Source organism: Chryseobacterium sp. 1B4 (assembly GCF_036631475.1).
Taxonomy (GTDB): domain Bacteria; phylum Bacteroidota; class Bacteroidia; order Flavobacteriales; family Weeksellaceae; genus Chryseobacterium.
In genome coordinates this window covers 56923-114593 of the sequence record NZ_JAPNUF010000013.1, presented here as the reverse complement: position 1 = coordinate 114593, position 57671 = coordinate 56923, and the positions used below count along the sequence as shown (strand labels likewise).

The following is a 57671-nucleotide window of genomic DNA, read 5'->3' as shown; positions in this document are numbered from 1 at the left end:
TTAAAAACAATAAAAAACAAAAATGCTGCGAATGTCAGTGCCGCCGCACTTACTTTCTCTGTGAAATATCTGGATTTTTTGATTCTTTCTTTTGAGGCTTTTCATCATAATTTAAGCTTTTTCTGTCAGAAGAAGCTGAACCTGACGGATCAGAGGAGCTAAACAACCTCATCGCATCCACAATGATATCAAATATTTCAAAAAATTCCACGACATTTATTCTCAGAGTTTATTAATTATTACCCTCCAGCTTATGTACTTTCTTCGTTCCTTCATACATTTCGTACTGTAAAAATCTTGTTTCCAGTTTTCCGTTGAAAAGTTTGATTTTTCTGGAAGGACGCAATCCGATTTTCTTCACTGCTTCCAGATCAGAGGAGATCAGCCACGCCAGTGTATTCGGATAATTTGTTTTAAAGGTATCCCCGATCTTTTTGTAGAAGTCATCATCATTAATGGAAATTCTCTCATCATATGGCGGATTAAATACCATTAATAACGGGAACAGTTCTTTTTTAGAATCAAAGAAGTTTTGTTTTTTAATCTCAATAACATCTTCCATTTCTGCCGCTTCCACATTCATTCTTGCCGCATTCAGCATTCTTGCATCAATATCGTATCCTACAATTTTCCCGTCAAACTGTCTGATTCTGTTTACTCTGAATTCTTTGATCTTTGCAAACAGATCTGCATCGTAGTTATTCCAGTTCTGGAACCCGAATCTCTTTCTGAAAATCTGTGCCGGAAGATCCATCGCGATCATCGCAGCTTCAATCAGCAATGTTCCCGAACCACACATGGGATCAAGAAAATTTCCCTTTCCGTCCCAGCCTGCCAGCTGAAGCATTCCGCTTGCCAGAACTTCATTGATAGGTGCTTCCCCTTGCTCTCTTCTGTAGCCTCTTTTAAATAAAGGATCTCCGGAAGAATCCATGGAAATCATCACCAGCTCCCGGTCAATATGGAGATGGAATTTAATATCCGGGTTTCTCGTTTCCACATTCGGGCGTCTTTTGAATTTTTCCTGGAAATAATCTACAATGGCATCCTTCATTTTCAGAGTGACAAACTGAGAATGTTTGAATGTTTCAGAGTTTACCGTAGCATCAATAGAGAAAGACTGGTCAACATCCATGAAGTTTTCCCACTCAAATCTGAATAACCTGTCATAAAACTGATGCTGATTAAAAGCTTTAAATTCATGAATCGGCACCAATATTTTCAATGCTGTTCTTGCAGAATAATTGATCTTATAAAGAAAACCAAGATCTCCTTCACAATTTACCGCTCTGTTTTTAATTTCAACATTTCTACCCCTAATTTCTTGATTTCTTCTGCCAGAATCTGCTCCAATCCGAAGAATGTCTTTATCTGTATTTTAATATTTTCTGTATCCATAAGTATGTATTAAAAGATTTAAAGCTTTAATAATTAAAAGATTAACCATCCGATTTCTTCCCCAATTGAATTTTTCAATCTCTTAATGTTGTAAAATACTTTGCTTTTAACCGCACAAATTTAACTATTTTTGCGTTATGGAATGGTTTGAATCTTGGTTTGATACCCCTTATTATCATTTGCTTTACAGCAACAGAGACTATACTGAAGCTGAAAACTTCATTACAAAGCTCACTGCGGATCTCCAGCTTCCGCCTCAGTCGAAAATCATAGATCTTGCCTGCGGTAAGGGAAGACACTCGGTTTTCCTCAACAAATTAGGGTATGATGTTTTGGGATTGGACCTTTCAAGACAAAGTATTGAATCTGACAAACAGTATGAAAATCAAACCCTGCTTTTTGAAGTTCATGATATGAGAAACCCGATTGATGCAGATCCTATGGATGCGGTATTCAATTTATTTACGAGTTTTGGGTATTTTGACAATGAAAACGATGACAAAAAGGTATTTCAGTCGGTTTACAATGTTTTAAAACCGGGAGGATATTTTGTACTGGACTATCTGAATGAGGAATTTGTAAGAAATACTTTGGTTCCTGAAACCACGATTAACCGTGGGGATATTGAATTCAGAATCCTTAAGAAGATCGAAGGCAGGCATATCATCAAAGATATCCGTTTTGAAGCAGACGGTAAACCTTTTCATTTCTTTGAAAAAGTAAAGCTTCACACCTTGGAAGCCATCCACAGTTATGCTTCTGAATGTGGGTTTGAAAGAATTAAAATCTGGGGAGATTATCAGCTGAATGAATTTAAAAAAGAAAATTCCCCGCGATGCATCAATTTATTTAAGAAAAAATAATGACAACAGTATTTTTACTGATTTTAAGTGTCGTAACAGGAGTATTTCTGGGAAAATACTTTGGTAAGAAAGAGAAGCTGGCCAAAAACCTTCTGATATTAAGTGCCGGCTTTCTGATTACGATCTGTCTCAACGAAGTTTTTCCCCAGGTTTATACCTCATCCGGAAGCAGCAACCTTGGGATATTCGTTATCGCAGGAGTACTTCTCCAGATGATTCTGGAGGCTCTTACCAAAGGTTTTGAGCACGGACACTTCCATCATCATAATGAACATAATATTCTTCCCGTTGCTTTAATGGTGGGATTATTCATCCATGCTTTTATTGAAGGAATTCCTTTGGCTAATGAACAGCACGAGATGTCGCCTTACCTTTGGGGAATTGTATTTCACAATCTGCCCATATCATTTATTCTGGGAGCATTTTTATTTAACAGAAAAGGAGAATCAAAAGCTTCCTCATCTTATCCCTCTATTCTCATTGTAGCCTTATTTGCACTGGCTTCTCCCATGGGAATGTTATTGGGGAATTATTTCAATCCGGATCTTCAGCCTTATTTTCTGGCTGTTGTAGGCGGAATTTTCCTGCATATTTCATCCGTTATCATTTTTGAAAGCAATAAAAATCACAATATAGACTGGGTAAAAATCGGGCTGGTTGTTTTAGGAGTTTCACTTGCATTGATGATGCATCTTTTTCACCAGCATCCCACTGCTCATTCTCATTAAAAAAATAAAAAGCTCCGGAATATCCGGAGCTTTTATTATATAGCTTACGTAAAGCTTAGAATTTCCATCCTAATGTAAGGAAGAAATTATTTCTGTTGTTTTTCACATCGCTTACAGCATACGAATCACTTTCAAAGATTTTACTCGAAGAATAATAAGATGAGTCAAAATTATCCCCCATATATCCTCTCATAAAAGGGTTGGTATATTTAGAGGAGATGTTCTGATAAGATGCATCGATGTAGAATGATTTGAAATCATATCCGATACCGAATGAAAGCGTATTTCTGTCACTTAGCATCAGATTGCTGTAAGACTGGTCACCCACAGTACCGGCATCATTAAACCTGCTGATTGTAAGGGCATCAAACGGACTTGACTGGTAAGAATACCCACCTCTCAGTCTGAACTGCTGTACCCGGTACTCAGCTCCTACTCTTACTTCCGAAAGGTTCTTGTAATTATCTTTAAAGAAGTCATTCAATTCTCTTTCTGCACCTCCATATACTTTATAATCAGGTTTTGTAAGGCCAAGGGTATAATCTACGTTTAATGAGAAATTTTTACTTGCTACAAAAGCTGCACTCACAGTTGCTTTAAGCGGTGAAGTAAACTTTCTGTTTTCAGCACCCATATCATCTCCGTAAACAGGATCGTTGTAGAAATAATAATTTCTGTCTATTGTCCAGAATGTAGGCGTCTCAAGGGATGCTCCCACTCTGAAATTAGGGCTTAGCTTTCCGATCACCCCTAAGGAAGCTGAAAAACCTGAAGATCTTTCTGAATAAGGGGTATCCTGCTTACTGAATCCTTCCGTAGAATTATTTGCCAGATTTCGATAAAATAAGCTGTCATACTGGTCCAGTGAAGCATTAAAGAAATTAAAACCTGCTCCTAAATATAAATTATGATTATAATTGGCCCCAACCCCAAAGCTCATCTTTGACAAATTACCATACCTTTCATACATATGGCCTGCCAATGCAGCATCTTTGGTGATATCATCCTTATCAAAAGCATACACGATATTATTATTTCCCGGTGACTGGATTACATTGTCCAGCGTCTGGTTGGAGAAATTAATACCTATATTGATAAACTTCCATCCTGTTTCTGTCATCAGAGGAAAAGCAATGATTCCTCCGGCATTTCCAAGATCACCTTTCGTTTTGCTATAATCTATGGTAGCTCCCGCTAAAGAACTGCTGTTTTTATTTCCTAAAATAGATAAAGTTCCTGAAACCTCTCCTGAAATAGCTACTCCTAAACCTGCAGGGTTCGTAAGCAAAGAATTTGCATCACCACCCAGCGCACCATTAGCTCCAGCCATTGCATTAAACTTAGCTGATCCCACCATAGGAGTACTTGAGTAAACTTCTACAGTATTTCTTATCACAGAAACATCCTGAGCCTGCGCATAAAATGCAGCAGAAATACTCATTAATACTAAAGATTTTTTTAACATTATTTTTTTATAGTTTATTAGTTTGAACAATTATCTGAAGCCTCCTCTGCCGCCGCCACCGGATCTCATTCCGCCGCCGCCAGAAGAACCACCTCTGAAGCCTCCGCCTCCGCCATTGAAACCTCCGCTGGATCTGAAACCTCCGGAATCATTAGATCTGAAGCCTCCGTTATTGTATCTTGGCTGTGGCTGCTGATAATTATAGTTAGGTCTTGTTTGTGGTGCAGAATTACGGAATCCACCATTGGACTGAGTATTTCTGAAACCTCCTGAACTTCCGTTTCTGAAGCCTCCGGAGTTGCCCCTGAAGCCCCCATTTGAGTTAGAGTCTCTGAAACCGCCGTTATTGGTGTTCCTGAATCCGCCATTTCCGTTGCTATTTCTGAATCCTGAGTTAGCTGTATTCGTTCTGTAAACTGCGTTGGCTACCCCTGTATTCTGGAATCCTCCTCCACTGATACCGCTTCTTCTGTAAACAGGTCTGTTGTAATAGCCGCCACCCCAGTAGCCTCCTCCGTATCCCCAATATGGGTTTCCGTAGTACCCGCCCCAGAATGGATCATAATATCCTCCCCAATAAGGAGAGTAGCCCCAGTATGGACTTCCCCATCCGAAAGAGCCTCCCCAGCCCCAGCCGAATGATCCGCCCCATCCCCAGGAAAGGCTTGCACCCCAGCCCCAGCCGCGGTTCCAGCCCCATCCCCAATATGGGCTATAACCACCATACCATCCCCACGGAGATCCCCATCCCCAAGAGTTGTCATAGTAGTTTGTCTGAGAACCTGCATAAAGTCCCCAGTCGGAATCTGTAGCAGTGGTATTCCAATTTGGATTGGTCCCGCTCCAGTCATTATATCTGTTCTCCTGCTCACGGTTATTCGCCTGTGCATTCTGAATTACATTGGAATCCTGATAGTAGTCATAATATTCTCCTACTCTGTTTCCGCTATCATTGATGATAACTCCTTCAGGTAGCGTATCCTTATTGGGGTCGTAATACACCCCGTCTGTCTCGCTATACCCTCCCATCTGAGCACCACAAGACACAAGTAATAATCCGCCTGATATAGCCAGAATCCCTTTGGATCTTAGCAGACCAAGCAAATTTTTATGTATATTTCTTTTCATGATAACGTAAAAATTTTTAATTTAAATTATATTTGCAATCTGTACCAAAAATGTACCAAAATACTGGTAAAAAAATCTATCAAAAATAGATTTTTATTTTTAGATAACAATAATGTACAAAAGTTAAAAAAATTAAAAAAAATAATGGCAAAATTAACCTCAAGAAGCGAAGATTACAGCAAATGGTATAATGAGCTGGTTGTAAAAGCTGATTTAGCTGAAAACTCAGGCGTGCGTGGATGTATGGTGATCAAACCGTATGGCTATGCGATCTGGGAAAAAATGCGTGATGAAATGGATAAGAAATTCAAGGAAACAGGTCACGTTAACGCATACTTCCCGCTTTTTGTGCCCAAGAGCTTGTTTGAGGCAGAGGAAAAGAATGCAGAAGGTTTTGCAAAAGAATGTGCTGTTGTTACCCACTACAGATTAAAGACGGATCCGGATAACCCATCCAAGCTGATCGTGGACCCGGATGCAAAACTGGAAGAAGAACTTATCGTTCGTCCTACTTCAGAAGCTATTATCTGGAACACATACAAAAACTGGATTCAGTCTTACAGAGACCTACCGATATTGATCAACCAATGGGCTAATGTTGTCCGTTGGGAAATGAGAACACGTCTTTTCCTAAGAACTGCTGAATTCTTATGGCAGGAAGGGCACACTGCTCACGCTACAAAAGATGAAGCCGTTGAAGAAGCAGAAAAGATGAATAAGGTATATGCAGATTTTGCAGAAAACTTTATGGCTATTCCTGTTATCCAGGGGTTAAAAACACCTTCTGAGAGATTTGCAGGAGCTGATGAAACTTATTGTATTGAAGCATTAATGCAGGACGGAAAAGCCCTACAGGCCGGAACTTCACACTTCCTGGGTCAGAATTTTGCAAAAGCATTTGATGTAAAATTCACCAACAAAGAAGGAAAAATTGAACATGCATGGGCAACGTCCTGGGGAACTTCAACCCGTCTGATGGGAGCTTTGATTATGACACACTCTGATGATTTCGGATTGGTACTGCCTCCTACTCTTGCACCAATTCAGGTAGTAATAGTTCCTATTTTCAAAGGGGAAGAGCAATTGGAACAAATCAGCGAAGTGGCTTTGGGTATTCAGGCTAAACTGAGAGCAAAAGGAATTTCTGTGAAATTTGACAATGATACTCAGAACAAACCAGGATGGAAATTCGCAGAATACGAACTGAAAGGAGTTCCTGTAAGAATCGCCATGGGACCAAGAGACCTGGAGAACAGATCTGTTGAAATCGCAAGAAGAGATAATCTGACAAAAGAAGTTCGTTCTATCGAAGGACTTGATTCTTATATCGAAGATCTGTTGAAAACTATTCAGCAGGATATTTACAACAAAGCATTTGAATTCAGAAAAAATAATATCACCAGGGTGGATACTTATGAAGAATTCAAGAAAGTTCTGGAAGAGAAAGGAGGATTTATCTATGCTCACTGGGATGGTACTGCTGAGGAAGAGGAACAGATCAAGGAAGAAACAAAGGCAACCATCAGATGTATTCCTTTGGATGATGATATAGAAGAAGGTATTTCACTGATCTCAGGCAAACCGTCTAAAAGACGTGTGTTATTCGCAAAAGCTTATTAATAATTTTAATGATTTTAAAAAAATCATTAATTTTTAAAGAAATATTCAAAAAAGGTGACATTTGGACGGATTTTTTGTTTAAATTTATCTCAACATTAATCCAAAAAAATTTATTATTATGTCTTTAAATGTCATTGATTTAATTAAAGGACAATTAGGTCCCGCTTTGGTTTCACAGGCTGCATCGCAGTTTGGAGAAAGTGAATCCGGTATTTCTAAAGCAATTGGCGGATTATTACCTGCTGTAGTAGGAGGATTAGCCAATAATGCAGATAAGCCTGGCGTTGTGGATGCTATTACACAAGCCTCTTCAAGTGGAATTTTGGGAAATTTATTAGGCGGAGCGTCTAATAACCCTATTATTTCGAACTTGCTATCTTCAATATTTGGAGATAAAATAAGCGGACTGGTAAATTCCATAGCCAGTTTTTCAGGAGTGAGTAACACCACTGCAGGTTCTTTATTAAACCTGGTGACCGGAGCTACAGTAGGCACTGTTGGAAAATATGCGGCCGACAATAATCTGGGGGCTTCAGGTATTTCCAGCTTACTGAATGATCAGAAAGGCATTGTTTCTTCTCTCCTGCCTGCAGGTCTTTCTTTGGCATCCTTCGGATTAGGAGCTGAAAATTGGTTTGGACAGGCAAAAGAAACTGTTTCTTCAGTAACCTCTACAGCTAAAGATAACATCGCTGAAAGTGTTGCTACAGCAAGAGAAAATGTTTCAGAAGGAGCTAGAGAAGTAAGAGAAAGATTTGAAAATAACAACAATAATAATCAAGGCGGAGGCTCAATCTGGAAATGGTTGCTTCCGCTTTTATTATTAATAGCTGCTGCTTATTTCTTATGGAAACAGTGTGAGAAAAAGCAGACCACTACAACTACTACCACTACGTCTGATTCAACAGCAGCCGGTTCAGCTACTGATACAGCTGCTGCTACAGGAACAGCAACACCTGCACCGGCAACCGCTAAAACTGATGAAAACATTGACCTTAACGGGGTAATGTTAAAAGGTTACAAAGGCGGAATGGAAGACCAGATGATTTCATTCCTGAAATCCGGAGGCTACAAAAATGCAGCTGATGATTCTGCATTGAAAGATAAGTGGTACGACTTCGATCACGTTAATTTCAAAATGGGAAGTTCTACTGAACTTGAAGCAGGCTCACAAGGACAGCTGGATAACTTAGTGGCTATCCTTAAGGCTTTCCCGGATGCAAAAATCAAAATCGGAGGATACACTGATAAAACAGGAAATGAAGCTTCCAACGTTAAACTTTCCCAGGCAAGAGCTGATTATATCAAATCTGCTTTAGCTAAAGCAGGTGTTGGAGGTCAGGTACTTGGTGCTGAAGGCTACGGAAGTAAATTTGCTAAAGTTGACGCAAAAGCTTCTGATGCCGAAAGAGCTGCTGACAGAAAAATGTCTGTAAGATTTGCCAAATAATCTTTAGACTCAATAAAAATTAAATCCCGGAAAATAGTTTCCGGGATTTTTTTATCTCATGATTTTTCTGTTTACATTTATTTAATTAAATTTGTTAGTCATTTCTAACATTTATGAATTTCAATATAAAAAGCGCCTGGCGAAAAGATAAAACAAATCATTCCTTATCAGAGGTTTATTCATCCATCAAAGTACCTAAAAATGCAACTTTCTGGAGAAAATATCTTGCCTTTGCAGGACCGGGATTAATGATTGCCGTAGGTTATATGGATCCGGGAAACTGGGCAACGGATATTGCAGGAGGAGCTCAGTTTGGGTATACACTTCTTTCAGTGATTCTTATCTCCAATATTTTTGCAATGGTTTTACAGCACTTATCTGTGAAACTCGGAGTTGTTGCCGAAAGAGATCTTGCACAGGCCTGCAGGGACCACTTCAGCCCAACCACCAATTTTATACTCTGGGTATTCTGTGAAATAGCGATTGCAGCCTGCGATCTCGCCGAAGTCATCGGATCTGCGATTGCCTTAAATCTGTTATTTCATATTCCGCTGACCTGGGGTATTGTTATCACAACGGTAGATGTGTTAATTATCCTTTTGCTTCAGGCGAAAGGCTTCCGGTGGATCGAGAGTATTGTAGGCGGGCTTATATTCATTATTCTGGCTTGCTTCATGTACGAAATTGTTATTTCCAAACCTGCGTTTAATGAAATTCTGGGAGGGTTGGTCCCACAAAAAGAAATTATTCAGAATCCTGCTATGCTTTATATTGCGATCGGGATTTTAGGAGCTACGGTAATGCCCCACAACCTGTATCTGCACAGCAGTATTGTACAGACCAGAGATTATGCCCGTGATACAGAAGGGAAAAAAGAAGCTATAAAGTTTGCCACTATCGACAGTACAGTTTCATTGATGCTGGCTTTCTTCATCAATGCAGCAATCCTTATTCTGGCTGCAGCCACATTCCATACAACCGGAAATGAACATGTTGCAGATATTCATGATGCCTATAAAATGCTGACTCCCATTTTAGGAGCTTCAATGGCAAGTATTGCCTTTGCTATTGCTTTGTTGGCATCAGGGCAAAACTCTACGCTGACAGGAACTCTTGCCGGTCAGATCGTGATGGAAGGATTTCTGAATATCAGATTAAAACCATGGCTTCGAAGACTGATCACAAGGCTTATTGCTGTAATTCCTGCACTTATTGTTGCTATACTTTACGGCGAGCAGGGAACGACAGAGTTATTGGTTTTAAGCCAGGTAATTCTATCTATGCAGTTAAGTTTTGCAGTGGTTCCATTGGTAATGTTCACCAATGATAAAGCCAAAATGGGTGAATTTGTCAATAAACCCTTTCTTAAAATCTGTGTTTGGATTATTTCCATCATTATTATTGTTTTAAACCTATATCTGCTCTACCAGACATTTGCCGGAAAATAAAAAATAAAAAATACAGCTATAGTTTTAAATTGGCTATTGGACATTGTTAGGTCAATGGTCAATAGTCAATTTTTATTTCGCAAAGTCAATTCTTAATGCTGGACAATTACCAATTCACCATACATCGCTGCTCATTTTTCTGCCTTAATGTCCAGATTTCAGATTTGGCAGGTTCTTTGTGAAACAATCTGTAAATAAATATTGAATTATGGAAAACCAGGATATTAACGAAGAAAGCATCAATAATCAGGAAGAAAACAATGTTCAGAATGACGCAACACCTCAGGACAATGTGACAGCTACTCCTTCTGCGGAAGAACTTTTGGCAGAAGAAAAAGACCGTTACATCAGATTGTATGCTGAATTCGAGAATTATAAAAAGAGAACAAGCAAAGAGAAGATGGAATTCTTCCAGTATGCCAACCAGGAGATGATGGTTTCAATGTTAGGGGTTTTAGATGATTTTGAAAGAGCATTAAAAGAAATCGCTAAAAACGGAAATCCGTCTGATCTGCAGGGTGTAGAACTGATCTATCAGAAATTCAAGAATAAACTTACTGAAAAAGGCTTAAAAACAATGGAAGTAAAGGCTGGTGACAGCTTTGATGTTGATTTCCATGAAGCGATTACCCAAATCCCTGCTCCATCAGAAGATTTGAAAGGAAAGATCGTAGACGTTATTGAAACAGGATACACTTTAAATGATAAAGTAATCCGTTTTGCAAAAGTGGTAACAGGAAATTAAAATTCATAAATGATAAATGGTGAGTGATAATTGATGAATGTTTCACTTATTAGCTTTACAATATCTTTTATCATTTATCAACAATCAATTATAAAATTGTCATGTCAAAAAGAGATTATTACGAGGTTCTTGAGATCAGCAAATCTGCATCAGGCGACGAAATAAAAAAAGCATACCGTAAAATGGCCATTAAATATCACCCGGATAAAAATCCAGGGGATAAAGAGGCTGAAGAAAAATTTAAAGAAGCTGCTGAGGCTTACGAAGTTCTGAGCGACGATCAGAAACGTGCCAGATACGACCAGTTCGGGCATGCCGGAATGGGTGGAAATGGTGGTTTCGGAGGCGGAGGCTTCGGAGGCGGAATGAACATGGAAGATATTTTCAGTCAGTTTGGAGATATTTTCGGAGGCGGTTTCGGAGGTTTTGGTGGCGGCGGTGGCCGTCAGCAGGTAAAAGGTTCTAATTTAAGAATCAGAATCAAGCTGAACCTTGAGGAAATGGTAAACGGAACTCAAAAAACCATTAAAGTAAAAAAGATGAAGATGGCAGAAGGGGCCACTTCAAAAACATGTCCTACCTGTAACGGTTCCGGTGTTCAGATAAAAGTAATGAATACGATGTTTGGCCAGATGCAGACACAGACTACCTGTGGTACATGTCAGGGAATCGGAAAAGTTGCCGATAAAATTCCTGCCGGTGCCAATGCACAGGGTCTTGTTAAGGATGAAGAGGAAATTACAATCAATATTCCTGCAGGGGCAAGAGACGGTATCCAGCTGAATGTAAGAGGAAAAGGAAATGATGCTCCGTTCGGAGGAACTCCAGGGGATTTATTGGTGATCATTGAAGAGGAAATAGATCAAACCATCAAGAGAGAAGGTGATAATCTTCATCAGGAGCTTTACGTTTCATTTGCTGAAGCCGCTTTGGGAACCAAAAGGAAATCCCTACAGTAGGCGGAAAAGTAAAAATCACTGTTGATCCGGGAACACAGTCCGGAAAGATCTTAAGATTGGCAGGAAAAGGACTTCCAAGTATTGACAGCTATGGTAAAGGAGACATGTTCATCCACATCAATGTATGGACACCACAGAAGCTTACCAAAGAGCAGAAAGACTTCTTTGAAAAGCAGATGTCCAGCGGAGAAATGGTTGCAGAGCCATCCGGAAAGGAAAAAACTTTTTTTGATAAAGTAAAAGATTTATTCAATTAATATAGAAAAAGAGACTTTTTACAAGTCTCTTTTTCTTTGTTCAAAATTTAGCATCGAAAGGTTTTAAATTATATTTCAGCCACATCATAAAAAATCCTGCACCCTTTCCGGTACAGGATTTTTTGGTTATTTAATTCTAATTCTGTTTATTTTTTTGTTGCCAGGGAATAAATTGATTTTCCTAAAGTGAATACTGCTACTGCAGCAATCCCTCCTACAAGACCAAATGTAAACTCTTTCAGCATAGCCGGCCATGTTGGAAGCAATTCATGCAGGTAATGAATATTGTGAGCAAAAATACCGCCTGAAACCAGGATCAGAGCAACAGTTCCCACAATTCCCAGAAGTTTAATAATAACGGGCAATGCTTTTACCAATAAATGTCCGATCTTGGAAAAAAATCCTTTATCATGACTTTTTCTGATCAGGCTGAAACCGGCATCATCCATTCTCACGATCAATGCTACAATTCCATACACCCCAACCGTTGCCAAAAATGATACAAAAGTTACTGTTAAAATCTGTGTAAGGAGCGGGTGTTCCTGCTGAATAACAGTTCCCAATGCAATAATTACAATCTCAATGGAAAGGATAAAATCTGTTCTGATGGCTGAGTTTATTTTCGCTTTTTCAGAGGCTTCGGAATTTTCTTCTTCATCACTTTCTTTAATGACTTCATGTCCTTTTTTGGAACGGTGAAACAGGAATTCTATAATCTTTTCCACTCCTTCAAAGGCAAGATAGATTCCACCTAAAATAAGAATCATTTCAATAGCCGGCTTATAGAGCCAGTTGAGCAGAAAAGCGATGGGAAGAATAATCAGTTTGTTGATAAATGAACCTTTGGTAATAGCCCACAGCACAGGAAGTTCTCTTGAAGAAAGAAAGCCCGTAGCTTTTTCTGCATTTACGGCCAGGTCATCTCCTAAAATTCCCGCTGTCTTTTGTGTAGCAATCTTACTGGTAACCGCTACATCATCCATCAATGCTGCAATATCATCTAAAATTGCAAAAAAGCCTGATGCCATATTTTAATAATTTTTTAATCTTTGTTAAGTTCAGCAAAAATAAATATTTAATTCCGTTTTTGAATTCATAATCTGACAATAATTTTGAAAATTATAAGATCGATTAAACAATGCTTAGCTTTCAATATTTTATATCTTTGTTTAAAATCTATCCGATGGATGAAAACTGGGAAACCCAATTACAAAGTATATGGCTAAAACTTGGAACGATAAGCGATGAAGAGTTTATTCAGCAAATTGAAAATCATGTAGAATTGCTTACCATTAAGGATGATCAGGCTATTGCTGATTTTGAAAGAGCGTGTGCTTTTGACTCCACCGGACATGAAAAGGAAGCAGAGCCTTTGTACAGATCAGCATTGGATCAGGGATTAACCGGCTTACGAAGAAGGAGAGCAAGAATCCAGCTGGCAAGTACCTTAAGAAATAACGGAAAAACAGAGGAAAGCATCCGTATTTTAAGGGAAGAAAAAGCCCGTTATTCTGATGAGCTGAATGATGCGGTAGATTCTTTTTTAGCACTATCCCTTTCTTCAGCGGGAATGTATGAGGAAGCTTTATCACTAACCCTAAAGGCAATTTCACATCATTTACCACGATACAGCCAGTCTCTTTACCGTTATGCAAATGCTGTGTATAAAGAATTGCCATAATATTTCTTTATTTTTGATTCTATGAAAAAACTCATTCTCAGGTATCATTTTTTCGTGATGGGATGCATTGGCTTCGTGCTGCAGTCCTGCAATACGAAATTCAGAGTCTGGGTAGGCCCCGGAGGCCAGCAGAAAATCTATAATCTCAAATATGGTGAGCATAAAAGGCAGAAAATGGATGTCTTTCTTCCCAAAGATTATGCTGAAGATACTCCTGTCGTTCTTATCGTTCATGGCGGAGCCTGGAGTTTAGGTAAAAAAGAGCATATGATCCAGATTCAGAAAATGCTTTTTGAAAACAGGATTCCAAGCATCAATATGAATTATAGATTGGTTTCTGCAAAGAAAAAATCACTTACAAGCAACAGCTTGAGGATATTGGCCAGGTGATTGAAAAATTTAATTCACTCACGGATAAAGCTCAGCTTCAGCCCAATAATTATATCCTTCTGGGGGAGAGTGCCGGCGGGCATCTGGCTCTTCTTTACGGATACCAGCATCCCGAACAGATCAAAAAAATCATTTCACTAAGTGGACCAACAGATTTTTCAGTTCGCAATATCTTAAATCCTTTTATTCAAAATATACCTCTCCTACTATCCAGAAAGTGGTAGGTACCAAATTCGACCGCAAAAATGTTTCCGAAGCCTTTAAGGCAGCCAGCCCTATTGCAAATATTACCAATGTTCCTACACTGTTATTTCAGGGAAACAATGATGTCCTGGTCAATCAGCATCAGGGAATTGCCATGGATTCGGCGCTTACCCGGATGAATGTTCCGCACAAATTTGTCTTTATGAAAGGAGCAGGGCATGCACCAAGGTTCTTCAGTAAAAGAAAAAGAGACAGTATTATTTATCCTAATATCCTGGAATGGATCAAAGAATAAAACTCCTGAAGGGACTTTATTTTATTTAACGCAGAGGTTAAAATGATTCCACCGTTCCGTTTTAAGAGCAAAGAGAAGTGACTTTGTCACTGATGAAGCTAACGAATATATCTCCATACACTTAGAAAGAATCAATTTCATTGATTTCTGCCTTTGTGCTCTTAAAAGAATACTCAATACAAATTAATCTTTGCGTTTAAGCAATAAAAAAGCCATCTCATATTGAGACGGCTCTATATTTTTGATTGAATCTAATTCTTATTCAAAGTCCTGATCTTCGTATTTGGATAAATCTTCCTTTTTCCGAAAACAAACTTGATGATTACCGGAAGTGTAGTTACCAATACAATTACAATAATGATATACTCCAGTTTTTCTTTTAGGTTGATTCCAAACTGTTCCATAAAGAGCTTATCCAGATAATGTCCTGCAAAGATCAGAATGAACGACCATAATACGGCACCAATAATATTATCTCTTAAAAATTCTTTTTTGTCCATCTTCACGATACCGGCTACAATAGGGGTAAATGTTCTTACAACTGGTAAAAACCTTGCCATAATCACTGCCAGCGCTCCGTGTTTTTCAAAGAAATCATGTGCCTGATAAAGATATTTCTTTTGAAAAGCATTGAATCTGGTCTTTTATACAAAGCTGGTCCAGCCTTTCTTCCGAAATAATATCCCACTTCATTTCCAATAACGGCTGCAAGGGCTACTCCTGAAGCTAATAGTGTAGTATCTAAGAAATCGCTCCCTGTAGAGCCAAAAGTCTCTTTGATAATTTCAACGGCATAAATCCCTGAAACGAATAAAAGTGAATCTCCCGGCAGGAAAAATCCTACAAAAGCCCTGTTTCAGCAAATACGATAAACAAAATAAGCCAAAACCCTCCCATTTTAATATAAAACTCAGGGTTTAATAAATCCTTCCAGCTATTGAAATCTTCCATAAATATCGATGAACAACAAAAATAGGTCTAAAATGTCTGAAACAAAAATTAATTATAAGATTTTAACTAAAATTCAAACATGATTTTTATAAGTCGAGGTCATCATCGGAAACTGCCGTCCCATCGGCCATTAAGAATGCTTTCAGGAAAGGAGTGATATTACCGTTCATAACAGCATCCACATCTGACGTTTCATGTCCTGAGCGTACATCTTTTACCAGCTTGTAAGGGTGCATGACGTAATTTCTGATCTGGCTTCCCCACTCGATCTTCATTTTGTTGGCTTCTATCTCGTTTCTGGCTTTCATACGTTCTTCCAGTTCCATTTCGTAAAGCCTTGAACGTAAGAGCTGCATGGCTTTTTCTTTATTCTGAAGCTGGGAACGGGATTCGGAGTTTTCGATGATAATGCCGGTTGGAGCGTGACGAAGACGTACAGCGGTTTCCACCTTGTTTACGTTCTGCCCTCCGGCTCCGGAAGCTCTCATGGTTTCAAAACTGATATCGGCCGGGTTGATATTGATCTCGATGGTATCATCCACCAAAGGATAAACATACACGGAAACAAAGCTCGTATGACGCTTCGCATTACTGTCAAAAGGTGATATTCTTACCAGTCTGTGAACTCCGTTTTCTCCCTTCAGATATCCGAAAGCATATTCCCCTTCAATTTCAAGGGTTACAGTTTTCACTCCTGCTACATCACCTTCCTGGAAGTTCAGTTCACGGATTTTATACCCCTGCTTTTCTGCCCACATGGTATACATTCTCATCAGCATGGATGCCCAGTCACAACTTTCTGTTCCTCCTGCTCCTGCTGTAATCTGAAGAACGGCAGAAAGCTCATCCCCTTCATTGGAAAGCATATTCTTGAATTCAAGGTCTTCAATTTTTCCACCAATTGCGGAAATGTTTCATCCAGTTCTTTTTCAGAATCCGGATCTTCTTTGGCAAAGTCAGCCAATACCTGCAGATCTTCAAACTGTGTCTGAATCTCATCATAGCTTTCTACCCATTTTTTCTTGGAACGAAGCTGTTTTAAAAATGCTTCAGCCGTTTTTGGATTGTCCCAAAATTCCGGAGCCGCAGTTTTTTCATCATCATTGGCTATTTCAATCTTCTTTTTCTCAATCTGAAGATACCTGTGTAAATCTTCAATTCTGGATTGAACTTCTTTTATCTGGTCGTTGTTAATCACGAATGTTTCTTTTTTGCAAAAATAAGGAATTCTTTTAGAGTGGAGAGAGGCGGGTTAAAGTTTTGGATCCGAAGTTCGGGTTCCGAGATGGAGTTCAAGGTCTGAATTTGAAATTTAAAGAAGACAAAATATTTTTCCTTTATATTTATACTTTAAAACAGGTTAAATGGATATCAAATCAATGATTGGATTAATCAGCGTAAGGGAAATTTTGCTCAGTTAAAAAAGCTTATTATTTCAATGAATATAATGCCTGGTCTTTCTAAAAACAGTTTTGACCACTTAACAGAAAAGCTTCTTCAACAACTGGAAAAAGGAGCTGATCAGGAAAAGCTGGAAAATATTATAGAAACCGAGTTGGGAGTCACTTACGGTCTTTACAGGTCTGAGTTTATTGCTGAAGACATTGCAAAACCTATTTTAAAGTGGTGGGAAAACAGCTAAATCACTCATTGATAATTTCAGCTTCAAAACTTCTTCTAAGATATTCTTTTGCTTGTTTACTTTCCGATTTGAACCCTGCCATAGTTAAAGCGTAGACAAACAGGAGCATGCCTAAAGGAAGAAAAAGCTCTACCGCTATTTCTTTTTCTCTTATAGCTCTTAGAGAAACACCTATGAAGAAAATCAGGGCAAATGAGCACCAGACTATTAAAAAAAGAAGACAAATGCATGTAGCGACATGGTTACCTGTATCTGGGTTCCGTTATTTTCATTTTGAATTCTACCGTTTATCTGGGGAAGAAAAGAATTTCTATACTGAATAACTCTGCTTATTTCAAAGCTATTATTATTCACAGATCCTTCATAGTCTTTTATATAATTCTTTCCCAAACCAAATTTTTTAGGTTCTACAAAACCGGAAAGTCTTGTTAAAACTTCCTGTTCAGACAAGTTTGTTTTGTAAGTAATACGTTCAAATGGTAAGTATTTCATGAGTATCAACGTAGTATTTATATCATTTCTGCTATCATCTCACCAATTTTGGGGGCTAAAGCTACTCCCATTCCTGAAAGCCTAACGGCGCAAAACTGTCTTTCAGAAACCTGTTTTACAATAGGTGTTTTTTCCGGACCCATTGCCATTATTCCTGACCAGCGGAGTGCAATTTTAAAGTCTTTATGAGGAAGAATAACTTCTCTTAAAAAGTTTTCCAGGTGATTCTGCAGAAATTCTGTGGTTTCAAAAGCAGTGGTTTCTTCGGTTTTAAAATCCTGATTTCTTCCACCGCCCAGCAATATCCTGTTTCCTAGATTTCTGAAATAATAATACCCTTCATCATAATGGAACGTTCCTTTAAGCTTCAAACCGTCTATCGGTTCTGTCAAAATAACCTGTCCACGGGCAGGAGCGATATTTTCTTTTACCAAAAACTTTGATGTGAAAGCATTGGTACAATAAATTACTTTACCAGCTGTTACTGAAACATTGCCGGAAAGATAAACCTCAGCATTTTCTGCTCTTTCTTCAATCTTCAGGACTTCTGTTCCGAATAAAAACTCAACCTTCAATTCATAACATTTTTCCAGCAGCTTTTGTAACAGTTTCCCCGAATGAAGGCTTCCTTCACATGGGTTTTCTATCAGGAATTCAGATTTTTCAAGTCCGAATTCCTGTATTTTATCCTGTTTCGGAATATACGTTTTATCCAGTCCGGTTATTGATTTCAGTTTTTCATTAACACTATCGATATGAGTTAAAGGTCCTTCATTATTTACAATTTCATAACCTCCTTCAAGTTCAAAATCAATTTCATCATTTTTAAAATAATGCTGAATTTTCTGAAGCCCATCAAATCTCATTGTAACAAGCTCCAGTGTTTTTTCCCAGCCCATTTTCTCAGAATCAGCAATGATTTCGGTAAGGCTTCCAAAACAGGCAAACCCTGCATTTCTTGTTGAAGCGCCTAACGGAATAGCGCTTCTTTCAACAATTACAACAGATTTTTCAGGATATTTCTCTTTGACAGCTATCGCAGTCCAGAGTCCGGAAAATCCTGACCCTATGATGATAACATCTCTTTTCCTATAGAAAGTGTCCAGCTCCCAGATGCTGTTCATAAATAATGAGTGATTTTTATAAAACCTTAAACTTTAAACATCGAACGATTACCCTTTATCTCCCCCATCATTATGTTGAAAACCGATGGCTCTTTGTGGCTCTTCCACTACTCTGTAGGTTTCCAGTTCATTTTTCAATGCCTGAATTCTGAACTGAAAATCATCAAAATTATTGATAATTACATCAGCCAGGAATCTTGCTACCTGATCAAGATATTCTTCAGTGAGCTTGGATCCGGCATCCCTTAAGGCACCGTTTAAAAGATTCTGGTCGATCTTCAGTTTTTCGTTTCTGGTTTTCTGGTAAAGGTTTTTAATCCTTTTCTTTAAGCTTTGGGTAAAGTCGATCAGCATGGTATTGCTGAATGCCTTCATCTTTGAAGAGATGTCATGCCAGAAAGGAATTTTATCCGCTTTGTTGTTTTTAAGGATTTTATACAATAAAGAATCTTCCTCAAGACCTCTTGTCATGGCATAAAGAATAATTTCAGAACGTTCAGAAGCATTAGGAGGAAAAACAGGGATCAGCACATCAAATCTTCCGGGTGCCAGAATTTCCTCATCAATTTCTGCCACAAATTAGCTGAGCCTACCATCAGAACTCCTTCTTTTTCAAATTTGCTGATATAATGAAGAATAAGCTCCTGCGCTTCCAGATTACAGGAAGCAACATCCGTCTCTGCTTTTCGCTGCATCATAATTTCGTCAAAATCATCCATGAAAAGAAGCATTTTATTTTCCTTCATCATGCTCAGCAGAAAATCACTGAAATTGATTTCGTTGCCGTCAATCAATGAAGTTCCGAGATAGTGTTTTTTGACTTCTTTAAACTGATAACCGATGATTTCAGCAATCTTGTTGGCCCAGAATATCTTACCGCTTCCGGGAGGCCCATACAGGATAATTCCTGCCGGTTTGTTGATTCCCCAATCCTTGATCTGCTGCGGATTGAGGAAGGGTTCCAAAACAGTGGAGGTATAAAAAAACAGGTCCCTGTATCCTATGAAATCTCTTTGCTGCAGACTGGTTTTATGCCCGAAATAATCATACACAAACTGATAGTTTCCTCCCAGTTTATTATCAATTCCATAACTTGATACAGAAGATTTGAAAAAACCGTTATCGAAAATATTAAGGTTATTATCTTTGATGACCTTTTCAACCTTGTCTTTTGGCTGCTTGATCACTTCTGCAATCTGCTCCAGGGTCTTATTTTTATCAAGATCTTTTTCGTATAACCTTAGAAAATCTACATTTTCACGGGCAAACTTTTCAAAATCTTTCTTTACCTCAAAGTTGGTACTGATACAGTCTACCAGTTCAAGATCAAAATCCTGAATAAACTGTTTGATGGCTTCTGCAGATACATTTAATTCTTCTGCCAGTTCAATTAGCTTCATAACTGTTGATTAATTCTATCAAATTTAATGTATTTACCCTTAAATTAATATTGATTTATAATAATTCTGTAACATTCTCTAATTTATATAGACTACTACTATGTAAAACAAATTACATGGAAAAGATTTTATCAGTAAAAAATTTGACGAAGAAATTCAAAAGAGTTGTGGTCAACAATATTTCTTTTGACGTCGAAAAAGGCAATGTTTATGGGCTTCTGGGGCCAAACGGAAGTGGAAAATCCACAACTTTTGGAATGCTGCTTTCAACCATCAACCCTACCAACGGCGACTGGTTCTGGTTTGGAAAAAAGGGAACCGATCCGGACACCTTAAAAAAGATCGGGGCTATTATTGAACAGCCTAACTTTTATCCTTACTTAAGTGCGGAAACCAACCTTAAGATTGTTGCAGAAATTAAAAATACTCCCTATTCAAGGATTGATGAAGTTCTGAAAACCGTTAATCTGTACGAAAGAAGAAAAGATGCTTTCAAAACTTTTTCTTTGGGGATGAAACAGCGTCTTGCCATTGCTTCTGCCATGCTGAACAATCCGGAAGTATTGATTTTAGACGAGCCTACCAACGGACTGGACCCCGAAGGGATCATACAGATCAGAGAAATCATCAGCGATATTGCCAAACAAGGCATCACCATTATTATTGCAAGCCATCTTCTGGATGAAATTGAAAAAATCTGCAGCCATGTAATTGTATTGAAAGAAGGAAATTCCATTTACTGCGGAAGAGTGGATGAAATGACCTCCAACAATGGGTATTTCGAATTAAAAGCAGACAACAACACTTTGCTTTTAAATGCTTTGAATGAACTTCAATGGTTCTCTTCCATCAATCAGGAGGGTGATCTTATCAAAGCTCAGATCCGTGATGATGCTTCAATTTCAGCTTCGGCAATGAATCAGAAGCTGGCAGAGAAAGGAATTTATCTTTCCCATCTGACGAAGAAAAAACTGTCCCTTGAATCTCAATTCCTTGAACTTGTAAAAAACACGAATTAATCATGATAAAATTATTAAAACTGGAATACTACAAAAACCTGAATTATAAGCCATTCAAGGTTTTTACGATACTTTATTTCGCCATTCTTATTGCTTTGCTTTTCATTGGATTGGTAGACTTTGATGTTTTGGGAGGGACTGTTAACTTAAAGAACAGGGGATTTATAATTTCCCGGAAATCTGGAACTTCACCACCTGGATTGTTGCCTTATTGAAAATCTTCCTGGGACTGATTATTGTTTTCTCCATTTCACAGGAGTTCAGCAACAGAATGTTCAAACAGAATACGATTGATGGGCTGAGCAGAAAAGAATTCATTACTTCAAAATTACTGACGATAAGTATTTTCACCATTGTTTCAACAGCCATTGTATTGGGAATTACTTTATTTCTGGGATATCAATATTCGAATACAACGGAATCTGCAAAGGTTTTTGCTGAAATTTTCTTCATCGGAAACTACTTTGCCAAGCTATTCACTTTCTTCTGCTTCTTAATGTTCCTGTCCGTTTTACTGAGAAAATCAATTTTTGTATTTCTCGCTCTTTTTGTTTTCTGGATTGGTGAGGGGATTTTAACAGCTGTTGAAGTATTCTCAAAAGTAAAAGGAATGCAGGGCCCGCAAAGAAATGAGATTCTTCAGAATGATTTCTTTATCACGCATCTTTTGCCATTGGAGAGTATGTCTAACCTTATTCCAAATCCAATGATGAGATTAAATATGGCCAAAATGATGGGTGTAAAATATGAATTCCACTACCCTACGGAAAGTCTTATTGCCTGTCTGGTGTGGTGTGGTGTTTTTATATTCGGATCATATTGGATCCTGAGAAAAAGGGATTGGTAGTTTTCTGTGCTGAAGATTAAAAGATTTAATTATTAAAATATGTAAAGATTCTTTTTAAGTGGTTCGTTTTCCGGATCACTTTTTTTGGCTTAAAATTTTCATTCAATCCTTTTAAAAAACTAACCATGAAAAAAATATACTACTTTCCGGGATTGATCAGTGCCCTACTGATTCCTGTTCTGTTTTGGTATTATGGAAATCAGAAGTTTGAAAACATTAACGTTTCTGTTATTGACATCGGACTTCCTGCCAAAGAAAGAGAAGGGATTAAAAATACTTTAGCAAGTTTCGAACCTGCACGGAACTGGAATTACAAAAAATAAAAATAGCCCCCGGTACAGCTAAAGAAAATTCAAATTTATATGTTTCAGAATTGAAAAATCTCCAGAAAAGAAATGAAAGAGTCTGGTATTGAATTTATTTTAGATCAAAATAATACGTATGGTGATTTTGTCTCAGTTTTAAACGATCTGGCAATAGCTAAACAAGAGCAGTATGCAGTTGATGTAGAGAAAACGGGACATATTTTTGCTGTTTTTTGCTATATTGATCCTAAATTACAATATCCTGAATATGAATGTTTGCTTTGTAACGATACTATAGATGGGGGACCTGGAGAAACTGCAGATATTTTCGAATTTACCTGCTATGGAAAAATCTTTAACCTGTTTACAACCGCTTCCAGAGAAACTTCCTACATTATTTTTGGATTCCTTATATTTCTGAATATCTCCATGTTCAGCATCAAAGAAAGATTTCAAACTCATACATAAAAAGGCTGCCATTCGGCAGCCTTCCTTTCACATTACTTTTTATCTAACAACGGAAGATATTTTCCGTATCCTTTACTTTCCATTTCTGCTTTTGGAATAAATTTCAGAGAGGCACTGTTGATACAGTAACGAAGTCCTCCTTTATCTTGCGGGCCATCTGTAAAAACGTGTCCTAAATGGGCATCACCGGTTTTACTTCTTACCTCTACCCTTGTCATCCCGTGGGAACGGTCCATTTTTTCTTCAATCAGGCTTTTTGTAATCGGTTTTGAAAAACTTGGCCATCCACATCCGGATTCAAATTTATCTGTAGAAACAAACAATGGCTCTCCTGTGGTGATATCCACATAAATTCCTTCACGGGTTTCATTCCAGTATTCGTTTTGGAAAGGTCTTTCTGTACCGTTTTCCTGGGTAACGTTATATTGTTCTGCAGTCAGTTTTTCTTTCAAAACTTTTTTATCCTGTTTTTGATAGGCCGGTTTTGGAAGAGGATTGGCTTTTTTGCCATTTCAAAAAGTCCCGGTTCAATGTGACAATATCCGCCCGGATTTTTGTCCAGATAATCTGATGATAGTCTTCTGCTTTGTAGAAGTTTTTCAACGGAATAGTCTCTACCAATATCGGCTTGCTGTAATTTTTTGCCAGCTTCTGAACTTCATCTTTTACTACCGCTTCATCGGATTTGTTGGTGAAATAGATCCCGGTTCTGTACTGGTTTCCTCTGTCATTTCCCTGCTGATCTTTACTGGTAGGATCAATAGTTTTAAAATACAGATCAATCAACAGTTTCAGATCTACCTGTTCCGGATCATACTTTACTTTTACGGTTTCTGCAAAACCTGTTGTATGGCTCACCACTTCTTCATAGGTAGGATTTTGAGTATTCCCGTTGGCGTACCCCACTTCTGTTCCTACCACTCCACGAATCTGTTGAAAAAAATGTTCTGTTCCCCAGAAACATCCACCTGCAAAATAAATCTCTCTAACGTTTTTACTATCCATAATTTTTTCATTTTCTTTTTTTACTTCCACTATGCCGGGCTTCGTTTTCTTAAACAGTCCCGATCCTGCAGCAAATACTGCGATACCCAGAATGATTCCGAGTACGATTAATATATTTTTCATATTGAGCTTTTTATTCATTACTTATTATTTTGAACGATCATTAATCCAAATCCTAAAAGCATAAGATCTTTTACAATAAAGAAATCCGTCACAGGCACTCCATCCACTATCTTCCACATTCCAGGAGTAGTAAACAGATAGCTTAATGTTGTCAGGAAAATGACAATCATTCCTGTTCCTGCATACTTCCTTAGTACAGCAAATTTCGCACTAAATACCAGGAGTAATGCAATGATAATTTCTATCACTCCGATAAGATTAGACACTGCCTGGACGCTTATAATCTTATATACGAAAAAAGTTAAGAAATGGTTTTCCACCAAAGGTTTTATTGCGGCTGCTTCTGTAGGGGTAAATTTGAAGATACCGATCCACAGCAAAATAAGAGCTGCTCGAAGAGTGAGATGTAATACCCTGTCCGGGTTAACTGATTTTTAGATTCCTGTACTGTTCCGACCATGTTTTAAGATTTTAATTAATACTTTATCGTTTTCAAAAGTATAGTCGGAGCCTTTTTAAAATCCTGACAGAATTTTTATCAGAAATCTAATTTATCGAACATTTTATTTTTAAAGTCCTGAATTTCAGAATCATTTATTTCTGTTTTCTGGCCCGTAAATGTTCTGGCCAGCATTTGATCCAGAACTTCCAGTTTCCGTTTGTACATCCTGCACCATTTACAGATCATCAGATGCATGGTAAGCTTTCTTTTTTCTTTGGCGGAAATGGTATCGGCATTACGTTTTTCCATGAGCAGCGTTGCTTCACTGCATGGTAAAAAGGATATGTAGTATTTTTCTTATCATTTCATTTACGATCTTAAAAACCAATTGAGCTCCAGACATTCTCTGAGCTGTACCCGGCTTCGTTGAAGGATCTTCCAAAGGTTAGTCGTGGAAATATTCAATTCCTGACTTACTTCCGGAGCTTTTTTCTTCAATATAATACATTTTCAGCAGGATCTTCCATCTGGAGGGTAATTCTTCGATACATTCCTCCAATGTTTTATTAAAATCGCGGTTATCTAAAAGCTCGCCGCCTTCCCCCGATACATTCCAGTCATTTAAAACATTATTATCTTTCCATGAACCGGTTTCATCAAAAAAATGATCAAGCCTGATATCAGGTTCCGATTTATATTTTTTCCGGTAAAAATCCGCAACTTTTCTGTTAAGAATAGCCATCAGCCAGGTCAGAGGCTGACTCTTTCCTTCAAAAGAATCATATCCTGAATAGGCAGCCAGAAAAACTTCCTGAACCACATCCTGTGCATCTTCTTTATTCGAAAGTACATACAGCGCCCGCTTCAAAAGCGGCCCTGAATATTGTTCTATCCAGTTTTTCAACTCTTCATCTTTTGTCATGGGAAGGATTTTTGTCTTATTTCAGATCACGGCGAAGGTAATAAGTTAAGTGTGAAACTGCAAAATTCATGAATTATTAAATTAAATATATAACTTAAGTCTTATCTTCCTGTTTGAAGCTTTATTTTCACCCCCAAAACCTTACAGGTTTTAAAACCTGTAAGGTTTATCCGGCGTCTGTGCTGAAAAAACAAAATATGAAAGCTAAGGCCGTCACCATTCAAAACATAGCATAAAATTATTACAAATCGCTTAAAAATAGTAAATTTGCATCTTATCAAAATTTGATACTAAAAAAAGCAAAAGCAATACTATGACATCACAAGAGATACGTCAAAAATTTTTAGATTATTTTAAAAGTAAGGAGCATTTAATCGTTCCTTCAGCTCCTATTGTGCTGAAAGACGACCCTACCCTTATGTTTTCCAACTCCGGAATGACGCAGTTCAAGGATTTCTTCCTTGGATACAAAACCCCTACCGCCCCTAGAATTGCCGATACACAAAAGTGTCTTAGAGTTTCAGGGAAGCACAATGACCTGGATGATGTAGGTAGAGATACTTACCACCACACCATGTTTGAAATGCTGGGAAACTGGTCTTTCGGGGATTACTTCAAAAAAGAGGCTATTGCTTTTGCCTGGGAATTACTGACTGAAGTATACGGAATTCCGAAAGAAAATTTATACGTTACCATTTTTGAAGGGGATGCTTCAGAAAATCTGGACAGAGACCAGGATGCTTATAATTTCTGGAAATCTCACATTTCAGAAGACAGAATCATCAACGGAAATAAAAAAGATAACTTCTGGGAAATGGGTGAAAGCGGACCGTGCGGACCGTGTTCAGAAATCCATATTGACCTGAGAACTCCTGAAGAAAAAGCAGCTGTTCCGGGAATTTCCCTTGTAAATCAGGATCACCCGCAGGTTGTGGAAGTATGGAACCTTGTTTTCATGGAATTCAACAGAAAGGCAGACAAATCTTTAGAAAAACTTCCTGCTCAGCACGTAGATACGGGAATGGGCTTTGAGCGTCTTTGTATGGCGCTTCAGGGAAAATCTTCCAACTATGATACTGATGTATTTACTCCGCTTATTTCTAAAGTTGAGGAGCTTTCAGGTAAAAAATACACCGGAATCTTAGAAGATGAAAAAGATATCGCCATCCGTGTTGTGGTAGACCACATCAGAGCGGTTTCTTTTGCTATTGCTGACGGGCAGCTGCCATCCAACGGAGGTGCCGGTTATGTAATCAGAAGAATTTTAAGAAGAGGAATTTCTTATTCTTACCGATTCCTGGATATGAAAGAGCCTTTCCTTTACAAACTGGTTGCTGTTCTGCAGGAACAGATGGGGCCATTCTTCCCTGAAATTGAAAAGCAGGGTAAACTGGTTGCTGAAGTAATCAAAAGTGAAGAAGATTCATTCTTAAAAACTATTGAGAACGGTCTGATCAGAGTTGAAAAGCTGATACAGCAGACCATTGCCAATAATCAGAAAGTATTACCAAGCGAAGAAGTGTTTGAACTGTATGATACTTATGGTTTTCCTGATGACTTAACAAGAATTATTGCTGAGGAAAAAGGATTAACGATTGATGTAGCAGGTTTCAAAGCTGAAATGGAAAAGCAAAAACTTCGTTCCAAGGCAGATTCTGCCCAGAAGGTTTATGACTGGGTTGTTTTAGAAGAAAAACCTGAATCATTCGTTGGATATGACCAGATTGAATCTGAAACCTATATTACAAGATACAGAAAGGTAGAAAACAAAGACGGGGAATTTTACCAGGTGGTATTAAGCAGCTCTCCATTCTACCCTGAAGGCGGTGGACAGGTTGGAGATAAAGGTGTTCTTGAAAACGCTGCTGAAAGCTTTGAAGTACTGGAAACTAAAAAGGAAAATGGTCTTATCATTTCTTTAATTAATGGTCTTCCAAAAGATGCAGGCGCTTTATTCTATGCTAAAGTTAATGCAACAGACAGAAAGAACTCTCAGGCTAACCACTCTGTGACTCACCTTCTGCATGAAGCTTTAAGAGATGTTCTGGGAACTCACGTGGAGCAGAAAGGTTCTTATGTAGGTCCTGATTATCTGCGTTTCGACTTCTCTCACTTTAATAAAATGACTGAAGAAGAAATTGCTTTAATTGAAGAAAAAGTAAACCATAAGATCAAGGAAAGCATTGCTTTACAGGAATTCAGAAGCATCCCGATTAAGGAAGCTCTGGAAAAAGGTGCCATGGCTTTATTTGGCGAAAAATACGGGGACAATGTAAGAATGATCCAGTTCGGAAGTTCAAAAGAGCTTTGCGGGGGAACTCACGTAAAAAATACCAGCGAAATCGGTCATTTTAAGATCACTTCTGAAGGTTCTGCGGCTGCAGGAATCAGAAGGATTGAAGCTATTTCAGGAGATAAATCTGAAGAATACTTCAAAAACCTTGAAAAGCAGATTACCGAGCTTTCCCAGTTATTAAAGTCTAAAGATGTGGTAAGATCTATCGAAAAACTGATCGAAGAAAACACTTCACTGAAGGCTGAGGTAGATGCTCTTAAAAAGGAAAAAGCAAAAGGAGAAATCGGGGAATGGAAAAATGCTTATGAGCAGAAAGGTAATAAGCAGCTTCTTGTGAAGAAAACTTCTCTGGATGCTGGTTCTGTGAAAGACATCGTATTCCAGCTGAAGCGAGAAATTCCGTCTTCAGTAACGATCATACTTTCTGATGCAGACGGGAAACCAATGATTACTGTTGGAGTTTCTGACGATCTTGCTGCAGATTACCAGGCTGGCGCTATCGTAAAGGATCTTGCAAAAGAAATCCAGGGCGGCGGCGGCGGTAACCCGGGCTTTGCTACGGCTGGTGGTAAAAACCTTGAAGGTTTAGAAAACGCTTACCAAAAAGCATTGAATATCTAATAGAAACATCTGTTATAAATTTTAGCCCCGGCTGTCTAATTCTGAGACAGCCGGGGCTCTTTGCCATACATATATTATTTTTAACTCAAAGCTCAATACTTATATTTCAGAAGGCAGAACGGAATCAATTTAATTGATTCTTACCAAACGAAGTAATAATTCTATGTCGCAGATCAGGTATGCTTTACCCGTAATAACTGAGCAATCTGTGAAATCAGCGGGAACCTTTACGAATGAAAAAAAATAGAAATAAAACTTTTTGGTACTCTGCGTTGCAACACATATCATTTTTTACTGTTAAGATTTTTATTCGTATTCTTTATTTATATCCATTCTAATTATTGACCTTGCCTTAACAAATCATCACCTAATCTTAAACTATTTGTTTTATCTTCTTAAAACTTAATTAACACCGGACCATTAGTTTTGCCATAATCGAAATTCAAAAAATGTAATTATGAAAATTAACAAAACTATCGGAGCTTTATTCCTTGCAGCTATTATTTTTCAAAGCTGTAATGATGATAATAACGGGGATTCCAATACCCCTCCCAATGACAAAATCAAACTTGAAAACTTTTCTAAAGAACCCGCTTTCGTTTTTGGGATGCCTGGTTTTGAAAATTTAAATATTACCACTCTTATTTCCAGTTCCGATGTTCTTCCAGGTTCTCCTGATTTCGTTTTCGGAGGTCAGCCTGACGGTATGGGAATTATGAAAGATCCTAACTCTGACGGTTATCTGATGATCACTAATCACGAGATCAAGCAATCTGTATCAAGAGTATACTTAGACAAGACTTTTAAACCTGTAAAAGGAGAATATATCTTAAACGGAACCGGAGGAATGACAAGATTGTGTTCTGCAACACTGGCAACTCCGGAAATTCATGGTTTCAGCGCGTTCCTTACCGCAGGTGAATCAGGTGAAGAAAGTATGGTTCATGCTTTAAACCCATTGGCACCGGTATCTCAGGCAGCTGATAAAACAAGAGTAAAACCTGCTTTGGGAAAAGCTTCCATGGAAAATGCAGTTCCGCTTCCTAAAGATGTTTCTAACGGAAAAACGTATATCATTATTGGTGAAGACCAGTCTTATTCTTCTTCCCATCAGTCTGCAGGACAGCTGATCATGTATGTAGCCGATACACAGGGAGATCTGGATAACGGTAAGCTGTATTCTTTAAGGAGAACAAACAGCAACTATACAGAAACGGATATGACGAAAGGAAACAGCTACGATGTAGAATTTGTTGAAATTCCTAACGCCAAAAATCTTACAGGTGCACAGATCAATCAGAAAAATATTGATAATAACGCGATCCGCTTTTCAAGAGTGGAAGATGTAGACTACAGAAAGGGAGCAGGAAAAGGAAGAGAAATTTATTTTACCGCTACCGGAGAATCTTCCGACGGCATCAATCCAAAAGCAGGATTAACCATGTGGGGAAGAGTGTACAAACTTGTTCTGAACTCCAATAATATGCTTACAGGAAAATTAGAAGTAGTTGCTGAAGGGGACTCTAATCCTGGAAATAACCTTATCAATCCTGACAACTTATGTGTTACTGAAAACTTTGTTTACATCCAGGAAGACGGAGATTCTTACTACAAAAATGCCAACCACGATTCTTACATCTGGCAGCTGAATATTGCCACCAAACAATATAAGCCATGGCTGAATATGAAGCACAACAGAAATGACTCTGCATGGCAGACTGCTTACAACCAGTCCGGAGACCTTCAGAAATTCGGTTCATGGGAATTCGGGGCGATGGTTGATATTTCAGACATCATCGGAGTTCCGAATACATTCTCTGTGAATATTCACTCTCATACGTGGCAGCTTGATAAATTCAAAAATCCTGACGGTTCCGGAATCAACGCCAATAAAGAGGGCGGGCAGATTGTAATCATCAGAAACGTAGAAAAATAGTTTCAAATTCTTCATATCAAATTCAATTAAAGTATCAATAGAAAATCTCTGTTGATACTTTTCATACTTATGAATACACTTTCAAAATACCCGATACTCCTCTTCCTGTACTCTGCTGCAGCATTTTTCACTCTTTCCTATTGTAAAAACAATAAGCAGCAGCCGGTATATGAAGATCTTGGTTCTGTAAAAAACACGATTCTCAAAACCAATACAGATTTTGAGAAACAGATCAACCAACTGAAAACCCTTGTTACCAAAGATTCCGATGAAAAACTTCTTCAGCAGCAATTCCAGGACATCAGAAAAACCTATAAAAAAATGGAATGGGCTGTAGAATATTTCCTTCCCCACTCCGCAAGGTTTATCAACGGTCCTGCTCTTCCGGAAATTGAGATGGATGAGCATACAGAAATAGAGCCCGAAGGCTTACAGGTATTGGAAGAAATGCTCTACCCTTATGATAAAAGAAATAAAGAAGAGGTGATCAGAATGCTTAACAAGCTCATAAACAAAAGCAACACCATAAGCACCAGCTTTCAGGTAATTACCATCAGTAAGGATCAGGTTTTTGATGCGTTAAGACAGGAAACTTTCAGAATTTCAAGCTTAGGAATATCAGGTTTTGATACCCCTGTTTCAGGAACATTTTTACAGGAAATGCCTTCTTCTCTTCAGGGAATTAAGGAAACGCTTAAACAAATTTCCACTGAGCGGTCAAGAGACAAAGCATTAAAAAGTATCGAAACAGAAATCAATTCGGCAATTGAAGTGCTGAAAAGAAACACAGATAAAAATACGTTTGATTACGTCAGTTTTATCCCTGACCACCTGAATAAAATCACGGCCTTAATGCTTGAGTTTAAAAGTCAGGAGAAAATCCCGGATGTTGAAGTAACAACAGCTTTAAACAAAAATGCAGCTACTTTCTTTGCTAAAAATGCTTTTGATCCTAATGCCTTCACTCCCGGAAAAGAATATGCCTATTCTGAAGAAAAAGCCGCTCTGGGTCATCAGCTTTTTAATGATAAAATTCTATCCAGCAATAATAACCGGAGCTGTGCAACATGTCATATTCCAGAAAAAGCTTTTACTGACGGACTTGCCAAAGCAATGTCTCTTGAAAATTCGGAACTGGCCAGAAACACACCTTCCCTTAATTATGCGGGATATCAGCATGGTCAGTTTTGGGATATGAGAAAGGATGATCTGGAAGGACAGAGCTCCGATGTGATCTCCAATAAAGAAGAAATGCATGGTGATCTGAATGTTATTCTTGCCAAGATCAATCAGGATAAAAAATATCAGGCAGCATTCAAAAATATTTATCATTCTCCAAAAACAGAAGTTTGGCAGCTTCAGAATGTATTGGCAAGCTATATCCGGTCTCTGGCTAAATTCAATTCTGATTTTGATGAATATATGAGAGGAAATAAATCAGCGATGACGGATGACCAAAAGCGGGGCTTTAACCTTTTTGTAGGAAAAGCGCAGTGTGCAATATGTCATTTCCTTCCTTTATTCAACGGTACGGTTCCTCCTAATTTCAAGAAAACCGAACAGGAAGTTTTAGGATCAGCAGTAAACGGAGAAAACAAGACTTTTGACCATGATCCGGGAAGAGGTAAGTTTCATGAGACAGTTCCCTCATTACAGCATTCATTCAAAACACCCACCCTAAGAAATATCAGCAAAACAGCGCCATATATGCACAATGGCGGTTATAAAACATTGAAAGAAGTCATGAACTTTTATAACAAAGGTGGTGGAAAAGGTTTTGGATTTAAAGTCGAGAATCAGACACTCTCTGATGCGCCTCTGCAGCTTACAGATCAGGAGGTCAATGATATTATTGAGTTTATGAAATCCCTTGATGACAAATAAAATACGATTCTAAAACACAAACAGCAAAAAACAATTAAAACTCCCGGATATCAATTGTTCAGGGAGTTTTTTTATTGGTAATCTCAGGAAAATACAGAAAGAGTATCTGAATAACTTATCACTCAGTTTTATCACGGAAACGTCCATAAAAACATTAGATTAAATCAATGTTATACTCTGTTAAAAACTTTTCTACCACAATAAATATTATTAATTTTGACCTAGTTTTTTTACATGAAAAGGGGTTTACTGTTAATATTTTTTCTGATCTGCTTTCTGGGGTATTCACAAACAAAAATTAAAGTTGTGGATGACGCCAGTCAAAAGCCTGTCTTTAAAGCTAAAGTATCCTGTGACAATACGGTTATCGGATATACCAATGAACAAGGTATTCTGGAATTTAAAACAGGATGTAAAAATATTGATATTGAAGCGGATTCTTATCAGAAAGAAAGCCTTACTGTAGAGAGCAGCATGGAAGTTTCCCTGCTGAAAAAAACATCCAGAACCACCAATATTGAAGCGGTGGTGATTGAAGATAAAAGTGATCCCAGGGCTTTGGAAATTCTAAAAAAGTAAATAAGCTCTGGAAAGAAAACTCTCCGAAAAGCTTAGGTTCCTATTCTTACAAATCCTATGAAAAAATTTCCCTTGATATTGATGAGGACAGCCTTTCTCAGTTTAACCAGTATTTTAATGATCTAAATATTTTCAGGAAAAAAGGGAAAAAGACTCTTTGAATAATATTACCGCAAGCAAAATCTTTTCAAAAAGTAAGCTGTTTCTCTGGGAAAGGGCTCAGGAGTTTTTATATTCCAAAAAATACGGTGAAAAAATCAATATTCTGGACAACAGAATTTCAGGTCTGAAGCAGCCTATTTACGAAATGATCGCCCTTCAGCAGAGTAACAGGGATGTTGTTCCCGAACAGGTAAAGCCGGAGAACAGAGGGCTATACAGATTCTTTCTTTCTGATACCGTTACCCTGGACGGAAGAAAAACCTTTGTGATCCGTTTCCGTGAAGTGAATTACAAAAAACCAGACAGAAAACGAAAATATAACGGTGCCATCTATGTGGATACTGAAACGTACGGAATCAAAAAAATCGAAAATTTCAGTAAAAATAAAAACGAAGGAATCATTACCAGCACCTGGGTATTTTACAATAACAAATGGTTCCTTGCCCACGAAAAAGCCAAGCTAAAAATGGGTAAAATGGCTATGGATGACAAAGTGCATGCAGATGATAAGAAAGACAAAAAAAGCTTTGGTACCTACGCTTTCCTCACTTCAAAATATTTTGATTTCGAATCTCCTATTGAAGAAGATCCCAAAGATTTCAAAGGCTACACTTTCTCGGTAAAAAATATTGACGGACAATCACTGGACCGCTACAGAACCGAAGCTCTTACTGAAAGAGAACAGAACACCTATAAAACTATTGACAGCTTAGGGAAAAAATATAAAATTGACAGCAAAGCACAGATCTTGTCAGGATTGCTGAACGGACAGATCAGAGTGGGTTCTGTAGATTTTGCAGTGGATGAAATTGTGAATTACAACTCTTATGAAGGATTCAGACTAGGTTTAAAAGCCAAGCTTAATGAGAATTTTGATCCGCATTTTTCACCGGATTATTATTTCGCCTACGGGGTAAAGGACAGAAGATGGAAATACGGAATGGGGCTGGATATGAAAACCACACTGGAAAAAACTCTTTTTCAGATTTGAGGTTTATGATGATGTAACGGCCTCAGGAGAGTTCAACCGAAAGCTATGGAATTTCAAAATGAGAATGATGAACTTCGGGAATAACCTTAATAACGACAAATACTTTCATTTTAAGGGAGCTACATTATCTTATATGAATGATGTCACCAACGGTCTAACCCTTGCCCTTGCCGTAAGAAGAAATACCGAAGAAGCAGAGTTCGATTATCAGTTCAGGGACAGAGGCACTTCATACAGAAACTTCAATACCCTGTTTACCCTGAAGTATTCTCCGAATTCAACCAATATTATGACGCCTCAGGGAAAATCCCTGATCGATCAGAAGTATCCTGAACTGTACTTCAACTATGAGCAGAGCTACAAATTACTACAGGGAGATTTTAATTATTCCCGTTTTGACGCCCTGTTTGTTCATAATTTCAAAACACCCATCGGAACTACTGGTTTCAGAGTGTACGGAGGAGTTGTTCTGGGAGGAGCTCCAATCTGGAAAAACTTTACGATGAACGGACTTGCTTCTCCGGGAAAAGACTTTAATTTTAACCTTACTTCTTACCTTGGGTTTGCCACCCTGGAGGGCGGAAAATATTATAATGATAAATTCGTAGCCTATTATTTCACTCACAAACTGCCCTGGTATTTAAAAAGCTTCGGACATAATATTTCCAGCTTTGATTTTGTCCTTAGAGGAACTATCGGGGATATGAAGCATCCGGAATACCATCAGTTTAAGTTCAGAAAGCTGGACCATCTTTATCAGGAAGTCGGTGTGGAATGGAGCAATTTTCTTTCCAGCTATTTCAATCTTGGGGTATTCTACAGAGTGGGTTATTATGCAACACCTCATTTCAAAGAAAATTTTGCTATTCAGTTTAAACTGAAGTTTCTGGAATTTTAATATTCCCGATCTTTACAGCAAAAATTATACATTATACATTATACATTATACATTATACATTATACATTATACATTATACATTATACTTAATATCATGCAGAAAATCGAGATCAAAGCAGAACAGTTTTTTGAATTATTAAAATTAAAAGACACTCCGATGTGGGAGATTTTCTCACAGATGATTGATGGAAATGAAAAAGAAATTATCTTTTTAGACAATGAAGAAAAGATTCTTTTTAATTATATTTTACCTTCCACACAGGAGAAGCTGGAAGAAGACAGGAAGGAATTTTCAAAGCAGTTTTCAGAGAAATTAGCTAACTTTAATTAAAAGTTTGTATGAATAAAAATTATGTTTTCTGCCTGTTAAGCATTTTTCTGTTGACCCTTGGAAGTGCCCAGACCTATAAAACCATTGGTTTCCGCTATCAAAGAATCTGACCTCCGCACCGATATGTATCAGCTTGCTGCAGACCAGTTCTGGGGCCGTGAAGCAGGAACCCCGGACGAATTAAAGGTTTCCATGTGGCTTGCTGACAAAGCCAAAGAAGCAGGAATGAAACCTGCCGGAGATAACGGAACATTTTTCCAGTTCTTTGATATGTACAGACATCAGGTGATCCCGCAAAGCACTCTGAAAATCGGAGACAACAGTTTAAAATTATGGAAGGATTTCCTTGTTGCAGAACCAGTGAATGCTTCTGTAGACGCTGAAATTGTATATGCAGGAAACACAGAGCCTGAAGATCTTGCCAGACTGAATATCCAAGGAAAAGTTCTTGCAGTAAACGCATCCGGCAAAAATATTTCTAAGGATATGACCCTTTTTGTAAGAAGATATCCTGGATTTGTAAGAAATAAATATTACAATAAAGCTTCTGAACTGGGAGCCAAAGCCATTATCTTCATCACTGATGATATCTCCGAGCAAAGCTGGGTAGAAGTACTGCCTCAAATGACAAGAGGAAGCTACGGCGTGGAAGGGTTAAGAGAAAAAATCACAAATAATATTCCTGTTTTGTGGATCAAAAGAGAAAATGCAGCTTGGGTAAAAAACAATCCGAAAGCATCTTTAAACCTGATCACTGAAACCTACAAATACCCTTCAGTAAATATTATCGGGAAAATAGAAGGTACAGATCCTGTTCTTAAAAACGAATATGTTTTGCTAAGCGGACATCAGGACCATGACGGCATCAGACATCCTGTAAAGAACGATACCATCTATAACGGTGCTGACGATAATGCAAGTACATGCGTTGCAATGTTGGCTATGGCAAGAGCTTATAAAAAGCAGCCGGGAAAAAGAAGCATTCTGTTTGTTTTCCATGGAGCCGAAGAGAGAGGGTTATTAGGATCGAGATGGCACGCAGCCCACCCTGTTGTTCCGAAAGAGAAAATTGTAGCTGTTCTGAATGGTGATATGATCGGAAGAAATGACAATAATGAAGCTGCTTTATTGGGAGGCAATGCTCCTCATAAAAATTCTGAAGAGCTCGTGAAAATGGCCGAAGAAGCCAATAATGAAAGTACAAAATTCAAATACCTGAAAGATTGGGATTCTCCAAGTCATGCTGAATATTTTTATTTCAGAAGTGATCATCTTCCGTATGCTAAAATCGGGATTCCGGCGATATTTTTCACCAGTGTACTGCACGACCAGTACCACACTCCGCAGGATGAATCTGAAAATATCAATTACAAAAAGCTTTATAAAATGACTGAGTGGATGTATAGAACATCCTGGAAAGTAGCTAATGAAACGGAACGCCCAAAAGTAATTGCGAATTTTTCGCTTGAAAGATAATATATTAGATTTAAGAAGAATTTAAGTTGTAAGGAAAGTTAAGATTCAAATTCATTTGAATGATGCGTTCTGCTTATTCAATATCGAAAGAGATTTCTTCATTATTCTTTTGTCTTGAAACAAAAGAATCAAAAATTCAAGACTCAGAAACTTCCGCTAAAAATGAAATCTGTTCTCTAAAAACTTTAAACTGTGCGGAAACAGTCTATATTTAGAATCAAATGGTCCCGCACTCAGACAGTAGAGTTTTTTTAACGTTCACAGAATTCATTTTCTTAACGCTTCAGTTTCTTATTTGACATTGTCAAAAAAACAAAAAGCTTCACGGATTGTGAAGCTTTTTCATTTCATCATTGTGTTTTTAGAATCTGATTGGGTACAAATAATTTAATTTAAATATCATTTGGAACATTAAGAAGATTCAGATTGTAAGGAAAGTTAAGATTCAAATTCATTTGAATGAACCGTTCTGCTTATTCAATATCGAAAGAGATTTCCTTCATTATTCTTTTGTCTTGAAACAAAAGAATCAAAATTCAAGACTCAGAAACTTCCGCTAAAAATGAAATCTGTTCTCTAAAAACTTTAAACTGTGCGGAAACAGTCTATATTTAGAATCAAATGGTCCCGCACTCAGACAGTAGAGTTTTTTTAACGTTCACAGAATTCATTTTCTTAACGCTTCAGTTTCTTATTTCGCTTTTTAATGTCATCAAAGAAATATTTCTCTTTTTCAATCTACTTTTTTTAAATCAGCAAATTCATCAGCGCAGGATCATTATTCAGATAGTTGACAAAGAAATCATATTCCTTCATCTTACTCATCAAAGGAGGAAAATCTCTGTTTTTTTCAGCGCAATTCCCACAACTGCAATTCCTTTTTCTTTTGAATTTTTTGGGTGTATTCAAAATAGGTAATATCATCATCCGGTCCCAGCACATCCATTACAAAAGTTTTTAATGCTCCGGGACGCTGCGGAAATCTTACCAAGAAATAATGTTTTAATCCTGCGTGCAGCAAGGCTTTTTCCTTGATTTCTTCCATACGGGTGATATCATTATTGCTTCCGCTGATAATACACACTACATTTTTACCTTTTATCTCTTCTTTATATTTGTCCAGTGCTGCTACTGAAAGCGCTCCGGCCGGTTCTACCACGATAGCATCCTTATTATACAGTGATAATATGGTTTCACACACTAATCCTTCATCTACTGTAGCCATATCATACAGGATATTTTTACAGCGCTCGAAAGTAATGTCTCCCACCTGCTGTACAGCTGCCCCGTCTACAAAACGGCTGATCTTTTCAAGAAGAACAGGTTTTCCCTTTTCAAGGGCTTTTTTCATGCTCGCAGCTGCTGAAGGTTCTACACCAATAATTTTTGTTTGCGGCGACAAATGCTGAAATACAGTGCATATTCCTGCTGCCAGTCCGCCGCCGCCTATCGGCACAAAAAGATAATCCACCATACCTTCCGCCTGTTCCAGGATTTCCAGCGCTGTTGTAGCCTGTCCTTCAATAATCGCCGGATCATCAAAAGGATGAATAAATACACTGTCATGCTCTTTGCAAAACCTCATCGCAGCGTCTTTAGATTCATCGAATGTATCTCCGAATAAAATAACATCAATGTATTCTCCACCAAACATCTTTACCTGTTCGAGCTTTTGTCCGGGGTTGGCAAAGGCATAAAAATCGTTCCTTTCACTTTCATGGTATGGCATGCAAAGGCTACTCCCTGCGCATGATTTCCGGCACTGGCGCAAACGGCTCCTCTGGAAAGTTCTTCCTGTGACATGGTGGCCATTTTATTGTATGCACCCCTTATTTTATAGGATCTTACTCTTTGCAGGTCTTCCCTTTTAAAGCTGATGCTTGCTTCATAAATGGCTGACAAATTATTATTGACAGCCAAAGGTGTTTTTACCACTACATCTTTTAATCGTTCCTCCGCTTTATAGACATGCTCTAAAACGGAGGAACTTACTTCCTCTTTCATCATCTTTAAGTAATTAATTGTTTTCGGGTCTCAGGCTGCGCACTGTCTTACCGGCTTTCCACATTTCGCTTTCTCTCAGCTCAGTAAGTTCGGCTTCCAGTTTTTCACGATAATCCGGTTTGCTGTTGCTGTCAATCGAGCGTTGTGCTTCATTTCCTTTAGCTACGTTGTCATACAATTCTTCAAACAAGGGCGAAGTAGCATCTCTGAAACGTTTCCACCAGTCCAGTGCACCTCTCTGAGCGGTTGTGCTGCAGTTGGCATACATCCAGTCCATTCCGTTTTCTGCCACTAATGGCATTAAAGACTGCGTCAATTCTTCTACGGTTTCGTTAAAAGCTTCCGAAGGGCTATGCCCATTTTTTCTCAATACATCGTACTGAGCGGCAAATATTCCCTGTACAGCGCCCATCAGTGTTCCCCGTTCTCCGGCAAGGTCACTGTATACTTCTTTTAAAGTCGGTTTCAAACAGATACCCGCTTCCTATTGCAATTCCCAATGCGGTTACTCTTTCTCTGGCTTTTCCTGTAGCATCCTGATATACGGCAAAACTGCTGTTCAGACCTCTGTCCTGCAGAAACATTCTTCTCAATGAAGTTCCTGAACCTTTTGGTGCTACCAGAAAGACATCTACATCGGATGGAGGAACAATTCCTGTACGTTCGTTGAATGTAATCCCGAAGCCATGTGAAAAATACAGAGCTTTTCCAGGGGTAAGATGCTGTTTTACTTTTGGCCAGTATTCAATCTGTGCGGCATCACTCAGAAGATAGCAGATAATGGTACCTTTTTCCAGAGCCTCTTCGATTTCAAATAATGTTTCTCCCGGTACAAACCCGTCCGCTACTGCTTTATCCCATGATTTGGAGTTTTTTCTCTGCCCTACAATGACATTAATTCCGTTATCTTTCTGATTCAACGCCTGCCCTGGTCCCTGTACTCCATATCCAATGACTGCCACAACTTCGTTTTTTAATACTTCCTGGGCTTTTTCCAACGGAAATTCTTCTCTTGTTACTACATTCTCCTCTACGCCTCCAAAATTCAATTTTGCCATTTTTTTTGATTTTATTTATTACTGATTATGATGTTAATTTCTGAGCTTAGCTCGCGTGTTCTACTGCCGTCAGGTAAGGATTCCTATGATAATGCACTTCCAGAACGTCAACCTGCTTTTCCATCTGTCTGCTGATTTTCTGAACAGAATCTTCCGTTTCCCTGATCACAATGACAAACTTTTTTACTTTTTCCATTTCTGAAGGACCTACATTAAAGGTCACCATAGAAATTCTCCTTCTTGAAAAAATAGCATTGATACGGCTGATCAATCCTAAATAATCTTCTGTATACGCTGTAATGGTATATTCTTTATGATCTGTTTTCATCTTTTTATTTTTAAACTTTATTATTTAGTACAATCTCCGAAACACTTTTCCCTGGGGAATCATCGGAAATACATTGTGTTCTTTTCCTGTCATCACTTCAAGAAGGAAAGCTCCTTCATGATCAAGCATTTCGCGGAGTGCCCACTTCAGATCTTCTCTTTCAGACACTCTGTTTCCCTGAATATTGTATCCTTTTGCCACCTGAACAAAATCAGGACTCTGAATATCTACTGAGGAATATCTTTCTTCGTGAAACAATTCCTGCCACTGTCTTACCATTCCCAGATAGCAATTATTAAGAATTAAAATTTTTACCTCAGGATGATACTGCATAATGGTTCCCAGCTCCTGGATATTCATCTGTGCTCCGCCATCACCCATCACTGCAATAACAGGCCGGCCGGTTTCCGCATAGGATGCTCCTATCGCAGCGGGAAGACAGAACCCCATCGTTCCCAGCCCTCCGCTTGTCACATTGGTACGGGAATGTTTGAAATGCGAGTAGCGGCATGTTGTCATCTGATGCTGTCCTACGTCTGTCACAATTATGGCTTCACCTTGTGTCATTTCATTCAGAGACCGGATCACTTCTCCCATGGTAATCTCTCCTTCATCAGGATAAAGTTCTGTATGAATCAGATTGATGCTTTCCACTTCATGGCATTTTTCAAATCTTTCATGCCAGGCATGATGTTCTCTTTTTGCAACCCTTTCCGTAAGAAGGGGAAGGGTATGTTTGCAGTTACCAAGAACCGGGACATCAACTTTTACGTTTTTATTGATCTCTGCTTTATCAATATCCAGATGAATAATTTTTGCCTGTTTTGCGTACTGATCCAATCTTCCTGTTACACGGTCGTCGAAACGCATTCCTACAGCAATCAGAACATCACATTCGTTGGTTAATATATTCGGGCCATAGTTTCCATGCATTCCTACCATTCCTACAGCCTGCGGATGATTGGTAGGGATGGCACTCATTCCTAAAACAGTCCATGCTACAGGAGCTCCTGTTTTTTCAGCAAATTCTAAAAATTCATTTTCCGCTTTTCCCAGCATAATTCCCTGTCCTGCTATGATAAATGGTCTTTCAGCCTCATTTATTAACGATATTGCTTTTTCAATACTTTCAAAACATGGTTCGGGATCCGGTTTATAGCTTCTCAATGAATGGCATGGAGTATATCCTTTATAATCAACAGACTGTAGCTGGGCATTTTTAGTCACATCAATCAACACAGGACCGGGACGCCCTGACTTTGCAATATAAAATGCTTTTGCCAATACTCCGGGAAGCTCATTGGCATCAGTGACCTGATAATTCCATTTGGTAACAGGACTTGTAACGTTCATTACATCTATTTCCTGGAAGGCATCGGTCCCCAGAAGGTGTTCAAAAACCTGTCCTGTAATACAGACCAAAGGGGTGTTATCCAGCAACGCATCTGCTAATCCTGTTACAAGATTGGTTGCTCCGGGTCCGCTGGTTGCCAGCACTACCCCTACTTCTCCTGATACTCTTGCCAGCCCCTGTGCTGCATGTACTGCTGCCTGTTCATGGCGTACAAGAATATGCTCCAGTGTTTCCCTATAATCGTAAAGGGCATCATAAATAGGAATAATAGCTCCACCCGGATATCCGAAAACGGTTTTTATACCTTCCTGCAGAAATGCCTCGAGAATGATCCGGCTTCCGGTAAGTTGTATTTCTGTTGATAAATTCAGGTTTTCCATATACTTTTATTGAGTGATTTCGTCCGTTACACAGCCTTCTGCAGCCGATGATACTGTTAATGCATATTTATAAAGCAATCCTTTCTGTACTTTAAGAGGAGGTTTTTGCCATCCTTTTTTTCTTCTTTCTATTTCTTCTTCTGAAACTTTAAGCTGTATGGTGTTGTTTACCGCATCTATTTCGATCAGGTCATCATTATGTACAAAAGCAATAAGACCTCCTTCATGCGCTTCAGGTGTGATATGCCCTACTACAAAACCATGGGTTCCTCCACTGAAACGTCCATCTGTGATTAAAGCAACACTGCTTCCCAGACCGGCTCCTATCAATGCACTTGTTGGCTTCAGCATTTCCGGCATTCCGGGAGCCCCTTTCGGGCCTTCGTGGCGGATGACAATGACATCTCCGTGCTGTACGGTTCCATCCTGAATTCCTCTGATCAGATTTTTTCGCCATCAAACACACGGGCTTTCCCTACAAAGCGCTCACCTTCTTTTCCTGTAATTTTAGCAACACTTCCTTTTTCCGCAAGATTTCCGTACAATATTCTCAGGTGTCCGGTAGCTTTTACAGGTTCTGAAAGTGGCTTTATAATTTTCTGAGTATTAAAATCCAATCCCGGAACATCTGCCAGATTTTCGGCTACTGTTTTTCCGGTAACGGTAAGGCAGTCTCCATGCAGTAATCCCTGTCCCAGTAAATATTTCATTACCGCCGGGGTTCCTCCATGTTCATGCAGATCCTGCATCAGGTATTTTCCACTCGGCTTCAGGTCTGCCAATACCGGAGTCTGATCGCTCATCTTCTGAAAATCATCCTGAGTAAGAGGCACCCCAACACTTTTCGCCATGGCAATAAAATGCAGAACAGCATTTGTACTTCCTCCCAAAATAACAATAAGGCGGAGTGCATTTTCAAATGCTTTGCGGGTCATGATATCTGAAGGTTTAATATCTTTTTCCAGTAGTACTTTCAGATATTTTCCTGCCTCAAGACATTCTTCCTGTTTTTCTTTGCTTAAGGCCGGGTTGGAAGAGGAATAAGGAAGACTCATTCCCAGTGCCTCTATAGCAGAAGCCATTGTATTGGCGGTATACATCCCTCCACATGCCCCAGCTCCGGGACAAGAGTTTTTCACCACTCCGTCAAAATCTTCTTCAGTGATTTCTCCTGCAATCTTTTTGCCCAACGCTTCAAAAGCAGAAACAATGTTAAGCGCTTCCCCTTTATAACAGCCTGGAGCAATAGTCCCCCCGTACACCATGATCGAGGGTCTGTTCAGTCTTCCCATTGCGATAATGGTTCCTGGCATATTCTTGTCACAGCCTGGCAGAGCGATCAGTCCGTCATAATATTGTGCACCGCAGATCGCTTCGATACTGTCTGCTATCACATCACGGCTTACCAGAGAATAGCGCATTCCGTCTGTTCCGTTGCTCATTCCGTCACTTACGCCGATGGTATTAAAAATCAGTCCGGCCAATCCGTGTTCCCATGTTCCCTTTTTTACTACCTGAGCAAGATCATTCAGGTGCATATTGCAGGTATTCCCGTCATAGCCCATACTGGCAATTCCGACCTGAGCCTTATGCATATCTTCTTCTGTAAATCCTATCCCGTACAACATGGCTTTGGCGGCCGGCTGTTCACTGTTTTGCGTGAATGTTTTTGAATATTTATTTAACATATTTATCCTGCATTTTCTGTTCTTTTCTTCTCTTTAAACTGAACTTTTTTACTAAATTTTGATTCAAAACTACATTTTGTAATATTCTTTTCATTTCCGGCTTGTCTGAAAATTACAATATTCAATGATTTAAAAAAGACATTTACAATATTGATAATCAATAATTTAAATTCTAAAAATTTACAATGACAGAACTCTTACCAATTTTAAATATGCCTGCTGTACTCTTCTACTTGCAGTATCTTCCCAATTTCTGGTAAAAGGAACATCATCAAGTGAATCCAGAGCCACAATTTCTGCTGCCGTACCACAGAAAAAACCAGCATCTGCACCACGCATTTCCTCCGGTTTAAAGAAGGTTTCTTTTACCGGAATTTTAAGCTCACTACAAATCTCCATAACAGTTTGTCTTGTGATTCCCGGAAGGATACTTCCCTTGGCCGGTGTATACAAAACCCCGTCTTTTTCGTAGAAGACATTGGCTCCTGAGCTTTCGGCAACATTTCCGTTTTCATCCAATACCAGTGCTTCATCATAACCTTTGTCTTTGGCATCCTGACAGGCTAATATTGAGTTTACATAGTGCCCTCCTACTTTAGCTTCAACCTTGAAAGCCTTAGGATTAGGACGTTGAAAAGGCGAGGTTATGATTTTCATTTTATCTGCCAGATATCCGTTATTCCATTCCCAGGCAAGAAGTGACAGGTAAGATTTCTGTCCTTTTGAAAGTGACATATTGGGAGAGCACGTAACCAATGGACGGATATAGGCGTCTGTAAACCCGTTACGTTCCAGCAGCTCATAGGTAAGATCTGTAAGCTGGTCTACAGAATAATCGAAGGGTATGTGCATCAGTTCTGCTGATCTTTTCAGTCTTTCATAATGTTCTTTTGCCTTGAAAATCCTGGTTCCGTGATCTGTGTTGTAAGATTTGATACCTTCAAAAACCGAATAGCCATAGTGTAAGGATTGTCCGTAAAGATCCGTTCCGGCATCTTTCGCTTTCATAAATTTTCCGTCAAAATAGATGGTCGTGTCGTCGTTGTAATACATGTTATAGAGATTAAAAAAATTAACAAATGGAAATAAAAAAAGCCCTCTCACAGTGTGAGAGGGCTTAATATATGTACAGTCATACATCTTCCTTCTCACAGTCGCAAGGGAATAATAATGACGATAATAATTACTGATAATAACTGATACATACTCTGTATTCTAAAAATTAAAACAAAAAAAGCCGTTTCAAATATGAAACGGCCTATATATAATTTAAATTAAAATCTGTTTAAAATGCCGCTTCCTTACTGTTGTTAATGACAACAGCAATAATAGAAATGACAATAATATTTTTCTGATTCGTAAAATTCATACTGCAAATGTATAAACTTTTTAATAACCCACAAGTTTTTTTGACACTTTTTATTTTCTTTGCAAAAAACGGGTCAAAGTTTCCTTTGCCCGGGCAACATCATGAACCCTTACAATCTTTGCTCCCTGCTCCAACACTTTCATATGAAGTTTCTGGGTTTCTTCATTAATGTCCAAAGGGGATTTACCAAGAGGCTTATAAATAAATGACTTTCTGGAAATACCTATCAATAAAGGAAATCTGCCAAATCCAAGATATTCAACTTCGTCAATCATTTTCATCTGGTCTTCTACTGTTTTTCCGAAACCAAAACCGGGATCCAGAATGATATCGTTCACTCCTTTTTCTAAAAGTTCTTTTGTTTTTTGAGAAAAATACCGGTTAACTTCCAGTGTAATATCTTCAAATCTGATTTTATCATGCATGGTTTCATAAGACGGATTCACATGCATCAGGATATAAGGAAGCTTTGTCTGAGCTGCGGTATCAAACATTTCTGCATCATACTGTCCACCGGAAATATCATTGATCAGATCAATCCCTTCATTGAATCCGAATTTCACTGTTTCCGCATAAAAAGTATCCAGGGAAACCAGGACTTCCGGAAACTCTTTTTTAATCAGAGAGATTATATTTCCGATCCTGTTGATCTCTTCTCCGGCGCTTAAAAATTCTGCGTTGGGACGCGTGGACTGCGGGCCGATATCCAGTATTTCAGCTCCTTCTTTCAATAGTTTTTCAGCATGTTCCAATGCTGATTTTTCATTATTGAATTTTCCGCCGTCAGAGAAAGAATCCGGGGTCAGGTTGAGAATTCCCATGATCTTTGGGGTGTCCAGCTGTATCAGACGCCCGTTGCAGTTGAGTGAGTACGTTGGAGCGTTGGAACGTTGGAGGGTTAGAGAGTTGGAGGACATGAGGTTAAGGTTTATAATTGATTGATGAATGATTTTGTACTGCAAAATTAGTGATTTATAGCTTTTAAGAGATAAATTGAGGCTGGAAGTTGGAAGTCAGGCCAGACACTCAAACATCTTTACTCTCAAAACACTCCCACTCTTACCGTATCCCATATTCTGTATCCCGAAACTAATCAAACAATCCAATCCTCCCACTCACAAACTCAGCTCATCAAATTCAAAAATCTGAAACCGAATTCGTATATTTGGAAGATTAAGAAAATTTATGCTAAAAACATCAGTACAGTTCGGGAAAGTTATCAGTCAGTGCCGTGATCTTTTCGGTAAAAAATTACAGGATTACGGAGCAGCATGGAGGGTTTTAAGACCAAGCTCCATTACAGATCAGATTTATATCAAAGTTAACAGGATCCGTACGCTGCAGATGACCGATAAAAAAATGGTGGATGAGAGTGAGGAGGATGAATTTATCGCAATTGTCAACTATTCTATTATTGGGCTTATTCAGCTTGAGAAGGGCCTTTCCAATGATTTCAATGAAAATAAGGAAGAAATTTTAAGTCTGTATGACAAATATGCCAATGAAGCAATGGCTTTGATGGAAAGAAAAAATCATGATTACGGTGAGGCATGGAGAGATATGAGAATTTCTTCGATCACGGATCTTATTTATCAGAAAGTATTAAGAACCAAGCAGATTGAAGATAATCAGGGACAGACCATCGTTTCGGAAGGGCTTGATGCCAACTATTTCGACATGCTGAATTATGCTGTCTTCTGCCTGATCAAGTTCTCGGAAAAAGAAAATCAATTCGAACCTAAAAATATTTAATATGATCAAAGGTATATTACGCTTTATTATTGCTGTTATTTTTATCCTTTCAGGCTTTGTGAAAGCTGTGGATCTGGTAGGTTTTTCTTTCAAAATGGAAGAATATTTCGCTCCTCCGGTTTTCAATATGCCATTTTTAGAAAAGTTTGCCCTGCTGTTTTCCATTATAGTAGTGGTAATGGAACTTTTCTTAGGATTCATGCTGCTGCTTAAACTAAAGCTTAAATTTACCTTATCCGTATTAATTGCCCTTTGTATTTTCTTTGGATTCCTTACTTTCTATTCGGCTTATTTTAATGTGGTCACAGACTGTGGCTGTTTTGGCGACGCCATCAAATTTACGCCGTGGCAAAGCTTTCTTAAGGATGTTGTGCTTCTTGTTGGGCTGATCATTTTATTCGTCCTGTATAGAAAAGAATTCCGTAAAAAAGATGCGTACGGAACTACTTCAAAAGAGTCATCAAATACAGTGAAATATGTTCTGTTAACAGTATTTTCTCTGGGTATGATCTATGTTATGGCCCAGGGAATTATGCATGAACCGATCATTGATTTCCGTGATTATAAAATCGGAACAGACATCAAAGCCGAAAAAATTAAAATTGACAAAAATCCTTCTGAGTACAAGACTTTTTATTCTCTTAAAAATCAGAAAACAGGGCAGGTCGTAAAAGTAAACCAGGATGATTATATCAAAAAAACAGAATACTGGGCAGAGGGTTCTCCATGGAAAATTGAGGATGGAAAAAATGAATCTGTACTGATCAAGGAAGGATACAAGTCTGAAATTGTGAAATTCAAGATTGAAGATCCTACGGGAATGGATGTCACCAATGAAATCATTAATGCTCCCAAAGCTGTTCTGATTTTCTCCTATCATCCAAAAGATGTTCCGGCTGATCTGCTTCAGAAAGCAGAAGCAAAAGTCAATGCCCAGAAAGGAGCTCTTATCTATGGAATTTCCACAGAGCCTAACACTTTCAAAACTATCAGGAATGTATTGATGGATGGAACTGCTATTAAAACAATAGCGAGAAGCAATCCTTTTGTCCTGATCCTTGAAAACGGAAAAATTGTAGATAAACAGCCTGCCAAGGATTACGTTAACTAATGATGAATGATGAATTATAAATGATCTTTTTGACGAAAGCTAATCGTGGATCTATTATCTATTATCAAATTTAAACACTAAACTTAAACATATAAAAGCTCATGCAAAAATCAAATAAATCAATCGCCGGTTATCACTTATTAATGATCCTTTCTTCTGTAGACGGAGAATTTGCTCCTGAGGAAGGAATGCTGGTACAGCAATATCTGGCGGATGAATTTCCGTTCAGAATGAATCTTGACAACGAGTTGGAAACCCTGGCTCTTTTACAGCCGGAAGAATGGAAAGATCATTTTGAATTCCATGCAAGATGTTTCCATGAAGATTCTACAGAAGACGAACGCAAGAAATTTGTTCAGTTTGCAAAATCTTTGATCAAAGCTGATAATAAGGTAACTGAAGAGGAACATACATTCTATGTTTTGCTGAAAAACCTTTGGGGATTATAACCTAACAAAAAATTAAATCAATCAATATATAAATCTTATGAGAAGAAAAATAGTTGCAGGCAACTGGAAAATGAACAAAAATGTAATTGATGCACAACAATTAATGATTCAGTTACTAAGCTATAAAAATAATAATGCTACCAACTGTGAAGTTTGGATCGCTCCCCCTTCATTATATCTGATGATGGCCAAAGACATTTTTGAAAAGGATGAGATCGGTGTATTTTCTCAGGATATGAGCGAGCATGAAAGCGGTGCTTATACCGGTGAAATTTCTGCAGATATGCTGGAATCTATTGATGCTACAGGTTCATTGATCGGGCATTCTGAAAGAAGACAATACCACGGGGAAACTGATTCTCACTGTAACAGAAAAATCAAACTGGCTCTTGATAAAGGTCTTATTCCTGTTTACTGTAACGGAGAGACTCTTGAGCAGAGAAAAGCAGGGCAGCACCTGGAAGTCGTAAAAAATCAGACTGAAGTGGCACTTTTCACGCTTTCTGCTGAAGAAATTAAAAAAGTGGTGATTGCTTACGAACCGGTTTGGGCTATCGGAACGGGAGAAACGGCAAGCCCGGAGCAGGCTCAGGAAATCCATGCTCACATCAGAAACATTATTGCGGCAAAATACGGACAGGAAGTTGCTGATGAAGTTTCAATCCTTTATGGAGGATCTGTAAAACCGGACAACGCAAAAGAAATTTTCTCTCAGCCGGACATCGACGGAGGTCTGATTGGAGGAGCTGCTTTGAAACTGGAAGACTTCTCTAAAATTATTGAAGCTTTTAACTAAAATTTCATTGATCTAAAAATAAAAACGGCGGAATCTCTGATTCCGCCGTTTTCTTTAAAAAAATCTAATTATTGAATATCGACTACATACATAGTTCCTTTGTCTACTTTACCTGTTTTAGGTAAAATTTTGGCTTTAGGGTTTCCGTTTCCATCATCCACCACTCCGAAATCATCATCATTGAAAACAGCCAGTTTATTGTTTCCTAAATAAACGATTCCCTCAAATTTATCATGCTCATAGCCCAGTTTTGCTACCAGATCCACTGCCAATGTTTTGGTAACAGCCTTTATTCCGGCATTCGTAATTTCATCCCATGAGCATTGCTCCAAAGCTTTTCCGTTAACTTTCATTCCGTCAACAGCGTTAATATCTGCACCGTTTACATCTGTTGCGTTACTCAGATTGATTCTGTAGACTTTTTTAACGCCTCCCTGAGATCCGAAATTTCCATCTCTTTCAATGACTAAGAATTCACTGTTACTTATTGCTGTGATATCACAAACCGAGTCAGAAGCACCACCATCCTGTCTGTATAAAAACTGCCTGGTCTGTCCTGTTATAATATCGAAAGTTACGATTCTTGTTAAAGTAGTATTGGTTGCCAACGCTTTGCTGGGTACATACATCATAGACTGTATGGTTCCTACCAGTGTTCTGCCGTCCGGAGATATACAAAGTCCCTCCATCCCTCTGTTAGCTCTTCTTTTTGCTAAAACAGCAGGCAGTTTTCTTGGTCCTGTATTTACACCAACCGGACTTATTCTTTCCATTTCAATTCCATCTGCACTGTAATGTACAATGTGTGGTCCGTATTCATCAGAAACCCAGAATGTTCCGTCAGCTGCTGCCACAATACTTTCGCTGTCAAGACCGTACTGATCGATCAGTACCTAAAACATTTCCGGAAGCATCATATGCAGTCTCTCCTGTACTCCCCATTCCTGCAGGATTTGGAAGCCCTGTAATAGGCTGCCCGGAAGGATTTTTAAGCTTGATATATTTAATCACCTCAACATTTCCGTCTGCATTGATTTTAAAATGCATAATGGTTGGGGTAAAGTTAGGGGCAAGGAATTTTTTCCCGTTCTGGAAATCAGTATTAGGACCTCTGTCTGTAATGACATAAAATTCACCTTTTCTTGTAGGATGAGCGGCTGCTCCGGAACCAAATCCGCCATTGATAACATCTACTCCGTTTATCGTAGCCAGCTTTGTAAATGGAAATTCCTGAGGCAGCTTTGAATAATTAATGTCCTGATTAATTATTGTTGTATCATCGTCACTTTTACATGATGCCAATACTGCCAGCACTACAGCAGACCATAGTAATTTTTTCATATTCACTTTTATGGCAGCGAAAGTATAAATTGATTGTAAACTGATCTTGAATGTAATGATAATTGTATTTTAACAATGTTGAGTGGTTGCCAGCTTTAAAGTCACCCCGTCAAAAATTCTTTGAATTTTCGCCACCCTCCAAAGGATGGGAATTCTTGCTTCTTCAGCTGAGAATATGGTCTGGATTGTAGATTTTTTCTGATGTATTTCTTCATGAGTGATTGTGACTGGGTTCCTCCAGACATTATACTATTAGAAATCTTAAAATATAATCAAACAAAAAACCGCACCAGACTAGACTGGTGCGGCTTCTTATGATTTTAAAAATCAATTATTTTTTCTCTGTAGATCTTTGTAAAACCTCATCTACCATTCCGTAGCCTTTTGCTTCTTCAGAAGTCATCCAGTAATCTCTGTCAGAAGATTTTTCTACCCACTCATAGGTTTGTCCCGAGTGATGAGCGATGATCTCATAGAGCTCCTGCTTCAGTTTCAACATCTCTCTTAAGTTGATCTCCATGTCAGAAGCAACCCCCTGGGCACCTCCTGAAGGCTGGTGAATCATTACTCTTGAGTGCTTAAGTGCAGAACGTTTTCCTTTTTCTCCGGCAACCAGTAATACAGCCCCCATTGAAGCAGCCATACCTGTACAGATTGTTGCTACGTCAGGTTTGATGATCTGCATCGTGTCATAAATACCTAAACCTGCATAAACACTACCACCAGGAGAGTTGATATAGATCTGAATGTCTTTTGATGGGTCAGCACTTTCCAGGAATAAAAGCTGAGCCGTAACGATGTTGGCAACCTGGTCATCAATACCTGTTCCCAGGAAGATAATTCTGTCCATCATCAGACGGGAAAAAACGTCCATCTGTGCAACGTTTAATCTTCTTTCTTCCATGATGTACGGAGTAAGATTCGTTGGTCCATACATTCCCATATACTGATCGGTTACCAAACCGCTGTTTCCTAAATGTTTTACAGAGAAGTCTCTGAATTCCTTTTTAATGTCCATATTTCTATTATGTATTATTTTAAAATATTATCGAAGTTTAAATTACAATATTTATTCCTAAAATTTTATAGGACTTTTTGTCACAGCCTTCCAAAAAAATCTGACTTTAAACTATCTCTTTCTATCTACATAAATCCCTTTGATAGGTGAATATTCGATGATATTACTCAACCGGATGGAAGCCTGCTTCAGCAAAGTGATCTTTTTGATCAGCTCGTAATACTTTATTTCATCCGTATTGCTGTACTGATCAAGTTCTTTGGCTGTTTCTTTGATCAGATAATCAATATATCTGTATTTATGTAATAAAATATCCCCTTTGATCTGATCTGCCACTTTATCTCCGTAATTGGGAGGATAAATATTTCTGGAAGCCCAGTTTTCAAGCTCATCCAGCGGAATCAGAGCATCCACAACTTTTGTGGTAATCTCTTCATCCATAAAAGATACAAAAAAGTTTCCACTTCTCAGCTCATCCTTTTGAATTCCTTCCCTCACCTGATTGATAATGATCTCATTTTCTTTGACTAAAAATGCATACTGCTCTTCTTCGAAATGGTGAAGAATTTCTTCAATAACGGTAATCTGATATTCCTCATTCTGCTCATTTCTCCTTTTCAGGATAATGTCTCCGAACATCAGCATATGATCCACCAATTTGTTCTCCATGAATAAGACATCATACAGAAAAGGATCTTCTTTTTCCTGATCAAGAGGAACAATCTCCATCTTCGGAGCTGCTGCTTTTTCCTTTTGCTGCTGTTGAACATGATGCGTCTGATTCTGCGTGATCTGCTTCTGAACATCCAGTTCATTGAAAAGACTCTGCTCGGAAAGTCCGAATTTATTGGAAACCTCTTTAAGATACACTTCTCTTTTCAGGGCATTCTGTACAAAGGAAACCGATTTTACAATATCCCTTATCGCCTCAGCCTTTTTGATAGGATCGTTTCCTATATCTTTTAACAGAATTTCCGCTTTAAAGTCGATGAAATCCATCGCTTCATTTTCGATATACTTTTCAACGTATTCCTGCGGATGTTTTCTGGCGAATGAATCCGGGTCATCTCCATCAGGGAAAAGCAATACACGGATATTCATTCCTTCTGTCAGAAGCATATCAATACTTCGGAAACTGGCTTTAATACCGGCATTATCTCCGTCAAAAAGAATCGTTACATTTTCTGTAAGTCTCTTAATGAGTTTAATCTGCTCAGTAGTTAAGGATGTTCCGGAACTTGCCACAACATTTTCAATTCCTGACATGTGAAGTGAAATCACATCCATATATCCTTCCACCAAAAGACAGGCATTCTTCCTTGAAATAGCCTGCTTGCTCTGGTTTAATCCATAAAGGACATTTGATTTATGGTAGATCTCCGTTTCCGGTGAATTGAGGTATTTCGCTGTTTTGACATTATTTTTAAGGATCCTTGCCCCAAAACCCAATACTCTTCCGGAAAAACTGTGAATCGGGAAAATGACCCTTTCCCTGAAACGGTCTACCCCTGCAGGAGTATTTTCCGGGAAAATAGAAAGTCCGGACTTTTCAAGAATTTCTTTAGTGTATCCCTTTTCCAGCGCATATGCCGTAAAGGCATTCTTTTTCTCAGGAGAATATCCGAGCTGGAATTTTTTAATAATGTCATCCCGGAGTTCTCTCTTTAAAGTAAGAAAGTCCTATGCTCCTGCCTTCCTGATCATCCCAAAGAATCTCCTGAAAATAAGTATTGGCAACTTCGTGGATTTTATACAGCAGATCTTTTTCTGTCTGGGCATTTTTTGCTTCCTCAGAAATGTCACGCTGATCTTCTTCAATTTCAATTCCGTATTTTTTGCAGCGTGGCGGAGTGCCTCAGGATACGTAAAGTTTTCAATTTCCATCAGGAAAGAGATGGCCGTTCCTCCTTTTCCTGTAGAGAAATCTTTCCAGATCTGCTTACTCGCAGAAACTACAAAACTGGGTGTTTTTTCATCGTGAAACGGACTGAGTCCTTTGTAGTTAGACCCTGCCCTTTTCAACTGCACATACTCACCCACAATCTCTTCAACGCGGATGGTGGAGAATATTTTATCAATGGTCTGTTTGGAAATCATGCTGTAAAATTAAGTAATTTATGGTGAAGTTGGAACAGGCTGAGAATTTCAGGATTCGGGATTCGAGTTTGAGAGTGGGTACGGAATGTACTGTTTATAACTTCCATCTTCAGGCTTCTATCTTCCAGCCTTTAAATTTCTGGCTTAAACAAGTCATAATTCATTATTTTTGCAAAACAAATCAATATATGCAGTTCACTATCAATACAATCGAAGACTGGCAGGAAGTTGTTGACAGCATCATTCCTCAATTACAACATAATATTCTTTTATTAAAAGGAAATCTGGGAGCGGGTAAAACAACATTCACTCAGTTTCTGCTTAAAAATATGGGCAGCAAAGATGAAGTAAACTCCCCTACTTACTCTATTGTAAATGAATATAGTACAGAAAAAGGAAAAGTATATCATTTTGATCTGTACCGTCTGAAAAACATAGAAGAAGTGTATGATATCGGCATTGAAGAATACCTGGACAATTCCTTTTTATGCATTATCGAATGGCCGGAAGTGTATGAAGAAGAGCTTTACGGGCTCAACTACCACACAATGAGCATTGTGAACACGGGTGAAAACAGAGAAATTTCATTCGATTAAATATTATGTATCTTTGCTTCTTAATTGAGTGTAAAAAAACAATCTGTAAGACATAATTTAATTTAAGGATGAGTACAAATATTTTTACTCCTTTCACAGAAGAAGAATTAATGCCGAAAGAGGAAAAATTGGAGGTTATAAAAAAGGAAAACAGTTCAGTATTGGGATTCCTAAAGAAACCTGTCTCAACGAAAGGAGAACCTGCATTACTCCCGACGCCGTACAGGTGCTGGTAGAGCATGGCCATGAGATCATTATAGAAGCAGGGGCCGGACAAGGTTCATTTTTTACAGATTTACAATACTCTGAATCTGGAGCAAAGATCACGAATGATCCTAAAGAAGCTTTCGGGCAGGATCTTATCCTGAAGGTAAATCCTCCTACAGAGGAAGAAATTGAGTACATGAAGCCCAATACGTATCTGGTTTCGGCACTTCAGATCAATCTCAGGGATAAGGAGTATTTCTTAAAGCTTGCAGAGAAGAAAATAAATGCCATTGCCTTCGAATTTATTGTTGATGAATATAAGCAGCTGGCTTTGGTAAGATTAGTAGGAGAAATTGCAGGAACCGTTTCTATTTTATACGCTTCCGAATTATTAGCCTTATCCAATGGCTTAATGCTTGGAGGAATCACAGGAGTAAGACCTGCAGAAGTAGTAGTTCTCGGAGCCGGAATTGTAGGCGAGTTTGCTACAAAAGCAGCGATCGGTTTAGGAGCCAGCGTAAAGGTTTTCGACAACTCTTTATCAAAACTGAGAAGACTTCACACCATTGTTGACAGCCGTGTACCGACTTCCATTATTGACCCTAAAGAACTCAGCAAAAGTTTAAGACGTGCTGACGTAGTAATCGGAGCACTACCAAGACTGAATATGACACCTATCGTGACCGAAGATATGGTCATGAAAATGAAAAAAGGAAGTGTCATCATCGATATCACCATAGATAACGGTAAAGTAATTGAAACTTCAGAACTTACCACCATGGAAGATCCTTACGTCATCAAACACGGCGTCATCCACTGCGGGCTTCCGAACCTTACCTCAAGAATGCCGAGAACCACCACCAAGGCGATCTCAAACTTCTTCCTTTCCTATATTTTAAATTATGACGAAGAGGGCGGCTTTGAAAACATGCTCATCCGCAAAAACGAAATGAAGCAGAGCTTATATATGTACAAAGGAAGACATACGAAGAAGATCATCTGCGACCGTTTCGGGCTTACCTACCACGATATCAATCTTTTAATTTTCTAATGAAGAAACTGAAATTTTATGCAATAGGCTTCGTTCCGGGGCTTCTGATCGTATTTTTTATTTTGAACAAGAAAGGAGCAAGCTGCAGCGGCTACTTACCCAACAGCCGTGTGATTGCAGAAACACTTTCCAAGGAATTCAAATATTCTGATGAGGCTAAAAATGCCATGACAACCTACAAGATTGATGAAAAATTTATAAAAGACAGTATCATTACCAACGGAAAAGTGGATTTTGACCGCAGCCATGCTCAGAAAAAACCATGTCCCGATTATCTTTTAACCTACCCTGAAAAAAATCCGTCTTACGAGATCACTTTTGAAAAATGTGAAGAAAGTGTGACAGTAAACGGTCTTAAGAAACTTAAATAGTTTTTTCATAATCCTACGCTATGGAAGGCAATTACTACATGATTCATGATTATCTGATATTCATCGGAGTTTTTGCCATTTTCCTGTTTCTGACAACAAGTATTTATCTCTTCAGCCAGAACCACAAACTGAAACAGAGAAATACCAAATTATCAGAAACCAATAAGCTTATTGAACAGCGTCTGAATGAAGTCCGTCTGGAACACATTGGTACTAAGCTGAACCCGCATTTGTTTAAAAACATTCTCAATTCAGTTCAGTCACATGCCTATCAGACGTATATGTCACTGGATAAGCTGGCCAATGTGCTGGATTATATTTTATACGAAAGCAACAACAAGTTTGTCAGCCCTAAAGAAGAGCTCAATTTTGCTTTAAGCCTTATTGAGATTAATAAAATCAAGATCAATCCCTCTTCGACTTCAGAATCAAATCCAGGATCAACAAGACCGATTCCGTGTATGAAGAAAAAGTATTTGCCCCGCTGATTTCTGTAGATCTTATTGAAAATGCTTTCAAACATACGGATTTTCTCGCCCAGGACTCTTTTATTTCTATTTACATGGAGCTTGAAAACGGTTTTTTCACCATGAAAGTAAGCAATAAAGCTTCTTTAAAAAATATCCTGGAAAAAGAAAAGAGCGGTTTTGGAAGCCAGTCTTTTGATCAACGGCTTAAGATGATCTACAGCACATATTACCAGCTTGAAAGAAGCTCAAGAAACGGAGTTTTTACAGCAGAATTAAAAATCAATTTAGGAGAATTCTATGATAAAATGCGTTATTCTGGATGACGAATTACTGGCCATCAGTTATTTAAAACTTCTATGTGAGCAGATCGAAAACGTAGAAGTGGTAAAAGCGTTCAATGACCCTAAAGTTTTTCTGAATGAAATAGACAGCATCGACTGCAATCTGTGTATTCTGGATATTGAAATGCCCGGAATGACAGGCCTTCAGGTAGCTGAAATAATATCAGGCTCAAAAAAATCATCTTTACAACAGCTTATAAAGAATATGCTGCCGAAGCTTTCGACCTGAATGTGGTGGATTACGTAAGAAAACCTATTAAAAAAGAACGGTTGATCCAGGCGTTTGAGAAAGCGAAGGAGCTTGTGGAAGACAGTCCTAAAAAGGCATTTATTGAATGGAATACCAACATTGGAAAAACGGTCATATTCACAGAACAGATTTCTTATATCAAAACCTCCGAAATAGACAGCAGAGATAAAGATATCATGCTCAGTGACGGAACCACCATTGTCTTAAAAAACCTGAATTTCAAAAATCTTCTGGAAATGCTGCCATCCAAAGATTTCGCACAGGTCAACAAAAAAGAGATTATTGCCCTGTCTTCCATCAAAGTATTTTCAACCAACGAAATTATTACAACCATTCCTTCGGAAGACCATACTTTTCTGAAACTCCAGATCGGAGATGCCTACAAAAATTCTCTGATGGAGCGATTTGGGAAATAAACATTTCTTCAGATATTCTCTGTTTCATTACAGAATATCCTCACTTCATTACAGCTCAACTTTTTCAATATACAATCCGGTTACTTTTGCAGAGAATTAACTGATTTTATAATGAAAAATTGTTTCTATGCTGCAGGAATCCTCATATCCGGATTGTGTTTTTCCCAGGAGACTTCTTCAAAATTTAAGGCTTCTTTTTTGACGGAATAGCCGCTGCCGGATATGTAGACCATGGTGCGTTTATCAACTTCACAGGCCCGAATCTGAACTTTACTTACAAAAATGCAAAATTTATACTGGGAATGCTTCCTTCGCTAAGAATTAAAGAAGACAGATCTTCCGGAACCCAAAACAGTCCCATTATGCCTACTCTGGGAGCTGGACTGACAATGGTTTATAAAAAAATTGCCGTTCAGATCCCTGCTTATTATAATTCAAAAACGGCAGATCAGAATGGCAGCTGGAAAATAGGAATTGGGCTTGGCTGCTCTTTCAGATAGATTTTATTACATTTTTTGGAACATTCATTACATTTTAAAAAAAGAGTATTTAACATAACTATATTCTTATGAACTTTGCATCAAAATTGGAATCATGAATTTGGGGAAATACAAAAATTTAATTTTCTATATTACGACCATTGCAGTCTTTTCCGGACTGATGTATTACTTCATTATAG

At 38.4% G+C, this 57671-nt stretch carries 50 protein-coding genes and 13 pseudogenes (1 of these 63 running past the window's edge); 38 read left to right on the top strand and 25 right to left on the bottom strand.

The features are described from left to right. Positions 1-232: 232 nt before the first annotated feature. Positions 233-1398, bottom strand: a pseudogene (locus OWR28_RS26045) (THUMP domain-containing class I SAM-dependent RNA methyltransferase). A gap of 137 nt (positions 1399-1535) precedes the next feature. On the opposite strand from OWR28_RS26045, the gene OWR28_RS26040 reads away from it, so the two are divergent. Both OWR28_RS26040 and OWR28_RS26035 read left to right on the top strand, forming a co-directional pair. Next, entirely contained in the window at positions 1536-2261 is a 726-nt protein-coding gene (locus tag OWR28_RS26040) for a class I SAM-dependent DNA methyltransferase (RefSeq protein ID WP_332389117.1), read from the top strand. Continuing rightward, positions 2261-2989 carry a ZIP family metal transporter gene (locus tag OWR28_RS26035; RefSeq protein ID WP_332389116.1) on the top strand — a complete coding sequence of 243 codons (729 nt, stop codon included), beginning with the start codon at positions 2261-2263 and terminating at the stop codon, positions 2987-2989. Before OWR28_RS26040 ends, OWR28_RS26035 begins: the two co-directional genes overlap by 1 nt. A 55-nt stretch (positions 2990-3044) precedes the next feature. Here the strand turns inward: OWR28_RS26035 and OWR28_RS26030 are convergent, their stop codons facing one another. Both OWR28_RS26030 and OWR28_RS26025 read right to left on the bottom strand, forming a co-directional pair. Beyond that, positions 3045-4430 (bottom strand): OmpP1/FadL family transporter, encoded by a 1386-nt coding sequence (locus OWR28_RS26030; protein WP_332389115.1) that lies wholly within the window; start codon positions 4428-4430, stop codon positions 3045-3047. A 54-nt stretch (positions 4431-4484) separates the two neighbouring features. Then, a complete protein-coding gene (locus OWR28_RS26025; protein WP_332389114.1) occupies positions 4485-5582 on the bottom strand; it encodes a prolyl-tRNA synthetase in 1098 nt (365 codons plus the stop codon). Between the two features lie 144 nt (positions 5583-5726). Between OWR28_RS26025 and proS the strand changes: the two genes are divergently transcribed. The 5 genes and pseudogenes from proS to dnaJ all read left to right on the top strand — a co-directional run bounded on the left by proS (position 5727) and on the right by dnaJ (position 12061). Beyond that, on the top strand, positions 5727-7202 hold the full coding sequence (gene proS, locus OWR28_RS26020; protein ID WP_332389113.1) for a proline--tRNA ligase: 1476 nt from the start codon (positions 5727-5729) through the stop codon (positions 7200-7202). Between the two features lie 118 nt (positions 7203-7320). Further along, positions 7321-8652, top strand: coding sequence for an OmpA family protein (locus tag OWR28_RS26015; protein ID WP_332389112.1), 1332 nt, complete (start codon positions 7321-7323; stop codon positions 8650-8652). A gap of 113 nt (positions 8653-8765) precedes the next feature. Continuing rightward, positions 8766-10100 carry an Nramp family divalent metal transporter gene (locus OWR28_RS26010; protein WP_332389111.1) on the top strand — a complete coding sequence of 445 codons (1335 nt, stop codon included), beginning with the start codon at positions 8766-8768 and terminating at the stop codon, positions 10098-10100. A 205-nt stretch (positions 10101-10305) separates the two neighbouring features. Beyond that, complete coding sequence (locus OWR28_RS26005) at positions 10306-10845, top strand: nucleotide exchange factor GrpE (protein WP_332389210.1); 540 nt, start codon at positions 10306-10308, stop codon at positions 10843-10845. 101 nt (positions 10846-10946) lie between these two features. Next, positions 10947-12061 (top strand): annotated as a pseudogene (gene dnaJ, locus OWR28_RS26000) (molecular chaperone DnaJ). A gap of 146 nt (positions 12062-12207) precedes the next feature. Here dnaJ and OWR28_RS25995 read toward each other — a convergent pair. After that, positions 12208-13089 carry a DUF808 domain-containing protein gene (locus OWR28_RS25995; protein ID WP_332389110.1) on the bottom strand — a complete coding sequence of 294 codons (882 nt, stop codon included), beginning with the start codon at positions 13087-13089 and terminating at the stop codon, positions 12208-12210. Between the two features lie 110 nt (positions 13090-13199). On the opposite strand from OWR28_RS25995, the gene OWR28_RS25990 reads away from it, so the two are divergent. The 4 genes from OWR28_RS25990 to OWR28_RS25975 are packed head-to-tail and all read left to right on the top strand — an operon-like array spanning position 13200 to position 14631. Then, on the top strand, positions 13200-13742 hold the full coding sequence (locus OWR28_RS25990; RefSeq protein ID WP_332389109.1) for a tetratricopeptide repeat protein: 543 nt from the start codon (positions 13200-13202) through the stop codon (positions 13740-13742). A gap of 21 nt (positions 13743-13763) precedes the next feature. Further along, positions 13764-14132, top strand: a complete 369-nt coding sequence (locus OWR28_RS25985) for a hypothetical protein (RefSeq protein WP_332389108.1) — start codon at positions 13764-13766, stop codon at positions 14130-14132. Then, positions 14129-14356, top strand: a complete 228-nt coding sequence (locus OWR28_RS25980; protein ID WP_332389107.1) for an alpha/beta fold hydrolase — start codon at positions 14129-14131, stop codon at positions 14354-14356. Before OWR28_RS25985 ends, OWR28_RS25980 begins: the two co-directional genes overlap by 4 nt. Then, the gene (locus tag OWR28_RS25975) at positions 14350-14631 is read left to right on the top strand and encodes a prolyl oligopeptidase family serine peptidase (protein WP_332389106.1); all 282 of its coding nucleotides are present in this window, start codon (positions 14350-14352) and stop codon (positions 14629-14631) included. The genes OWR28_RS25980 and OWR28_RS25975 overlap by 7 nt, the downstream gene beginning before the upstream one ends. A 251-nt stretch (positions 14632-14882) precedes the next feature. On the opposite strand, the pseudogene OWR28_RS25970 reads toward OWR28_RS25975, so the two are convergent. Both OWR28_RS25970 and prfB read right to left on the bottom strand, forming a co-directional pair. Then, positions 14883-15582: pseudogene (locus OWR28_RS25970) on the bottom strand (DedA family protein). An 86-nt stretch (positions 15583-15668) separates the two neighbouring features. After that, a protein-coding gene (gene prfB, locus OWR28_RS25965) for a peptide chain release factor 2 (RefSeq protein WP_332389105.1) occupies positions 15669-16780 on the bottom strand; the annotation gives its coding sequence in 2 pieces (ribosomal slippage) (positions 15669-16471 and positions 16471-16780; 1113 coding nt in all). A gap of 240 nt (positions 16781-17020) precedes the next feature. Between prfB and OWR28_RS25960 the strand changes: the two genes are divergently transcribed. After that, the gene (locus OWR28_RS25960; RefSeq protein WP_332389104.1) at positions 17021-17224 is read left to right on the top strand and encodes a hypothetical protein; all 204 of its coding nucleotides are present in this window, start codon (positions 17021-17023) and stop codon (positions 17222-17224) included. Between the two features lie 207 nt (positions 17225-17431). Here the strand turns inward: OWR28_RS25960 and OWR28_RS25955 are convergent, their stop codons facing one another. Genes OWR28_RS25955 through OWR28_RS25940 form a run of 4 tightly spaced genes read right to left on the bottom strand, consistent with a single transcriptional unit; the run spans position 17432 to position 20240 of the window. After that, positions 17432-17674, bottom strand: a complete 243-nt coding sequence (locus tag OWR28_RS25955; RefSeq protein WP_332389103.1) for a hypothetical protein — start codon at positions 17672-17674, stop codon at positions 17432-17434. Positions 17675-17733: 59 nt separating this feature from the next. Beyond that, entirely contained in the window at positions 17734-18840 is a 1107-nt protein-coding gene (locus OWR28_RS25950; protein ID WP_332389102.1) for an NAD(P)/FAD-dependent oxidoreductase, read from the bottom strand. 48 nt (positions 18841-18888) lie between these two features. Continuing rightward, the gene (locus OWR28_RS25945; RefSeq protein WP_332389101.1) at positions 18889-19416 is read right to left on the bottom strand and encodes a hypothetical protein; all 528 of its coding nucleotides are present in this window, start codon (positions 19414-19416) and stop codon (positions 18889-18891) included. After that, complete coding sequence (locus OWR28_RS25940; RefSeq protein WP_332389100.1) at positions 19365-20240, bottom strand: AAA family ATPase; 876 nt, start codon at positions 20238-20240, stop codon at positions 19365-19367. The genes OWR28_RS25945 and OWR28_RS25940 overlap by 52 nt, the downstream gene beginning before the upstream one ends. A gap of 116 nt (positions 20241-20356) precedes the next feature. Between OWR28_RS25940 and OWR28_RS25935 the strand changes: the two genes are divergently transcribed. From OWR28_RS25935 to OWR28_RS25915, 5 genes are all read left to right on the top strand, one after another. Continuing rightward, positions 20357-21259 (top strand): ATP-binding cassette domain-containing protein, encoded by a 903-nt coding sequence (locus tag OWR28_RS25935; protein ID WP_332389099.1) that lies wholly within the window; start codon positions 20357-20359, stop codon positions 21257-21259. A gap of 2 nt (positions 21260-21261) precedes the next feature. Next, positions 21262-21474, top strand: a complete 213-nt coding sequence (locus tag OWR28_RS25930; protein WP_332389098.1) for a hypothetical protein — start codon at positions 21262-21264, stop codon at positions 21472-21474. Then, positions 21471-22106, top strand: coding sequence for a DUF2705 family protein (locus OWR28_RS25925; RefSeq protein WP_332389097.1), 636 nt, complete (start codon positions 21471-21473; stop codon positions 22104-22106). The genes OWR28_RS25930 and OWR28_RS25925 overlap by 4 nt, the downstream gene beginning before the upstream one ends. 125 nt (positions 22107-22231) lie before the next feature. Then, a complete protein-coding gene (locus tag OWR28_RS25920) occupies positions 22232-22429 on the top strand; it encodes a hypothetical protein (RefSeq protein WP_332389096.1) in 198 nt (65 codons plus the stop codon). Positions 22430-22501: 72 nt separating this feature from the next. Further along, a complete protein-coding gene (locus tag OWR28_RS25915; protein ID WP_332389095.1) occupies positions 22502-22879 on the top strand; it encodes a hypothetical protein in 378 nt (125 codons plus the stop codon). A gap of 32 nt (positions 22880-22911) precedes the next feature. Here the strand turns inward: OWR28_RS25915 and msrB are convergent. The 4 genes and pseudogenes from msrB to OWR28_RS25895 all read right to left on the bottom strand — a co-directional run bounded on the left by msrB (position 22912) and on the right by OWR28_RS25895 (position 25371). Further along, positions 22912-23884: pseudogene (gene msrB / locus OWR28_RS25910) on the bottom strand (peptide-methionine (R)-S-oxide reductase MsrB). Positions 23885-24024: 140 nt separating this feature from the next. Then, positions 24025-24467 (bottom strand): annotated as a pseudogene (locus tag OWR28_RS25905) (DUF417 family protein). Positions 24468-24545: 78 nt separating this feature from the next. Beyond that, positions 24546-24758: a hypothetical protein gene (locus OWR28_RS25900; protein ID WP_332389094.1), complete on the bottom strand. Its 213-nt coding sequence runs from the start codon at positions 24756-24758 to the stop codon at positions 24546-24548. A 60-nt stretch (positions 24759-24818) separates the two neighbouring features. After that, positions 24819-25371, bottom strand: a pseudogene (locus tag OWR28_RS25895) (sigma-70 family RNA polymerase sigma factor). Between the two features lie 313 nt (positions 25372-25684). Here OWR28_RS25895 and alaS point away from each other — a divergent pair. From alaS to OWR28_RS25855, 8 genes are all read left to right on the top strand, one after another. Then, complete coding sequence (gene alaS / locus OWR28_RS25890; RefSeq protein ID WP_332389093.1) at positions 25685-28288, top strand: alanine--tRNA ligase; 2604 nt, start codon at positions 25685-25687, stop codon at positions 28286-28288. Positions 28289-28745: 457 nt separating this feature from the next. Continuing rightward, complete coding sequence (locus OWR28_RS25885; RefSeq protein WP_332389092.1) at positions 28746-30224, top strand: hypothetical protein; 1479 nt, start codon at positions 28746-28748, stop codon at positions 30222-30224. Between the two features lie 69 nt (positions 30225-30293). Then, positions 30294-32108 carry a cytochrome c peroxidase gene (locus OWR28_RS25880; protein ID WP_332389091.1) on the top strand — a complete coding sequence of 605 codons (1815 nt, stop codon included), beginning with the start codon at positions 30294-30296 and terminating at the stop codon, positions 32106-32108. 306 nt (positions 32109-32414) lie between these two features. Continuing rightward, the gene (locus OWR28_RS25875) at positions 32415-32687 is read left to right on the top strand and encodes a hypothetical protein (protein ID WP_332389090.1); all 273 of its coding nucleotides are present in this window, start codon (positions 32415-32417) and stop codon (positions 32685-32687) included. Between the two features lie 157 nt (positions 32688-32844). Next, complete coding sequence (locus tag OWR28_RS25870; RefSeq protein WP_332389089.1) at positions 32845-33840, top strand: hypothetical protein; 996 nt, start codon at positions 32845-32847, stop codon at positions 33838-33840. Between the two features lie 64 nt (positions 33841-33904). Further along, complete coding sequence (locus OWR28_RS25865) at positions 33905-34738, top strand: hypothetical protein (RefSeq protein WP_332389088.1); 834 nt, start codon at positions 33905-33907, stop codon at positions 34736-34738. 94 nt (positions 34739-34832) lie between these two features. Further along, positions 34833-35069 carry a hypothetical protein gene (locus tag OWR28_RS25860; RefSeq protein WP_002980821.1) on the top strand — a complete coding sequence of 79 codons (237 nt, stop codon included), beginning with the start codon at positions 34833-34835 and terminating at the stop codon, positions 35067-35069. A 63-nt stretch (positions 35070-35132) separates the two neighbouring features. After that, positions 35133-36545 (top strand): M20/M25/M40 family metallo-hydrolase, encoded by a 1413-nt coding sequence (locus tag OWR28_RS25855; protein WP_494168541.1) that lies wholly within the window; start codon positions 35133-35135, stop codon positions 36543-36545. Positions 36546-37292: 747 nt separating this feature from the next. On the opposite strand, the pseudogene ilvA reads toward OWR28_RS25855, so the two are convergent. The 7 genes and pseudogenes from ilvA to folP form a co-directional block, all read right to left on the bottom strand. Next, positions 37293-38552, bottom strand: a pseudogene (ilvA, locus tag OWR28_RS25850) (threonine ammonia-lyase IlvA). A 10-nt stretch (positions 38553-38562) separates the two neighbouring features. Beyond that, positions 38563-39607, bottom strand: a pseudogene (ilvC, locus tag OWR28_RS25845) (ketol-acid reductoisomerase). Positions 39608-39653: 46 nt separating this feature from the next. Further along, positions 39654-39935 carry an ACT domain-containing protein gene (locus tag OWR28_RS25840; RefSeq protein WP_002980829.1) on the bottom strand — a complete coding sequence of 94 codons (282 nt, stop codon included), beginning with the start codon at positions 39933-39935 and terminating at the stop codon, positions 39654-39656. Between the two features lie 10 nt (positions 39936-39945). Continuing rightward, positions 39946-41669 (bottom strand): annotated as a pseudogene (gene ilvB / locus OWR28_RS25835) (biosynthetic-type acetolactate synthase large subunit). A gap of 6 nt (positions 41670-41675) precedes the next feature. Beyond that, positions 41676-43357 (bottom strand): annotated as a pseudogene (ilvD, locus tag OWR28_RS25830) (dihydroxy-acid dehydratase). Positions 43358-43537: 180 nt separating this feature from the next. Then, complete coding sequence (ilvE, locus tag OWR28_RS25825) at positions 43538-44410, bottom strand: branched-chain-amino-acid transaminase (RefSeq protein WP_332389086.1); 873 nt, start codon at positions 44408-44410, stop codon at positions 43538-43540. A 366-nt stretch (positions 44411-44776) separates the two neighbouring features. Further along, a complete protein-coding gene (folP, locus tag OWR28_RS25820) occupies positions 44777-45643 on the bottom strand; it encodes a dihydropteroate synthase (RefSeq protein ID WP_494168540.1) in 867 nt (288 codons plus the stop codon). Between the two features lie 268 nt (positions 45644-45911). On the opposite strand from folP, the gene OWR28_RS25815 reads away from it, so the two are divergent. The 4 genes from OWR28_RS25815 to tpiA all read left to right on the top strand — a co-directional run bounded on the left by OWR28_RS25815 (position 45912) and on the right by tpiA (position 48834). Continuing rightward, positions 45912-46478: a DUF1599 domain-containing protein gene (locus OWR28_RS25815; RefSeq protein WP_332389085.1), complete on the top strand. Its 567-nt coding sequence runs from the start codon at positions 45912-45914 to the stop codon at positions 46476-46478. A gap of 1 nt (position 46479) precedes the next feature. Continuing rightward, positions 46480-47589: a BT_3928 family protein gene (locus OWR28_RS25810; RefSeq protein WP_332389084.1), complete on the top strand. Its 1110-nt coding sequence runs from the start codon at positions 46480-46482 to the stop codon at positions 47587-47589. A 101-nt stretch (positions 47590-47690) separates the two neighbouring features. Beyond that, entirely contained in the window at positions 47691-48038 is a 348-nt protein-coding gene (locus OWR28_RS25805) for a TerB family tellurite resistance protein (protein ID WP_002980854.1), read from the top strand. 37 nt (positions 48039-48075) lie between these two features. Continuing rightward, positions 48076-48834 (top strand): triose-phosphate isomerase, encoded by a 759-nt coding sequence (tpiA, locus tag OWR28_RS25800; RefSeq protein ID WP_002980856.1) that lies wholly within the window; start codon positions 48076-48078, stop codon positions 48832-48834. A gap of 68 nt (positions 48835-48902) precedes the next feature. On the opposite strand, the gene OWR28_RS25795 is transcribed toward tpiA, so the two are convergent. The 4 genes and pseudogenes from OWR28_RS25795 to dnaG all read right to left on the bottom strand — a co-directional run bounded on the left by OWR28_RS25795 (position 48903) and on the right by dnaG (position 53290). Then, positions 48903-49688, bottom strand: a complete 786-nt coding sequence (locus tag OWR28_RS25795) for an esterase-like activity of phytase family protein (protein WP_332389083.1) — start codon at positions 49686-49688, stop codon at positions 48903-48905. 13 nt (positions 49689-49701) lie between these two features. Then, the gene (locus OWR28_RS25790) at positions 49702-50175 is read right to left on the bottom strand and encodes a hypothetical protein (protein ID WP_332389082.1); all 474 of its coding nucleotides are present in this window, start codon (positions 50173-50175) and stop codon (positions 49702-49704) included. Between the two features lie 331 nt (positions 50176-50506). Then, positions 50507-51193, bottom strand: coding sequence for an ATP-dependent Clp endopeptidase proteolytic subunit ClpP (gene clpP, locus OWR28_RS25785; RefSeq protein ID WP_002980860.1), 687 nt, complete (start codon positions 51191-51193; stop codon positions 50507-50509). A 111-nt stretch (positions 51194-51304) separates the two neighbouring features. Beyond that, a pseudogene (dnaG, locus tag OWR28_RS27445) lies at positions 51305-53290 on the bottom strand (DNA primase). A gap of 188 nt (positions 53291-53478) precedes the next feature. Here dnaG and tsaE point away from each other — a divergent pair. The 9 genes and pseudogenes from tsaE to OWR28_RS27440 all read left to right on the top strand — a co-directional run. After that, positions 53479-53886: a tRNA (adenosine(37)-N6)-threonylcarbamoyltransferase complex ATPase subunit type 1 TsaE gene (tsaE, locus tag OWR28_RS25765; protein WP_332389080.1), complete on the top strand. Its 408-nt coding sequence runs from the start codon at positions 53479-53481 to the stop codon at positions 53884-53886. 68 nt (positions 53887-53954) lie between these two features. Next, positions 53955-55144: pseudogene (locus OWR28_RS25760) on the top strand (alanine dehydrogenase). Then, positions 55144-55515 (top strand): hypothetical protein, encoded by a 372-nt coding sequence (locus OWR28_RS25755; protein WP_332389079.1) that lies wholly within the window; start codon positions 55144-55146, stop codon positions 55513-55515. Before OWR28_RS25760 ends, OWR28_RS25755 begins: the two are co-directional and overlap by 1 nt. Before the next feature lie 20 nt (positions 55516-55535). Next, complete coding sequence (locus OWR28_RS25750) at positions 55536-56003, top strand: histidine kinase (RefSeq protein ID WP_332389078.1); 468 nt, start codon at positions 55536-55538, stop codon at positions 56001-56003. After that, the gene (locus OWR28_RS25745; RefSeq protein ID WP_332389077.1) at positions 55973-56308 is read left to right on the top strand and encodes a hypothetical protein; all 336 of its coding nucleotides are present in this window, start codon (positions 55973-55975) and stop codon (positions 56306-56308) included. The genes OWR28_RS25750 and OWR28_RS25745 overlap by 31 nt, the downstream gene beginning before the upstream one ends. Further along, entirely contained in the window at positions 56283-56555 is a 273-nt protein-coding gene (locus OWR28_RS25740) for a response regulator (RefSeq protein WP_332389076.1), read from the top strand. The genes OWR28_RS25745 and OWR28_RS25740 overlap by 26 nt, the downstream gene beginning before the upstream one ends. 5 nt (positions 56556-56560) lie before the next feature. Further along, positions 56561-56992, top strand: a complete 432-nt coding sequence (locus OWR28_RS25735) for a hypothetical protein (protein ID WP_332389075.1) — start codon at positions 56561-56563, stop codon at positions 56990-56992. A gap of 302 nt (positions 56993-57294) precedes the next feature. Further along, entirely contained in the window at positions 57295-57492 is a 198-nt protein-coding gene (locus OWR28_RS25730) for a hypothetical protein (protein WP_332389074.1), read from the top strand. 94 nt (positions 57493-57586) lie between these two features. Continuing rightward, positions 57587-57671 (top strand): annotated as a pseudogene (locus OWR28_RS27440) (cation:proton antiporter domain-containing protein) (it continues 1408 nt past the right edge of the window).

Excerpts from the sequence above, each read along its gene's own strand:
- OWR28_RS26040 (WP_332389117.1), top strand. The coding sequence starts at position 1,536 with ATGGAATGGTTTGAATCTTGGTTTGATACCCCTTATTATCATTTGCTT.
- OWR28_RS26035 (WP_332389116.1), top strand. The coding sequence starts at position 2,261 with ATGACAACAGTATTTTTACTGATTTTAAGTGTCGTAACAGGAGTATTT.
- OWR28_RS26030 (WP_332389115.1), bottom strand. The coding sequence starts at position 4,430 with ATGAGTATTTCTGCTGCATTTTATGCGCAGGCTCAGGATGTTTCTGTG.
- OWR28_RS26025 (WP_332389114.1), bottom strand. The coding sequence starts at position 5,582 with ATGAAAAGAAATATACATAAAAATTTGCTTGGTCTGCTAAGATCCAAA.
- proS (WP_332389113.1), top strand. The coding sequence starts at position 5,727 with ATGGCAAAATTAACCTCAAGAAGCGAAGATTACAGCAAATGGTATAAT.
- OWR28_RS26015 (WP_332389112.1), top strand. The coding sequence starts at position 7,321 with ATGTCTTTAAATGTCATTGATTTAATTAAAGGACAATTAGGTCCCGCT.
- OWR28_RS26010 (WP_332389111.1), top strand. The coding sequence starts at position 8,766 with ATGAATTTCAATATAAAAAGCGCCTGGCGAAAAGATAAAACAAATCAT.
- OWR28_RS25995 (WP_332389110.1), bottom strand. The coding sequence starts at position 13,089 with ATGGCATCAGGCTTTTTTGCAATTTTAGATGATATTGCAGCATTGATG.
- OWR28_RS25990 (WP_332389109.1), top strand. The coding sequence starts at position 13,200 with ATGCTTAGCTTTCAATATTTTATATCTTTGTTTAAAATCTATCCGATG.
- OWR28_RS25985 (WP_332389108.1), top strand. The coding sequence starts at position 13,764 with ATGAAAAAACTCATTCTCAGGTATCATTTTTTCGTGATGGGATGCATT.
- OWR28_RS25960 (WP_332389104.1), top strand. The coding sequence starts at position 17,021 with ATGAATATAATGCCTGGTCTTTCTAAAAACAGTTTTGACCACTTAACA.
- OWR28_RS25950 (WP_332389102.1), bottom strand. The coding sequence starts at position 18,840 with ATGAACAGCATCTGGGAGCTGGACACTTTCTATAGGAAAAGAGATGTT.
- OWR28_RS25940 (WP_332389100.1), bottom strand. The coding sequence starts at position 20,240 with ATGAAGCTAATTGAACTGGCAGAAGAATTAAATGTATCTGCAGAAGCC.
- OWR28_RS25935 (WP_332389099.1), top strand. The coding sequence starts at position 20,357 with ATGGAAAAGATTTTATCAGTAAAAAATTTGACGAAGAAATTCAAAAGA.
- OWR28_RS25930 (WP_332389098.1), top strand. The coding sequence starts at position 21,262 with ATGATAAAATTATTAAAACTGGAATACTACAAAAACCTGAATTATAAG.
- OWR28_RS25920 (WP_332389096.1), top strand. The coding sequence starts at position 22,232 with ATGAAAAAAATATACTACTTTCCGGGATTGATCAGTGCCCTACTGATT.
- OWR28_RS25915 (WP_332389095.1), top strand. The coding sequence starts at position 22,502 with ATGAAAGAGTCTGGTATTGAATTTATTTTAGATCAAAATAATACGTAT.
- OWR28_RS25900 (WP_332389094.1), bottom strand. The coding sequence starts at position 24,758 with ATGGAAAAACGTAATGCCGATACCATTTCCGCCAAAGAAAAAAGAAAG.
- alaS (WP_332389093.1), top strand. The coding sequence starts at position 25,685 with ATGACATCACAAGAGATACGTCAAAAATTTTTAGATTATTTTAAAAGT.
- OWR28_RS25885 (WP_332389092.1), top strand. The coding sequence starts at position 28,746 with ATGAAAATTAACAAAACTATCGGAGCTTTATTCCTTGCAGCTATTATT.
- OWR28_RS25880 (WP_332389091.1), top strand. The coding sequence starts at position 30,294 with ATGAATACACTTTCAAAATACCCGATACTCCTCTTCCTGTACTCTGCT.
- OWR28_RS25865 (WP_332389088.1), top strand. The coding sequence starts at position 33,905 with ATGATGAACTTCGGGAATAACCTTAATAACGACAAATACTTTCATTTT.
- OWR28_RS25860 (WP_002980821.1), top strand. The coding sequence starts at position 34,833 with ATGCAGAAAATCGAGATCAAAGCAGAACAGTTTTTTGAATTATTAAAA.
- OWR28_RS25840 (WP_002980829.1), bottom strand. The coding sequence starts at position 39,935 with ATGAAAACAGATCATAAAGAATATACCATTACAGCGTATACAGAAGAT.
- ilvE (WP_332389086.1), bottom strand. The coding sequence starts at position 44,410 with ATGTATTACAACGACGACACGACCATCTATTTTGACGGAAAATTTATG.
- folP (WP_494168540.1), bottom strand. The coding sequence starts at position 45,643 with ATGTCCTCCAACTCTCTAACCCTCCAACGTTCCAACGCTCCAACGTAC.
- OWR28_RS25815 (WP_332389085.1), top strand. The coding sequence starts at position 45,912 with ATGCTAAAAACATCAGTACAGTTCGGGAAAGTTATCAGTCAGTGCCGT.
- OWR28_RS25810 (WP_332389084.1), top strand. The coding sequence starts at position 46,480 with ATGATCAAAGGTATATTACGCTTTATTATTGCTGTTATTTTTATCCTT.
- OWR28_RS25805 (WP_002980854.1), top strand. The coding sequence starts at position 47,691 with ATGCAAAAATCAAATAAATCAATCGCCGGTTATCACTTATTAATGATC.
- tpiA (WP_002980856.1), top strand. The coding sequence starts at position 48,076 with ATGAGAAGAAAAATAGTTGCAGGCAACTGGAAAATGAACAAAAATGTA.
- OWR28_RS25790 (WP_332389082.1), bottom strand. The coding sequence starts at position 50,175 with ATGAAAAAATTACTATGGTCTGCTGTAGTGCTGGCAGTATTGGCATCA.
- clpP (WP_002980860.1), bottom strand. The coding sequence starts at position 51,193 with ATGGACATTAAAAAGGAATTCAGAGACTTCTCTGTAAAACATTTAGGA.
- tsaE (WP_332389080.1), top strand. The coding sequence starts at position 53,479 with ATGCAGTTCACTATCAATACAATCGAAGACTGGCAGGAAGTTGTTGAC.
- OWR28_RS25755 (WP_332389079.1), top strand. The coding sequence starts at position 55,144 with ATGAAGAAACTGAAATTTTATGCAATAGGCTTCGTTCCGGGGCTTCTG.
- OWR28_RS25750 (WP_332389078.1), top strand. The coding sequence starts at position 55,536 with ATGGAAGGCAATTACTACATGATTCATGATTATCTGATATTCATCGGA.
- OWR28_RS25740 (WP_332389076.1), top strand. The coding sequence starts at position 56,283 with ATGATAAAATGCGTTATTCTGGATGACGAATTACTGGCCATCAGTTAT.
- OWR28_RS25730 (WP_332389074.1), top strand. The coding sequence starts at position 57,295 with ATGCTTCCTTCGCTAAGAATTAAAGAAGACAGATCTTCCGGAACCCAA.